This window comes from Streptomyces sp. B93, assembly GCF_018070565.1.
In the GTDB taxonomy this organism is placed as follows: Bacteria; Actinomycetota; Actinomycetes; order Streptomycetales; family Streptomycetaceae; genus Streptomyces.
The window spans coordinates 115,343-172,622 of sequence record NZ_JAGPXL010000011.1 but is presented as its reverse complement, the minus strand read 5'-3'; the positions used below and the strand labels follow the sequence as shown (position 1 = coordinate 172,622).

General features: G+C 72.7%; 50 protein-coding genes and 1 riboswitch (2 of these 51 cut by a window edge). Of the genes, 26 read left to right on the top strand and 24 right to left on the bottom strand.

Annotated features, from left to right (window positions below):
- The 7 genes from sdhA to KBY47_RS13975 all read left to right on the top strand — a co-directional run.
- On the top strand, positions 1-1,496 hold the 3' portion of the coding sequence (gene sdhA / locus KBY47_RS14005) for a succinate dehydrogenase flavoprotein subunit (RefSeq protein ID WP_210921401.1). It extends 259 nt beyond the left edge of the window; only the last 1,496 of its 1,755 coding nucleotides appear in the window; the start codon falls outside the window, past its left edge; its stop codon occupies positions 1,494-1,496.
- Positions 1,496-2,257, top strand: a complete 762-nt coding sequence (locus KBY47_RS14000) for a succinate dehydrogenase iron-sulfur subunit (RefSeq protein WP_210921400.1) — start codon at positions 1,496-1,498, stop codon at positions 2,255-2,257. Before sdhA ends, KBY47_RS14000 begins: the two co-directional genes overlap by 1 nt.
- Positions 2,258-2,354: 97 nt before the next feature.
- Positions 2,355-2,780 (top strand): VOC family protein, encoded by a 426-nt coding sequence (locus tag KBY47_RS13995; protein ID WP_210921399.1) that lies wholly within the window; start codon positions 2,355-2,357, stop codon positions 2,778-2,780.
- Between the two features lie 141 nt (positions 2,781-2,921).
- Positions 2,922-3,317, top strand: a complete 396-nt coding sequence (locus KBY47_RS13990; RefSeq protein ID WP_210921398.1) for a hypothetical protein — start codon at positions 2,922-2,924, stop codon at positions 3,315-3,317.
- Complete coding sequence (locus KBY47_RS13985; RefSeq protein ID WP_210921397.1) at positions 3,314-3,805, top strand: thiol-disulfide oxidoreductase DCC family protein; 492 nt, start codon at positions 3,314-3,316, stop codon at positions 3,803-3,805. Before KBY47_RS13990 ends, KBY47_RS13985 begins: the two co-directional genes overlap by 4 nt.
- A gap of 130 nt (positions 3,806-3,935) precedes the next feature.
- Positions 3,936-4,901, top strand: a complete 966-nt coding sequence (locus KBY47_RS13980) for a serine protease (protein WP_210921447.1) — start codon at positions 3,936-3,938, stop codon at positions 4,899-4,901.
- Between the two features lie 23 nt (positions 4,902-4,924).
- Positions 4,925-5,680, top strand: coding sequence for a TetR/AcrR family transcriptional regulator (locus KBY47_RS13975; RefSeq protein WP_210921396.1), 756 nt, complete (start codon positions 4,925-4,927; stop codon positions 5,678-5,680).
- Here KBY47_RS13975 and KBY47_RS13970 read toward each other — a convergent pair.
- Positions 5,677-8,094 carry an MMPL family transporter gene (locus KBY47_RS13970; RefSeq protein ID WP_210921446.1) on the bottom strand — a complete coding sequence of 806 codons (2,418 nt, stop codon included), beginning with the start codon at positions 8,092-8,094 and terminating at the stop codon, positions 5,677-5,679. The two genes, KBY47_RS13975 and KBY47_RS13970, sit on opposite strands and share 4 nt — an antisense overlap.
- 162 nt (positions 8,095-8,256) lie before the next feature.
- Here KBY47_RS13970 and KBY47_RS13965 point away from each other — a divergent pair, with 162 nt between their 5' ends.
- Complete coding sequence (locus KBY47_RS13965) at positions 8,257-8,946, top strand: response regulator transcription factor (protein ID WP_210921395.1); 690 nt, start codon at positions 8,257-8,259, stop codon at positions 8,944-8,946.
- A 56-nt stretch (positions 8,947-9,002) separates the two neighbouring features.
- A complete protein-coding gene (locus KBY47_RS13960; protein WP_210921445.1) occupies positions 9,003-10,427 on the top strand; it encodes a HAMP domain-containing sensor histidine kinase in 1,425 nt (474 codons plus the stop codon).
- A 430-nt stretch (positions 10,428-10,857) separates the two neighbouring features.
- Here KBY47_RS13960 and KBY47_RS13955 read toward each other — a convergent pair whose 3' ends face one another.
- On the bottom strand, positions 10,858-12,189 hold the full coding sequence (locus tag KBY47_RS13955; protein ID WP_210921394.1) for a metallophosphoesterase: 1,332 nt from the start codon (positions 12,187-12,189) through the stop codon (positions 10,858-10,860).
- 75 nt (positions 12,190-12,264) lie between these two features.
- The gene (locus KBY47_RS13950; protein ID WP_210921393.1) at positions 12,265-12,504 is read right to left on the bottom strand and encodes an SCO4848 family membrane protein; all 240 of its coding nucleotides are present in this window, start codon (positions 12,502-12,504) and stop codon (positions 12,265-12,267) included.
- A 91-nt stretch (positions 12,505-12,595) separates the two neighbouring features.
- On the opposite strand from KBY47_RS13950, the gene KBY47_RS13945 reads away from it, so the two are divergent.
- On the top strand, positions 12,596-13,903 hold the full coding sequence (locus KBY47_RS13945; protein WP_308405151.1) for a D-alanyl-D-alanine carboxypeptidase: 1,308 nt from the start codon (positions 12,596-12,598) through the stop codon (positions 13,901-13,903).
- Here the strand turns inward: KBY47_RS13945 and KBY47_RS13940 are convergent.
- Entirely contained in the window at positions 13,851-14,792 is a 942-nt protein-coding gene (locus tag KBY47_RS13940; protein ID WP_210921391.1) for a YihY/virulence factor BrkB family protein, read from the bottom strand. The two genes, KBY47_RS13945 and KBY47_RS13940, sit on opposite strands and share 53 nt — an antisense overlap.
- Before the next feature lie 131 nt (positions 14,793-14,923).
- On the opposite strand from KBY47_RS13940, the gene KBY47_RS13935 reads away from it, so the two are divergent.
- A complete protein-coding gene (locus KBY47_RS13935; protein ID WP_210921390.1) occupies positions 14,924-16,501 on the top strand; it encodes an FAD-binding oxidoreductase in 1,578 nt (525 codons plus the stop codon).
- Positions 16,502-16,531: 30 nt separating this feature from the next.
- Positions 16,532-17,290: a decaprenylphospho-beta-D-erythro-pentofuranosid-2-ulose 2-reductase gene (locus KBY47_RS13930; protein WP_210921389.1), complete on the top strand. Its 759-nt coding sequence runs from the start codon at positions 16,532-16,534 to the stop codon at positions 17,288-17,290.
- Here KBY47_RS13930 and KBY47_RS13925 read toward each other — a convergent pair.
- Complete coding sequence (locus tag KBY47_RS13925; RefSeq protein WP_210921388.1) at positions 17,284-17,871, bottom strand: 2'-5' RNA ligase family protein; 588 nt, start codon at positions 17,869-17,871, stop codon at positions 17,284-17,286. The two genes, KBY47_RS13930 and KBY47_RS13925, sit on opposite strands and share 7 nt — an antisense overlap.
- Positions 17,872-18,054: 183 nt before the next feature.
- On the bottom strand, positions 18,055-19,068 hold the full coding sequence (trpS, locus tag KBY47_RS13920) for a tryptophan--tRNA ligase (protein ID WP_210921387.1): 1,014 nt from the start codon (positions 19,066-19,068) through the stop codon (positions 18,055-18,057).
- Positions 19,069-19,168: 100 nt separating this feature from the next.
- Between trpS and KBY47_RS13915 the strand changes: the two genes are divergently transcribed.
- The 3 genes from KBY47_RS13915 to KBY47_RS13905 all read left to right on the top strand — a co-directional run bounded on the left by KBY47_RS13915 (position 19,169) and on the right by KBY47_RS13905 (position 21,525).
- Complete coding sequence (locus KBY47_RS13915; RefSeq protein WP_210921386.1) at positions 19,169-19,771, top strand: sigma-70 family RNA polymerase sigma factor; 603 nt, start codon at positions 19,169-19,171, stop codon at positions 19,769-19,771.
- Positions 19,758-20,663 carry a hypothetical protein gene (locus KBY47_RS13910; RefSeq protein WP_374103076.1) on the top strand — a complete coding sequence of 302 codons (906 nt, stop codon included), beginning with the start codon at positions 19,758-19,760 and terminating at the stop codon, positions 20,661-20,663. The genes KBY47_RS13915 and KBY47_RS13910 overlap by 14 nt, the downstream gene beginning before the upstream one ends.
- 109 nt (positions 20,664-20,772) lie before the next feature.
- Positions 20,773-21,525 (top strand): hypothetical protein, encoded by a 753-nt coding sequence (locus KBY47_RS13905; RefSeq protein ID WP_247694645.1) that lies wholly within the window; start codon positions 20,773-20,775, stop codon positions 21,523-21,525.
- A 4-nt stretch (positions 21,526-21,529) separates the two neighbouring features.
- Here the strand turns inward: KBY47_RS13905 and KBY47_RS13900 are convergent, their stop codons facing one another.
- Positions 21,530-22,978 (bottom strand): glycine hydroxymethyltransferase, encoded by a 1,449-nt coding sequence (locus KBY47_RS13900; RefSeq protein ID WP_210921385.1) that lies wholly within the window; start codon positions 22,976-22,978, stop codon positions 21,530-21,532.
- A 43-nt stretch (positions 22,979-23,021) separates the two neighbouring features.
- Positions 23,022-23,109: riboswitch (ZMP/ZTP riboswitch) on the bottom strand.
- 127 nt (positions 23,110-23,236) lie between these two features.
- Here KBY47_RS13900 and rocD point away from each other — a divergent pair.
- On the top strand, positions 23,237-24,442 hold the full coding sequence (rocD, locus tag KBY47_RS13895; RefSeq protein WP_210921384.1) for an ornithine--oxo-acid transaminase: 1,206 nt from the start codon (positions 23,237-23,239) through the stop codon (positions 24,440-24,442).
- A gap of 170 nt (positions 24,443-24,612) precedes the next feature.
- Positions 24,613-25,788, top strand: coding sequence for a PP2C family protein-serine/threonine phosphatase (locus KBY47_RS13890; protein ID WP_374103078.1), 1,176 nt, complete (start codon positions 24,613-24,615; stop codon positions 25,786-25,788).
- A gap of 45 nt (positions 25,789-25,833) precedes the next feature.
- Here KBY47_RS13890 and KBY47_RS13885 read toward each other — a convergent pair whose 3' ends face one another.
- The 5 genes from KBY47_RS13885 to KBY47_RS13865 form a co-directional block, all read right to left on the bottom strand.
- Positions 25,834-27,018, bottom strand: coding sequence for a glutathionylspermidine synthase family protein (locus tag KBY47_RS13885; RefSeq protein ID WP_210921382.1), 1,185 nt, complete (start codon positions 27,016-27,018; stop codon positions 25,834-25,836).
- A gap of 12 nt (positions 27,019-27,030) precedes the next feature.
- Positions 27,031-27,372 (bottom strand): hypothetical protein, encoded by a 342-nt coding sequence (locus tag KBY47_RS13880; protein ID WP_210921381.1) that lies wholly within the window; start codon positions 27,370-27,372, stop codon positions 27,031-27,033.
- Between the two features lie 69 nt (positions 27,373-27,441).
- Complete coding sequence (locus KBY47_RS36530) at positions 27,442-28,272, bottom strand: hypothetical protein (RefSeq protein WP_308405149.1); 831 nt, start codon at positions 28,270-28,272, stop codon at positions 27,442-27,444.
- A gap of 226 nt (positions 28,273-28,498) precedes the next feature.
- Entirely contained in the window at positions 28,499-28,861 is a 363-nt protein-coding gene (locus KBY47_RS13870; protein ID WP_210921379.1) for a hypothetical protein, read from the bottom strand.
- A complete protein-coding gene (locus KBY47_RS13865) occupies positions 28,848-30,626 on the bottom strand; it encodes a hypothetical protein (RefSeq protein WP_210921378.1) in 1,779 nt (592 codons plus the stop codon). Before KBY47_RS13865 ends, KBY47_RS13870 begins: the two co-directional genes overlap by 14 nt.
- Positions 30,627-30,794: 168 nt before the next feature.
- Here KBY47_RS13865 and KBY47_RS13860 point away from each other — a divergent pair, with 168 nt between their 5' ends.
- From KBY47_RS13860 to KBY47_RS13840, 5 genes are read left to right on the top strand one after another with little or no spacing between them, the layout of a single operon-like run.
- Positions 30,795-31,706, top strand: coding sequence for a helix-turn-helix domain-containing GNAT family N-acetyltransferase (locus KBY47_RS13860; RefSeq protein ID WP_308405154.1), 912 nt, complete (start codon positions 30,795-30,797; stop codon positions 31,704-31,706).
- A 46-nt stretch (positions 31,707-31,752) separates the two neighbouring features.
- Positions 31,753-32,136 (top strand): CU044_2847 family protein, encoded by a 384-nt coding sequence (locus KBY47_RS13855; RefSeq protein WP_210921376.1) that lies wholly within the window; start codon positions 31,753-31,755, stop codon positions 32,134-32,136.
- 2 nt (positions 32,137-32,138) lie between these two features.
- Positions 32,139-34,286: a trypsin-like peptidase domain-containing protein gene (locus KBY47_RS13850; protein WP_210921375.1), complete on the top strand. Its 2,148-nt coding sequence runs from the start codon at positions 32,139-32,141 to the stop codon at positions 34,284-34,286.
- On the top strand, positions 34,283-35,236 hold the full coding sequence (locus KBY47_RS13845) for a MoxR family ATPase (RefSeq protein WP_210921374.1): 954 nt from the start codon (positions 34,283-34,285) through the stop codon (positions 35,234-35,236). The genes KBY47_RS13850 and KBY47_RS13845 overlap by 4 nt, the downstream gene beginning before the upstream one ends.
- A 58-nt stretch (positions 35,237-35,294) precedes the next feature.
- Positions 35,295-38,687, top strand: coding sequence for an SAV_2336 N-terminal domain-related protein (locus tag KBY47_RS13840; protein WP_210921373.1), 3,393 nt, complete (start codon positions 35,295-35,297; stop codon positions 38,685-38,687).
- Between the two features lie 51 nt (positions 38,688-38,738).
- Here KBY47_RS13840 and KBY47_RS13835 read toward each other — a convergent pair whose 3' ends face one another.
- The 4 genes from KBY47_RS13835 to KBY47_RS13820 form a co-directional block, all read right to left on the bottom strand.
- A complete protein-coding gene (locus KBY47_RS13835) occupies positions 38,739-39,728 on the bottom strand; it encodes a malate dehydrogenase (protein ID WP_210921372.1) in 990 nt (329 codons plus the stop codon).
- A gap of 393 nt (positions 39,729-40,121) precedes the next feature.
- Positions 40,122-41,378: an XRE family transcriptional regulator gene (locus KBY47_RS13830; protein WP_210921371.1), complete on the bottom strand. Its 1,257-nt coding sequence runs from the start codon at positions 41,376-41,378 to the stop codon at positions 40,122-40,124.
- Positions 41,379-41,762: 384 nt separating this feature from the next.
- Positions 41,763-42,203: a DUF3017 domain-containing protein gene (locus KBY47_RS13825; protein ID WP_247694673.1), complete on the bottom strand. Its 441-nt coding sequence runs from the start codon at positions 42,201-42,203 to the stop codon at positions 41,763-41,765.
- Positions 42,204-42,939: 736 nt separating this feature from the next.
- Positions 42,940-43,794, bottom strand: a complete 855-nt coding sequence (locus tag KBY47_RS13820) for a bifunctional methylenetetrahydrofolate dehydrogenase/methenyltetrahydrofolate cyclohydrolase (protein ID WP_210921370.1) — start codon at positions 43,792-43,794, stop codon at positions 42,940-42,942.
- A gap of 266 nt (positions 43,795-44,060) precedes the next feature.
- On the opposite strand from KBY47_RS13820, the gene KBY47_RS13815 reads away from it, so the two are divergent.
- Complete coding sequence (locus tag KBY47_RS13815; RefSeq protein WP_210921369.1) at positions 44,061-44,771, top strand: RDD family protein; 711 nt, start codon at positions 44,061-44,063, stop codon at positions 44,769-44,771.
- Positions 44,772-44,822: 51 nt separating this feature from the next.
- On the opposite strand, the gene KBY47_RS13810 is transcribed toward KBY47_RS13815, so the two are convergent.
- Positions 44,823-45,830, bottom strand: a complete 1,008-nt coding sequence (locus KBY47_RS13810) for a helix-turn-helix domain-containing protein (RefSeq protein ID WP_210921368.1) — start codon at positions 45,828-45,830, stop codon at positions 44,823-44,825.
- 217 nt (positions 45,831-46,047) lie between these two features.
- On the opposite strand from KBY47_RS13810, the gene KBY47_RS13805 reads away from it, so the two are divergent.
- Complete coding sequence (locus KBY47_RS13805; protein WP_210921367.1) at positions 46,048-46,713, top strand: FHA domain-containing protein; 666 nt, start codon at positions 46,048-46,050, stop codon at positions 46,711-46,713.
- A gap of 57 nt (positions 46,714-46,770) precedes the next feature.
- Here KBY47_RS13805 and purH read toward each other — a convergent pair whose 3' ends face one another.
- Together purH and purN are read right to left on the bottom strand one after the other, a co-directional pair.
- Complete coding sequence (purH, locus tag KBY47_RS13800) at positions 46,771-48,339, bottom strand: bifunctional phosphoribosylaminoimidazolecarboxamide formyltransferase/IMP cyclohydrolase (protein WP_210921366.1); 1,569 nt, start codon at positions 48,337-48,339, stop codon at positions 46,771-46,773.
- A complete protein-coding gene (gene purN, locus KBY47_RS13795; RefSeq protein WP_210921365.1) occupies positions 48,336-48,974 on the bottom strand; it encodes a phosphoribosylglycinamide formyltransferase in 639 nt (212 codons plus the stop codon). Before purN ends, purH begins: the two co-directional genes overlap by 4 nt.
- Positions 48,975-49,253: 279 nt before the next feature.
- On the opposite strand from purN, the gene KBY47_RS13790 reads away from it, so the two are divergent.
- Positions 49,254-50,075, top strand: coding sequence for a hypothetical protein (locus tag KBY47_RS13790; protein ID WP_210921364.1), 822 nt, complete (start codon positions 49,254-49,256; stop codon positions 50,073-50,075).
- Positions 50,076-50,088: 13 nt separating this feature from the next.
- On the opposite strand, the gene KBY47_RS13785 is transcribed toward KBY47_RS13790, so the two are convergent.
- Positions 50,089-51,831, bottom strand: a complete 1,743-nt coding sequence (locus KBY47_RS13785) for a DUF6350 family protein (protein ID WP_247694644.1) — start codon at positions 51,829-51,831, stop codon at positions 50,089-50,091.
- A gap of 96 nt (positions 51,832-51,927) precedes the next feature.
- Between KBY47_RS13785 and KBY47_RS13780 the strand changes: the two genes are divergently transcribed.
- Positions 51,928-53,121 carry a helix-turn-helix domain-containing protein gene (locus KBY47_RS13780; protein WP_210921363.1) on the top strand — a complete coding sequence of 398 codons (1,194 nt, stop codon included), beginning with the start codon at positions 51,928-51,930 and terminating at the stop codon, positions 53,119-53,121.
- A gap of 168 nt (positions 53,122-53,289) precedes the next feature.
- Here the strand turns inward: KBY47_RS13780 and sucD are convergent, their stop codons facing one another.
- The 4 genes from sucD to KBY47_RS13760 form a co-directional block, all read right to left on the bottom strand.
- Entirely contained in the window at positions 53,290-54,174 is an 885-nt protein-coding gene (sucD, locus tag KBY47_RS13775; protein ID WP_210921362.1) for a succinate--CoA ligase subunit alpha, read from the bottom strand.
- A gap of 28 nt (positions 54,175-54,202) precedes the next feature.
- Positions 54,203-55,384, bottom strand: a complete 1,182-nt coding sequence (sucC, locus tag KBY47_RS13770; protein ID WP_210921361.1) for an ADP-forming succinate--CoA ligase subunit beta — start codon at positions 55,382-55,384, stop codon at positions 54,203-54,205.
- A 319-nt stretch (positions 55,385-55,703) separates the two neighbouring features.
- Positions 55,704-56,498, bottom strand: coding sequence for a hypothetical protein (locus tag KBY47_RS13765; protein ID WP_210921360.1), 795 nt, complete (start codon positions 56,496-56,498; stop codon positions 55,704-55,706).
- Between the two features lie 126 nt (positions 56,499-56,624).
- Positions 56,625-57,280: the 3' portion of a hypothetical protein gene (locus KBY47_RS13760; protein WP_210921359.1), read on the bottom strand. 172 nt of this gene lie beyond the right edge of the window; only the last 656 of its 828 coding nucleotides appear in the window; the start codon falls outside the window, past its right edge — the gene reads right to left on this strand; the stop codon is at positions 56,625-56,627.

The window sequence follows — 57,280 nt, the reverse complement described above, 5'->3', positions numbered from 1 at the left end:
AGGAGGCCATCGACTCCGTCCTCGACCTGGAGAAGATGGGCCTGCCGTTCAACCGGACCCCGAACGGCACCATCGACCAGCGCCGCTTCGGCGGTCACAGCCGTAACCACGGCGAGGCGCCGGTCCGGCGCTCCTGCTACGCGGCCGACCGCACCGGCCACATGATCCTCCAGACGCTGTACCAGAACTGCGTCAAGGAGGGCGTGGAGTTCTTCAACGAGTTCTACGTCCTGGACCAGCTGATCACCGAGGTCGACGGCGTCAAGAAGTCGGCCGGTGTCGTCGCCTACGAGCTGGCGACCGGCGAGATCCACGTCTTCCAGGCGAAGGCCGTGATCTACGCGTCCGGCGGCTGCGGCAAGTTCTTCAAGGTGACGTCGAACGCGCACACGCTGACCGGTGACGGCCAGGCGGCGGTCTACCGCCGCGGTCTGCCGCTGGAGGACATGGAGTTCTTCCAGTTCCACCCGACCGGCATCTGGCGCATGGGCATCCTGCTGACGGAGGGCGCCCGCGGTGAGGGCGGCATCCTGCGCAACAAGGACGGCGAGCGCTTCATGGAGAAGTACGCGCCGGTCATGAAGGACCTCGCGTCCCGTGACGTCGTCTCCCGCTCCATCTACACGGAGATCCGGGAGGGCCGCGGCTGCGGTCCCGAGGGCGACCACGTCTACCTGGACCTCACCCACCTGCCGCCGGAGCAGCTGGACGCCAAGCTCCCGGACATCACCGAGTTCGCCCGCACCTACCTGGGCATCGAGCCGTACACGGACCCGATCCCGATCCAGCCGACCGCGCACTACGCGATGGGCGGCATCCCGACCAACGTCGAGGGCGAGGTGCTCGCGGACAACACCACCGTCGTCCCCGGCCTGTACGCCGCCGGTGAGGTCGCGTGCGTGTCGGTGCACGGCGCCAACCGCCTGGGCACCAACTCTCTGCTGGACATCAACGTCTTCGGGCGCCGCGCGGGCATCGCCGCCGCCGAGTACTCCCAGAAGGCGGACTTCGTCGAGCTGCCGGAGAACCCGGCGGAGTTCGTGCAGACGCAGGTGGAGAACCTGCGGGGCTCCACGGGCACCGAGCGGGTGGCGACGCTCCGCAAGGAGCTCCAGGAGACCATGGACGCCAACGTCATGGTGTTCCGCACCGAGCAGACGATCAAGACGGCGGTCGAGAAGATCGCCGAGCTGCGGGAGCGCTACAAGAACGTGGCGATCCAGGACAAGGGCAAGCGGTTCAACACGGACCTGCTGGAGGCCATCGAGCTGGGCAACCTGCTCGACCTGGCCGAGGTCATGGCGGTCTCCGCCCTGGCCCGCAAGGAGTCCCGCGGCGGTCACTACCGCGAGGACTACCCCAACCGCGACGACGTCAACTTCATGCGCCACACCATGGCGTACCGCGAGGTCGGCGCCGACGGGTCCGAAACCGTCCGTCTCGACTACAAGCCGGTCGTCCAGACCCGCTACCAGCCGATGGAGCGTAAGTACTGATGGCTACCCCTGTTCTGGACAAGGCCGAGGCCGCCTCCGCGGCTTCCCCCTACATCACGGTCACCTTCCGCGTCCGCCGCTTCAACCCGGAGGTCTCCGCCGAGGCGACCTGGGAAGACTTCCAGCTGGAGATCGACCCCAAGGAGCGCGTCCTCGACGGCCTCCACAAGATCAAGTGGGAGCTGGACGGCACGCTGACCTTCCGCCGTTCCTGCGCCCACGGCATCTGCGGCTCGGACGCCATGCGGATCAACGGCAAGAACCGGCTGGCCTGCAAGACGCTGATCAAGGACATCAACCCCGAGAAGCCGATCACGGTCGAGCCCATCAAGGGCCTGACGGTCCTGAAGGACCTGGTCGTCGACATGGAGCCGTTCTTCCAGGCGTACCGGGACGTGATGCCCTTCCTGATCACGAAGGACACCAACGAGCCGACGCGTGAGCGTCTCCAGACCGCGGAGGACCGCGAGCGCTTCGACGACACGACGAAGTGCATCCTCTGCGCCGCCTGCACCTCCTCGTGCCCGGTGTTCTGGAACGACGGCCAGTACTTCGGCCCGGCCGCGATCGTCAACGCGCACCGCTTCATCTTCGACTCGCGTGACGAGGCGGGCGAGCAGCGCCTGGAGATCCTCAACGACCGGGACGGCGTGTGGCGCTGCCGTACGACGTTCAACTGCACGGACGCCTGTCCGCGCGGCATCGAGGTCACCAAGGCGATCGCCGAGGTGAAGCGGGCGCTGATCACGCGCCGCTACTGAGGCTTCGCCCCGTCCGTGAAGGGCCCGCTTCCTCCGGGAGGCGGGCCCTTCGGCGTGCCCGGCCGGAGCGCCGCCGGGGCCGACCTAACCTGATGCCATGTCAGATGACGAGTCGTACGAACTGCTCGGGTTCGACAATGTGCTGCTGCCGGTCGGGGACCTCGGCCAGGCCGTGGAGTTCTACGAGCGCGCCGGGTTCACGGTGGGGTTCCGGTTCGACGAGGCGGGGATCGCGCTGCTGAAGGTCGGCGGCGAGACGCCCGGGATTCTGCTGCGGCACGAGGAGGGACTGGGCCACCGGCCGCCGTCGTGGCCCTCGCCGCGCGTGTGGCTGGAGGTGCCGGACGCCCGGGTGACGGCGCGTGAGCTGGCCACCGCGGGGATCGCGCCGCTCGACGAGCCGTTCCCAGTGGCGACCGGGTGGACCGTCGAGGTCGCCGACCCCTGGGGGAACGTCCTCGGCTTCACGGACTACACCAAGCGCCCGGCGCTGGGACGGCGGGCGGCGCGTCCGGTGGCGTGACGACGTGCTGGCGCTGTGACGCGGTGGGGTAGTGACGCAGGCCTCACGCCGAGTGCCGCCGATTGAGTTGAACGCGTTCAAAACTCGCCCTAGAGTCATCTCTGTCAGCGTTTTGAACGCGTTCAACGAAGGGGTGGGGGCATGGACCGTACGGTCATCGCCTACGTCATCTACCTGGTCGTCAGCATCGCCCTGACGGTCTGGGTGGCCCGCACGCTCAGCCGCAATGGGCGGATCTTCCTCTCCGACGTCCTGCACGGCAACGAACAGCTCGCCGACGCCGTCAACCACCTGCTGGTGGTCGGCTTCTACCTGGTCAACCTCGGTTTCGTCGCCCTCTACCTGAGCGACGACGGGACCGTCACCGACACCCGCGGCGTCTTCGAGGCCCTGTCGACCAAGCTGGGCGTGGTGCTGCTGGTGCTGGGCGTGATGCACCTCGGCAATGTCTTCGTCCTCAACAGGATCCGGCGGCGCGGGGTGATGGAGCGGGAGCAGGTGCCGCCGGTCGCTCCGCAGGACTGGGCCAAGGCATGACGGCGGCCACCGCACCGGACCGGGACGCCGCGCGCGTCCCGGTCCGCGGGCTCACGGTCCTCTACGACGCCCAGTGCGCGCTCTGCGCCCATGTGCGGGACTGGCTGCGGCGGCAGCGTCAGCTGGTGCCGCTGGAGCTGGTCCCGGCGGGTTCGGAGGAGGCCGCGCGGCGCTTCCCCGGCCTCGACCACCGCGCGACCCTGGAGGAGATCACCGTCGTGGGGGACTCCGGACAGGTCTACCGGTCGACGGCGGCGTGGATCGTCGTCCTGTGGGCCCTGCGCGAACACCGGGCGCTGGCCCACCGGCTGGCCACGCCGACCGGGGCGGTGTTCGCCAAGGGGGCGGTGCTGGCCGCCGCGAAGTGGCGCGAGGCACAGTGGGGCGGGCGGTCGTACCGGAGCGCGGAGGGATGGACGTACGAGCGCGGGCAGGGCTGGGTCTACCGGGGGCCGGACTGCGACGACGGTTCGTGCGGGACGGCCTGAGGACCCCCTTCCGGCCAGACCGTCTTGGCATGCACTCTTCACAAATCCCGCTCACGTGGGACGCTGCTGGACGGTTCGACCGCCAAGCTCCCCCCACCGCGAAGGAGTACGCGTGAGAGGCATACCCGGCATGTCCCGCATACCCCGCTCCCTCCTCGGCGCCCTGGTGGGCGTCACCGCACTGCTCACCACCGGCGCCCTCGCCACCCCCGCGGGCGCCGCCCCCGCACCGGGCTCCGGCGCCGAGGTCGGCGCCGCGGCGCAGGAACGGGCCCGCGACTTCTGGACCCCGGCCCGGATGCGGGCGGCGGCCCCGCTCGACCTGCTCACCGTCGACGGGCACTTCGAGGGCGGCTCGGCGCCGCGCACGGGCGCCCGGACGACCGTGGCGCCCACCGACGTCGGCGTCCAGGCCTTCCCCAGCGGCGGGACCGCCTGGACCGGCGGCGGCGCGGTCGTCTCCACCGCGGGCCGGGTGTTCTTCACCTACCAGGGCCGTACGGCGTCCTGCTCCGGCAACGCCGTCACCAGCGCCAACAAGAGCACCGTGATCACGGCGGGCCACTGTGTGAAGCTGGAGGGCGCCTGGCACACCAACTGGGTCTTCGTCCCCGGCTACCACGACGGCCAGGCCCCGCACGGCCGCTGGACCGCCACCAGGACCCTCGCCACACCCCAGTGGACGGCGAGCGAGGACATCAACTACGACATCGGCGCGGCCGTCGTCGCCCCGCTCGGCGGACAACTGCTGACGGACGTCGTCGGCGGGCAGGGGCTCGCCTTCAACACCGGCTACAACCTGCCGATGTACGCCTTCGGCTTCCCGGCCGCCGCCCCCTACGACGGCGAGAAGTTCATCCACTGCTCCGGCAACACCAGCCGGGACTTCCTGCTCTCCAACGACCACGGGATGACCTGCAACATGACCGGCGGCTCCAGCGGCGGCCCGTGGTTCACCCGGTTCGACGAGGCCACCGGCACCGGCCTGCTGTCGTCGGTGAACAGCTTCAAGTACAACTTCCTGCCGAACCGGATGTACGGCCCGTACTTCGGCACCGACGCCCAGAACCTCTACCAGGCGGCACAGTCCTCCTGAGACCCACTGGTTAGGCTCGCCCCGTGCCCGCGAAGAACGCAGACGGCCCCGCAGACGGCGCCGCGCCCAGCAAGTCCGAGCAGACCCGCGCCCTGATCCTCCAGACGGCGATGCGGCTGTTCGAGGAGCGCGGCTACGACAAGACCACGATGCGGGCCATCGCCAAGGAGGCGGGAGTCTCCGTCGGCAACGCCTACTACTACTTCGAGGGCAAGGAACACCTGATCCAGGGCTTCTACGACCGGATCGCCGCCGAGCACCAGGCGGCGGTCCGGGAGGTCCTGGCCCGCGAGACCGACCTGGAGGCGCGCCTCGCGGGCGTGTTGAAGGCGTGGCTGGACATCGCCATGCCCTACCACCAGTTCGCCGTCCAGTTCTTCAAGAACGCCGCCGACCCCGACAGCCCGCTCAGCCCCTTCTCCCCCGAGTCGGAGCACGCGCGCGAGGAGGCCATCAGCGTCCACCGGGAGGTGCTGCGCGGCGCCACGAGGACCAAGGTCCCCGACGACCTGCGGGAGGCCCTGCCCGAGCTGATGTGGCTCTCCCAGATGGGCCTCGTCCTGTACTGGATCTTCGACCGCACGGAGGGGCGGCGGCGGAGCTACCGGCTGGCCGAGCGGGGGGCCCGGCTCACCGCCCGCGGAGTGGCCCTGTCCCGGTTCCGGGTACTGCGGCCGCTGGTGCGGGAGGTGCACGAACTCTTCCGGGACTTCCTGCCGGGGATGACGAAGGGGGGACCGGATTCCCACCGGTCCCCCCAGGCCGCGGCGGAGGACTAGTTGACCGCGTCCACCTCCCCCTCCGAGACCTCCGTCAGTTCCATGTCGTAGACCACCGGCTCACCGTCCACGACGACCTGGCGTGCCCGCGCGCCGTGGACGGACGCCGTCGCCGCCAGCAGATAGGTGCCGGGGGCCGGGACGGAGACGATGTAGGAGCCGTCCGCCAGGGACGTCACCCGGTCGAGCTGACGGCCGCCCTTGGACATCAGGGTGACCGCGGCGTCGGCGACGGGCTCACCGTCGGCGGCGCGGATGTAGCCGTGGACCACGGAGGCGCCGCCCTCGGGCGCGGCCGGTTCCGGGACGGGGTCCTCCTTCGGCTCCACCGCGAGGTGCGGCAGCCGCTTCTCCAGCCACTCCGGCAGCCACCAGTTGGAGTCGCCCAGCAGGTGCATCGCGGCCGGAACCAGCGCCGTACGCAGGATGAAGGCGTCCAGCGCGACCGCCGCGGCCAGGCCGATGCCCGCCATCGCGCCCTCCATGTCGCCGCTGAGGACGAACGCGGAGAACACGCAGATCATGATGAGCGCGGCGCAGTTGATGACCCGGCTCGTCTCGGCGAGACCGACACGGACCGCGCGGGCGTTGTCGCGGGTGTGCACCCACTCCTCGTGCATCCGGCTCACCAGGAACACCTGGTAGTCCATGGAGAGGCCGAAGAGCAGGGACAGCATGATGACCGGCAGGAACGCCGTGATCGGGCCCTCCTTGCCGATGCCGAGCAGCTCCGTGCCCCAGCCCCACTGGAAGATCGCCACCAGCACACCGAAGGACGCGGCGGCGGCGACGAGGTTCATCACGGCGGCCGTCAGCGGCACCACCAGCGAACGGAACGCCACCATCAGCAGCAGGAAGCCCAGCGCGATGATCGTCGCGATGAAGTAGGGGAGCCGGTCGCCGGTCACCGACGCGAAGTCCTTGAAGACGGCCGTCACACCGCCGACGTGGGCCTCCACCCCGGCCTCCGGGATCACGTCGTCACGCAGCCGGTCGATCAGTACGTCCGTCTCCTCGGACTGCGGTGACGTCGTCGGCACCACGTTGATCACCGAGATGCCGTTCGCGGGCGGTACGGCGGCGACCTGCGCGACACCCTCGGTGGCCTCGATCCCGGAGACCAGGGAGTCGGGCGCCGCGCCCTCGACGACGACCTGGAGGGGGCCGTTGACGCCGGGCCCGAAGCCCTCCGCCAGCAGGTCGTACGCCTGCCGGGTGGTCGTGGAGTCCTGGTGGTTGCCCTGGTCGGTGGCGCCGAGCCGGATCGACAGCACGGGCAGCGCGAGCACCGCCATGACGACGACGGCCAGCGCGGCGACCGAACGCGGACGCTTCTGGACGGTCGCCGACCAGCGCGCCGCCAGCCCGCTCGCCTCCTCCGACTCCGGGCCCGTCGCGGCCAGCTTCCGGCGCTGACGGCGGCTGAGCACCCGGGTGCCGAGCAGGCCCAGCAGGGCGGGCAGCAGGGTGATCGCGGCGAGGACGCTGAGCACCACCGTCAGGGAGGTCGCGATAACCACCCCGTCCAGGAAGCGCAGGTTCATCACCAGCATGCCCGCGAGCGCGATGCAGACCGTGCCGCCCGCGAACAGCACCGCACGGCCGGAGGTGTTGAGGGCGGTCACCGCGGAGTCCTCCGGCTCGGCGCCGCGCAGGATGCCGCGCCGGTGCCGGGTGACGATGAACAGCGCGTAGTCGATGCCGACGCCGAGACCGATCAGCGAGCCCAGCAGCGGGGCCACTTCGGGGACGTTGGTGACATGGCTGAGCAGCATCGTGGCGAGCATGCCGGTGCCGACGCCCGCGATCGCCACCACGATCGGCAGCAGCATCGCGAACAGCGACCCGAAGGCCAGGAACAGCACGATCGCGGCGGCGACGATGCCGACGAGTTCGGCGGTACCGGCGGGCGGCTCCTGGGTGCGGGCGATCGCCTGGCCGCCCAGCTCCACCTGGAGTCCGTCGCCCCCGGCCGCCTGCGCGGTGTCGACGACGTCCTCGATCAGCTCCTTGGGGACGGCGTTGGCCTGCTCCCGGAAGGTGATCTGCGCGTAGGCGATCCGCCCGTCCTCACTGATCTGCGCGGCGCCCCGCTCGCCCGCGTAGGGGCTCGCGACCTCGCCGACGCCGTCCATGCCCGCGATCTCGTCGAGCGCGGGCTCGATCCGGGACCGTACGTCCCCGTCCCGCACCGAGCCGTCGTCGGTCTTCCACACCACCGTGTCGGTGTCGCCCGCCCGCTCCGGGAACGCCTTCTCCATGAGGTCGTAGGCCTTCTTGGAGTCGGTGTTCGGCAGGGAGAAGACGTTCGCGTAGTCCGTGCCCGCCGTCGAGGCCGTGAAGCCCAGACCGAACAGCGCCCCCACCCACAACACCAGGACCACCAGCCGGTGCCTGAAACACCACCGTGCCAATGCCGCCACGTTCATCGCTCCTTCGATCCGGTTGGTCCCCCAGGTCCTGGCGAACAGGATTGGCGGCGGCACGCGCGCGTGCCCACCAGGCACGCATGACTCTCAAGGAACTCCAAAGCGAAGGCGGGGGCCGTTGTCGGTGCGCCCGCCGATACTGGGGGCATGACGACGGTTCCCGGCACCGTGCTGGTCGTGGAGGACGAGGAGTCCATCGCGGACGTTCTCGCCATCGCCCTGCGCTACCACCGGTTCGAGGTGATGACGGCGGGCTCGGTCCGCGAGGCGCTCGCCCTCGCCGAACGCACCCGCCCCGACGCGGCCCTCCTCGACGTCATGCTCCCCGACGGCGACGGCCGCGCCCTCGGGCGTGAGCTGCGCGCCCGCCGCCCCGACCTGGCGCTGGTGTTCCTCACCGCCCGCGACTCCCCCGCCGAGGTCGTCGGCGCGCTCGGCTTCGGCGACGACTACATCACCAAGCCGTTCAACATCGACGAGGTCGTCGCCCGGATCACCGCCGTCCTGCGCCGCACCCGCCCCGCCGACGTCCTCCCCCAGCGCCCGCCCCTGCGCTACGGCGACCTGGAGCTGGACGAGACGACGTACTCGGTGCACCGCGCGGGCAAGACGGTCCAGCTCACCCCCACCGAGTACGCGCTGCTGCGGTTCCTGGTCCGCAACGGCGGCCGGGTCGTGCCCAAGGAGCAACTCCTGCGGCACGTCTGGCAGTACGAGCACACCCCGCCCGAGTCGACCGTCGTGGAGACCTACATCAGCTATCTGCGCCGCAAGCTCGACACCCTCGGCCCACCCGTGATCACCACCCGGCGCGGCGTCGGATACGGGCTCGCGTGACCGGCGTACGGCTGCCGAGGGGCGCCTGGCGGGGCGGGCGCTGCCGACCCGGCGGGATGCACTCGCTGCGCGCCAAGCTGACGATGGCGAACGTGGCGCTGCTCGCGCTCGGCATCGTGCTGGCGACGGCGGTGAGCCTGATGGGCATGCGGCACTATCTGCTGTCGCAGATCGACAGCGAACTGTCGGAGATGCGCAAGTCCCTGAACGGGCTGGCGCTCACCGAGGAGCAGATCGACTCCTTCAGCGCGCTGTCACTGGTGCGGGAGCGGATGCGGCCACCGACGTCCGAGGACCGGCCGCGGCCCGACTCCGTGGTCACCGCCGTCGGCGCGGGCGGGCGGGTGCAGGAGTTCGCCGGGTTCGCGCCGAGCGACACCCAGCGCGAACTGGCCGCCGCGGTGGGCGATCCGCGGGCGCTGGCCGCCGAGGAGGAGCCGCAGGACATCACCGTGCACGGCACGCCCTACCGGGCCACCGCGACCCGGCTCGCCGACGGCACCCACATACTGATCGCCGCGTCCACCCAGAGCCTGCACACCGGCGTCGCCAAGGCGCTCAAGCTGGACCTCGCCGTGGGCACCCTGCTGCTGGCGCTGCTCGCCTGGCTGACCATGGTCAGCGTGGGGCGGCGGATGCGGCCGCTGGAGGACATGGTGGAGACCTCGTCGGCGATCGCCGAGGGCGACCTGACCCGCCGTGTGCCCTCCAGCAGCGACCCCACGCTGGAGGTGGAGCAGCTGAGGGTGGCGCTGAACTCCATGCTCCACCAGGTGGAGTCGGCGTACCGCACACGCGAGCGCAGTGCGACCCAGCTGCGCCGCTTCGTCGCCGACGCCTCCCACGAACTGCGCACCCCGCTGTCCGCGATACGCGGCTACCTCCAGCTCTACGACAAGGGCATGCTGAGCAACCCGGACGACCGCAAACGGGCCTGGGAGCGGGTGATGGCCGAAGCCGACCGCATGGGCCGCCTCGTCGACGAACTCCTCACCCTGGCCCGCCTCGAACAACAACCCGAACTGCGCTTCCGCAACGTCGACCTGAGCCGCCTCGTCCGCGAGGCCAGCGAGGACTTCCAGGTCCAGCAGCCGACCCGGCCCGTCACCGTCCACGCCGAGGGCTCGGTCCTGGTCCACGCCGACGAGTCCGGCCTGCGCCAGATACTCGGCAACCTGTTGGGCAACGTACGCGTCCACACCCCGGTGGACGTCCCGGTACGCCTGTCCGTCGCCCGCGACGGCGACGACACCGTCCACCTCGTCATCTCCGACGAGGGCCCCGGCCTCTGCCCCGAGGACGCCGCCCGCATCTTCGACCGCTTCTTCCGCGCGGGCGGCGGCGCGGGCACCGGCCTCGGCATGGCCATCGTCCAGGGCATAGCCCACGCCCACGGAGGCAAGGTCTCGGTCGACACATCACCGGGGACGGGCTTGGCGGTCACGGTCCGCCTACCGGCACGACGGACGGCGGCGGCTTAAGGCCGACAAGCGGCCCGCCGCCGCGGCAGTCGCACCACTCGGGCAACGCCCACCCGGCAGCGGGACTGCATCCGCCGCAGCCGCGGGCAGTCGCACCGCTCAGGCGACGCCCACCCGGCAGCGGGGCTCATCCGCCGCCAGCTTCGAGCAGCCCTCTCGCATAGTTGGGGGCAGTCGTGCCGCTGGGACGACGCCCACCCGGCAGCCGAGCCCCAGCCGCCGCAGCTGCGGGCACCGAGCTGCCATGTGCCGCAACTGCCGTGCCGTCTCCGCGCAGCTGCGGGCAGTCGCACCGCTCAGGCGACGCCCACCCGGCAGCAGAGCCCCATCCGCCGCAGCTGCGGGCAGTCGTGCCGCTGGGGCGGCACGGGTGGGCGCAGCGGCACCCCGCGAGCGCCGGGTTGCGCGGCCCACCCCCACAGCGACCCCGTCACGCCTCCCGCGAAGCCAACTCAACCACCGTGATGTCGGACTCGGCCCCCACCCGGGTCGGCGGCCCCCACGCCCCCGCCCCCCGCGTCACATACAGCTGCGTGTCCCCGTACCGCTCCAGCCCCGCCACCGTCGGATTCGCCGCAGCCGCCAACAGGTTCCCCGGCCACAACTGCCCCCCGTGCGTATGCCCCGACAGCTGGAGATCGACCCCATGGTCGACCGCGTCATGGATCTGCACAGGCTGATGCGCGAGCAGCACACACGCCCGCCCCCGGTCCCGGTCCCCCAGCGCCTTCTGGAAGTCGGGCCCCTCCCCCTCGTCCTCCCCGGCGACGTCATTGACCCCGGCGAGATCGAAATGGCGCAGCTCCGTACGCGCGTTCTCCAGCGGTCGCAGCCCCAGCCGCCGCACCTCCTCGACCCACTCCCCGGCTCCGGAGAAGTACTCGTGGTTCCCGGTGACGAAGTACGCCCCGTGCCGCGCCGACAGCTGCGCCAGCGGTGCCGCCGCCGGTCCCAGGTCCTTGACGCTCCCGTCGACCAGGTCACCGACGACGGCGATGAGGTCGGGCTGGGTGGAGTTGATGGTGTCGACGACCTTCTGCGCGAAGCCCCGCCCGAGCACCGGCCCGAGGTGGATGTCGCTGACGACCGCGATCCGGAAACCGTGCGCCGCGCGCGGCAGCTTGGCCAGCGGCACGGTGACGCGTTTCACAGCGGGCCCGTTCAGCACGCCGTAGGTCCCGGCCCCGACGGTCCCGACCGCGACGGCCGCCGCGGCCCCGGCGACCACCCGGGAGACGAAGACCCGCCGTGAGGGATCGGCCACGTTCCCGGCAGCCACCCCGCCACCGTCCCGCGCGGACCCGCCGGACCCGCCGGACTCCCGGGGCTCCCCGGGCTCCGCGGGCTCCGCGGGCTCCGCGGACGGTCCCGTCTCTCCCGAGCCCGCCCCCGCCGGTACCGGCTCCGGCCGCGGTATCCCCGCCGCCGCGGGCGCCCGCACCCGCGCCGCCCGCCGCTTCAGGAACCACCGCAGCAGCGGCCGTACCGCTTCCCCGGCGACCACCGTGAGCAGCAGGTATATCGACAGCGCCAGCCACAGGAACCCCGGCCAGGCGAGCGTGCGCTGGAGCCAGAACGGCGCGCCCGCCCGCTCGGCGACCAGCGCGCCCACGGCCAGCGCCCAGCCGCCCGCGATCAGCACCGCGCCCGCGCGGCGGGCGAGCCCCGGAGCGCGGGTGGTGTCACGGAACAGACGGCGCCACAGGTACCAGTTGGCCGTCACGAGGACGGTCAGTACCACCAGCAGGATGACGATCACCATTGACTTGAGTTCCCCTCAGCCGAGACCGGTCGGCGATACCGGTACGGCGATTCCAGCGCGGCGGTACCGGCCCGGCTATGACGTACGGCGCAGCGCGCGCAGACCGCGCAACCCGATGCCCCCGATGACCGTCCCCAATACGAAGGAGACGACGGCCAGCAGCAGATGCACCCAGAAGTAGGCCGTCGGACTCCCGTCGTCGAACGCGAGCCCACTGCTGTCCTTGATCAGGTTTCTGACGAAAGTGACCCAGATGACCCAGCTCCACACCCCGAAAGCGAGCAGGAACCAGGAGAGGGGGCGGCTGAGCTTCATACGTTCAGTATCGCCGCCGGGTGACCGGTTCCCGGCCCGGGGTGGGGGCCGGGGCGGGACTGGGCAACGTACGCCAGGTACTTTCTCGGTCGTGCCCGCTCCCATGAAGACCCCCAGGCGATCCCTGACGGTCACTTCCGCGACCTTGTTGTCCCTCGCGCTGTCCCTGCCGGTGACGGCGCCCGCCGCGTTCGCCGCGCCGAAGCCGTCGCCGAGCGCCACGGTGAAGCCCCCGGCGAACATGTCGACGGTGGGCGGTGAACGGCTCGGCCGGCCGGGCACGCAGGTCGATCTGGCGTCCGGTGTGCCGGTGCTGCCGAAGGATCTCTCCGCGCGGTCGTGGATCGTCGCCGACGCCGAGTCCGGCGACATCCTCGCCGCGCACAACGCGCACTGGCGGCTGGCCCCGGCGAGCACTCTGAAGATGCTGTTCGCGGACACGCTGCTGCCGAAGTGGCCGCGGACCACCGAGCACAAGGTGGCCCCGTCCGACCTGGCGGGCATCGGCTCCGGCTCCTCCATGGTCGGCATAAAGGAGGACGAGACCTACACCGTCCACGACCTGTGGCTGGGTGTCTTCCTGCGCTCCGGCAACGACGCCGTGCACGTGCTCTCCGCGATGAACGGCGGTGTCGAGAACACCGTCGAGGAGATGAACGAGCACGCCGAGGAGCTACAGGCACTCGACACGTTCGTGGTGAGCCCGGACGGCTACGACGCCCCGGGGCAGGTCTCGTCCGCCTACGACCTCACGCTGATAGCGCGTTCCGGGCTCCAGAAGAAGGACTTCCGCGAGTACTGCTCGACCCTGCGGGCCAAGTTCCCGGGCGAGACGACGAAGAACAAGAAGGGCAAGAAGGTCCGCTCGACCTTCGAGATCCAGAACACCAACCGGCTGCTGACCGGCGACTACGACATCTCCCAGTACGAGGGCATAGCGGGCGTCAAGAACGGCAACACCACCAACGCGGGCGCCACCTTCACCGGCGTCGCCGAACGCGACGGCAGGGTGCTCCTCGTCACGGTGATGAACCCGGAGAAGGGCGAGCACAACGAGGTCTACAAGGAGACCGCGAAGCTCTTCGACTGGGGTTTCAAGGCGGCCGGGAAGGTCACGCCGGTCGGTGAGCTGGTGCCGCCGAAGAGTGCCGAGACCGACGACACCGCCCAGGCGGGTGCCCAGCCGGGCGCCAACGCCTCCGGTGAGGCCGGGGGCGCGAGCGGCGGCGACGCGTCGGGCCAGCCGGTGGCGAGCGCCCCGGCCGCCTCGGGTTCGAGCGGCATCGGGACGGCCCTCGCCATCACGGGCGCGCTGCTGGTGCTGCTCGCGGGGGGTGCGTTTTTGGTCAACCGCCGCTGGCCGCTGCCGGATCTGGTGCGCCGCCGGAACCGTCCCTGACACCGTCGTCGTCAGCGGCCAGCCGTTCGGCGTCGGCCTCCTTGCTCGGCGTCGCCGTCCAGGCCGCGCAGTACAGCACCAGCTTCGAGGTGAAGTTGATCCACAGCAGCAGGGCGACTGGCACCCCGAAGGCGCCGTACATGCTCTTCGCGGCCACGCCCTGCATATAACTGCTCAGCAGCAGCTTCAGCAGCTCGAAGCCGATCGCGCCGATCAGCGCGCCGACGACGAGCCGACGCCGGGAGGGCTGCACGCCGGGCAGCAGGGTGAGGACGTACAGCAGGAGCAGGAAGTCCGCGAGTACGGCGACGGCGAACGCGGCGATCTGCAACAGGACGCTCCCCCAGCCCTGTTCCGCCAGGCCCAGCTGCCGGGAGGTCCAGCCGACGGTGGCCGTGGCGACGGTGGACGCCGCCAGGGTGACGAGCAGGGCGCCGCCGAGGCCGACCAGGACGCCCGCGTCCTTGGCCTTGTGCAGGAAGGGGTTGTCCTCCTCGTCGGGCAGTTCCCAGACCGCGCGCAGGCACTCCCGTGTCGAGCCGACCCAGTTGATGCCGGTGAACAGCAGCACGGCGCCCGCGATGAGGCCGATGGTCCCGGCGTTGTCGGCCACGGCGCTGATGTCCAGCTGCTGCTTGGTGATGCCGGGGAACTGTTCGGCGATCTTGTCCTGGAGTTCCGTCTGCTGGTCGCGGCTGAGCGTGGCGGCGGCGATCGCGGCGCCCACGGTGAGCAACGGGAACAGCGCGACGAAGCTGATGAACGTCATCGCCGCGGCCAGCCGCGTCCACTTCACGCGGTCGAGTCGCTCGTACGACCGCCACGCGTGCGTGGTCATCAGCCGCGTGGCCCACGGCCCCACGACGGGGAGGTTCCTCAGCCAGTCCATGGTCCGACCCTTGCCCTCCTCACCGGCCCGCGATGTACAGGTGCCCCGGAACGGGGGAAAGCTGCCGACCTGACCAGACCGGTCCGCGTTTCACACCTGTTCGTACCGGTATGGGCGATACGGTCACCGGCATGTCTGCCGAGACCGTTCCGGTTCCCGTCACGGGGCGGGGCCGTACCGCTCCAACCGACACCCGCTCCGGCGCCGTTCCCGACGCCCATCCCACCCGTCCTGCCCATCCCACCCGTCCCGCCGGTCCCGCCGGTCCCGCCGGTCCTGTCCGTCTGATCCGGCCACGGACGTACGAGGAGGCCGTGGACGCGGTCGTTCGGGAGTTCGGGGCTCGTGGCGGCATCGCGAGGGGCCTGGGGCGGGCGCCCGGGGACGCCGCGCGCAACGCGGGCGGCACGGTGCTCGACATGACCGGCCTGGACCGGATCCACGCCGTCGACGCGACCGACGGGACCGTGCTGTGCGACGCGGGCGTCTCCCTGCACCGGCTGACGGAGGTACTGCTGCCGCTCGGCTGGGTCCCGCCGGTGGCATCCGGCACGCGCGGCGCCACGGTCGGCGGGGCGATCGCCGCCGACGCCCACGGCCACGACCACCCCGTCTCCGGGTCCTTCTCCCGCCACGTGGCCGCCCTGGAACTGCTCACCGCCGACGGCCGGATCGTGAGCGCGCACCCGGGCACCCCGCTCTTCGACGCCACCACCGGCGGCCTGGGCCTGACCGGGCTGATCCTCACCGCGACCCTGCGGCTGCGGCCGGCCGAGACATCCCTGGTCACCGTCGCCACCCAACGCGCCACCGACCTCGACGACCTGCTGACCCGGATGACCACCACGGGCCGGCGCCACGCCCCCACCGCCGCCTGGATCGACCTCCTCGCCCGCGGCCCGGCGACCGGTCGCGGGGTACTGCTCTGGCCGGAGGCAGTGAGCGGGGGCACGCGCGCGTGGGGCACGTGGGCGGACCGCGTCACGCAGGCGCTGGGCGCCCCGGGCGCGCGCGGGTGGCGTGAGTCCCGTACGCGCGTGTGGCGTGCCCTCGGCCGCACCCTGCGGCGGGCCTCCGCCGCGCCCGCCTCCGCGCCCCGCGCGTGGCGGGACGCCCCGGTGTGGTACGCGCCCGGCCACCCCCTGCTCTCCGGGGGGACCGCCGCCCTGCTCGGGCCCTACGCCCTCGGCCTGCGCAACGAACTGCGGTACCGCGCGGCGCCACGCGCGCGTACCGGCCGCCTCCAGCGCGTCCCGGCGTTCCCCCGTCCCGTCGACGTGCCCACCGACCGCGTGCGCGAATACGGCCGTGGCGGCCTCGTCCGCTACCAGTTCGCCGTCCCCCACGGCCAGGAGGAGGCCCTGCGCCGGATCGTGCGCCGGTTCTCCGAGCACCGCTGCCCGGCCCGCCACGCGGTCCTGGAACGCCTCGGCGAGGCCGGCGCGGGCTGGCTGTCCTTCCCCGTGCCGGGCTGGGCCCTCACCGTGGACCTGCCCACCGGCCTGCCCGGACTCGCCGCGTTCCTCGACGAGCTGGACGAGGAGGTCGCCGCGGCGGGCGGCCGGGTCCGCCTCTCGCAGGACTCCCGGCTACGGCCCGACCTGCTCGCCGCGATGTACCCGCGCCTGGCCGACTTCCGCGCGCTGCGCGCGGAGCTGGACCCGCGCGGGGTCTTCACCTCGGACCTGTCCCGCCGCCTCGGCCTGTGAGTCCCGTCCCCGTCTCCTAGGAGCTGCCCCGTGAAGGACGCCTTCGGTCTCCCCCAGTCCCTGCTCGTGCTCGGCGGTACCTCGGAGATCGCCCTGGCCACCGCCCGCCGTCTGATCACCCGCCGCACCCGCACGGTGTGGCTGGCCGGACGCCCCTCCCCCGACCTGGAGACGGCCGCCGGACAGCTGCGCGCGCGGGGCGCCGAGGTGCACACGGTCGCCTTCGACGCCCTCGACCCCGACTCCCACGAGACGGTGCTCGGGAAGGTCTTCGCCGAGGGCGACGTGGACATGGTGCTGCTCGCCTTCGGCATCCTCGGTGACCAGGCGCACGACGAGCGCGACCCGGCGAGCGCGGTCAGGGTCGCGCAGACCAACTACACCGGCGCGCTGTCGGCGGGCCTGGTGAGCGCCCGCGCCCTTCAGGCGCAGGGTCACGGCTCCCTGGTGGTGCTGTCGTCCGTCGCCGGTGAGCGGGCCCGCCGCGCCGACTTCATCTACGGCTCCAGCAAGGCCGGGCTGGACACCTTCGCCCAGGGCCTCGGCGACGCGCTGCACGGCACCGGCGTGCACGTCATGGTCGTACGGCCCGGTTTCGTGCGCTCGAAGATGACCAGCGGACTGCCCGAGGCACCGCTGGCGACCACCCCGGAGGCCGTCGCCACGGCCATCGAGCTGGGGCTGCGCTGCCGCTCGGAGACGGTGTGGGTGCCGGGCTCGCTCCGGCTGCTGATGGCGGCCCTGCGGCATCTGCCGCGCGGTGTGTTCCGGCGGCTGCCGGTTCAGTAGCGGTCGACGGGCAGGCTGTCATGCTCCACGGGGGCGGCGGCCTGCGGCGGCACCACCGGGCCGCCGAAGGTGTACTCGCGCAGCTTGCGCCAGACGCCGTCGGCGCCCTGTTCGTAGAGGGCGAAACCGGTGCAGGGCCACTCGGCGTCGTAGTCGGCGAGTTCCTCGTAGGCCCGGTCCATGGCCTCCTCGGCGATGCCGTGGGCCACGGTGACGTGCGGGTGGTAGGGGAACTGCAGCTCACGCGCGACCGGACCGGAGGCGTCCCGGACCTGCTTCTGGAGCCAGGCGCACTCCTCGCCGCCCTCCACGACCTGCACGAACACCACCGGCGACAGTGGCCGGAAGGTGCCGGTGCCGGACAGCCGCATCGGGAAGGGGCGCCCGGCCCCCGCCACCTCGGTGAGGTGCGCCTCGATCGCGGGCAGCAGCGCCTCGTCGACCTCGGTCGGCGGCAGCAGGGTGACATGGGTGGGGATGCCGTGAGCCGCGGCGTCGCCGAAGCCCGCGCGTCGCTGCTGGAGCAGGCTGCCGTGCGGCTCCGGGACCGCGATCGACACCCCGATCGTTACGGTCCCCACGTCGTCTCCCGTCGTCCTGGTGGTGTGCAGGGGCGGCCGCTGCTGCGGCCGTCCGGCTTTCGACTGTACGGCCACGGCCATGCCCGGGGCAGGCGCAGCCGTAGTGATGTGCAGCGCTGTGCGGTGCGCCGAGGCGCGGTGGTGCACCGGTGTGGGGGGTGAGGGGGCGGTCCGCCCCGGCGCTCAGTGCTTGGCCGGGAGGAAGCCCACCTTGTCGTACGCCTGCGCCAGCGTCTCCGCCGCGACGGCGCGCGCCTTCTCCGCGCCCTTGGCCAGGATCGAGTCGAGCGACTCCGGGTCGTCCAGATACTGCTGGGTGCGCTCCCGGAACGGGGTCACGAACTCGACCATGACCTCGGCGAGGTCCGTCTTGAGCGCACCGTAGCCCTTCCCCGCGTACTTCTCCTCCAGTTCGCCGATGTTGGCGCCGGTGAGGGTGGAGTAGATGGTGAGGAGGTTGCTGACGCCGGGCTTGTTCTCGACGTCGTAGCGGACGACGGTGTCGGTGTCGGTGACCGCGCTCTTGACCTTCTTGGCGGTGGCCTTCGGCTCGTCGAGGAGGTTGATGAGGCCCTTCGGCGTGGACGCCGACTTGCTCATCTTGATCGACGGGTCCTGGAGGTCGTAGATCTTCGCCGTCTCCTTGAGGATGTACGGCTTCGGGATGGTGAACAGGTCACCGAAGCGGCCGTTGAACCGCTCGGCGAGGTCGCGGGTCAGCTCGATGTGCTGGCGCTGGTCCTCGCCGACCGGCACCTCGTTGGCCTGGTAGAGCAGGATGTCGGCGACCTGGAGGACCGGGTACGTGAACAGGCCGACGGAGGCGCGGTCGGCGCCCTGCTTGGCGGCCTTGTCCTTGAACTGGGTCATCCGGCTGGCCTCGCCGAAGCCGGTGAGGCAGTTCATGATCCAGCCGAGCTGTGCGTGCTCGGGGACGTGACTCTGCACGAACAGCGTGCACCGCTCGGGGTCGAGACCGGCGGCCAGCAGCTGGGCCGCCGCGAGCCGGGTGTTGGCCCGCAGCTCCTTCGGGTCCTGCGGGACCGTGATCGCGTGCAGGTCGACGACCATGTAGAACGCGTCGTGGGTCTCCTGGAGCGCCACCCACTGGCGGACGGCGCCGAGGTAGTTGCCGAGGTGGAACGAGCCGGCGGTGGGCTGGATTCCGGAGAGCACGCGGGGTCGGTCTGAGGCCATGCCCATCATTCTCTCAGGTCTTCGGGGGCGGTCCGGAACTGGCTGGAAAGTGGTTGAGGTCGAGGGGGAACCGATCGGGGGCGGGCGGTGTAACAAGAGTGTGAGGACGCGGGAGGGGGGCCGCATCGTCGATGAGGCCGCGGTGATCGCACGCGTACGTGCCGGGGAGCCGGAGGCGTATGCGGAACTGGTGCGTGCCCATACGGGCATCGCGCTGCGGGCGGCCACCGCGCTCGGGGCGGGGGCGGACGCGGAGGACGTGGTGCAGCAGGCCTTCGTGAAGGCGTACTGCGCGCTGGGCCGGTTCCGGGACGGCGCGGCGTTCCGGCCGTGGCTGTTGTCGATCGTCGCCAATGAGACGAGGAACACAGTCCGTACGGCGGCACGCCAGCGCACACTCGTCGGACGGGAGGCCGCGCTCGTCGAGGCGGAACCGCTGATACCGGAGTCCGCCGACCCGGCGGTGGCGACCTTGGAGACGGAGCGCCGCGCGGCCCTGCTGGCGGCCCTGGAGAAGCTGGGCGAGGAGCACCGCCTGGTCGTCACCTACCGCTATCTGCTGGAGATGGACGAGCCGGAGACGGCCCAGGCGCTGGGCTGGCCCCGGGGCACGGTGAAGTCCCGGCTCAACCGCGCCCTGCGCAAGCTGGGCCGACTGCTGCCTGATTTCGAGCCTCGGGAAGGGGGTGATGAGGGTGAGTGAGCCGCATGAGTCCAGTAAGCCGCATGAGCCGCGTGAGGCCCGTGAATCGGGTGAGCCGCGGGGGCCGGATGCGCCGGTGCGGCGGGCGCTGCCGGAGGAGCTGCGGGCGCTGGGGAGGTCCCTGGACCGGTCCGGGGGCGCCGGGGCGGAGTCGATGGTCGAGCGGGTGCTGGAGCAGATACTGGCCGAGCGGGTGCCGGTGCCGGTGGCCGAGCCCGCCGGTGCGGGCGGGCGGCTGCGGACGGCGCGGCGGTGGACGCGGGCGCGGTGGCGGTCGCTGACGGCGGCGCTGTGCGGGCTGCTGACGGTGCTCGCGCTCACTCCCCCGGTGCGGGCCGCGGTCGTCGACTGGTTCGGCTTCGCCGGGGTCGAGGTGCGGTACGACCCGTCGGCACCGCCGCCCTCCCCCGCCGAGGTGCCCGGCTGCGGGCGGTCGGTGTCGCTGGCCCGGGCCGAGCGCGAGGCGGGGTTCCGGCCGCTGGTGCCTCGGGCGCTCGGCGCTCCTGACGCGGTGTCGGTGAGCCGGGAGCCGCGGGGGCGGTTCCTGGTGACCCTGTGCTGGGTGGAGCGGGGGCGCACGATACGGCTGGACGAGCATGCGGCACGTCTGGACATCGGCTTCGCCAAGACGGTGCGGGAGCAGCCCCAGTGGCTCCAGCTCGGCGACGACTCCTCGGAGCCCGCCCTGTGGTTCCCGCGCCCGCACCGGCTGGCGTACTGGCTGGTGGCCCCGGACGGCGAGCGCTACACCCGTGAGACGCGCACGGCGGGGCCGACGCTGCTGTGGACCGGCGCCGCCCCTAAGGGCGGTCCGGTGGCGCTGCGGCTGGAGGGTGTGGCGGCGCAGGAGCGGGCGGTGGAGATCGCGGAGTCGGTTCCGCGGCGGCCGTAGATGGCGCGGGCCGGATGGGAACCCCGGCGGGCCGGGCGGTGTACCAGAAGTGACGGGCGGCTCGCGGACGGGCCGCGAAGGGTCACGGGATCACTCTCAGGGGGCTGGTATGGGCATGGTGGTGCGGCGCTCACCGGGCCGGTCGGGGCGTCAGCTGACGCTGCTGGCAGGCGCGTTGGCGGTGATGTGGATGCTGTTGCTGTGGGGTGCGCCGGGCGCGGCGGCCGGTGGGCCGACCAGTGCGCTGGTGGTGTCAGCGGAGAGCCAGGAGACCGCCGGGTTGTTCTACTCCGACGAGGAGTACGGCGAGTTGGGCCGACTGCTCGGGGAAGGGCCTGCGGACAGTGGAGGTCCCCCGTCCGACGGCGAGTTGGTCGAGGGCCGGGTGATCACCGTCACCTGGCTGCTGCACGGGATAGACCCCTGGCGCATGGACCGGATCCATCTGTCCGCTGACGGCCCGTCCGTCTGGGTGCACACCTCGACCCGGCCCCCTCAGTGGACCGGCACCTGGCATCAGGCCGAGCGGCCCGCCGAGTTGCGTGCCCTGCTCAAGCGGCTCGGCGTGATGGGTCCGGCGCGTGACGAGGGGACACCGCCGCGCTATCCGGGGAGCGCGGAGACGGCCGCCACGGACACCGACGCCGGCGGATCGGGCGAGTCGGCACCGCCCGTCACCGGGTCGCCCGCCCCGGCCGCCGCGACGGACGGCCGGGGCGACGGGGGCGACGGCTGGTGGTGGGTCCTGCCGGGTGCGGCGGCCGGTGCCGTGCTGGCGTTGCTGCTGCGTCCGTTCGTGGTGAGCTGGTCGCACCGGCCCCGGCCGGAGCCGGGACCGAGGCAGGAGCTACGGGATGTGTGAGGGCTCAGCCGAGGTCGATCTCGGGGTACAGCGGGAAGGCGGCGACCAGATCGGTGGCCCGGCGGGAGATCTCGTCGGCGATCTTCGCATCGAGGATGTGCTGGGCCTTGGAGGGCGTGCCCTTGCTGGTGGTGCCGGGCTCGGCGGTGGTGAGGACGCGGTCGATGAGACCGGCGACCTCGTCCATCTCGGCGGTGCCCAGGCCGCGGGTGGTGAGCGCGGGGGTGCCGATGCGGATGCCGGAGGTGTACCAGGCGCCGTTGGGGTCGGCCGGGATGGCGTTGCGGTTGGTGACGATGCCGGACTCGAGGAGGGCGGCCTCCGCCTGGCGGCCGGTGAGGCCGTAGGAGGTGGTGACGTCGATCAGGTTGAGGTGGTTGTCGGTGCCGCCGGTGACGAGGGTGGCGCCGCGGCGCATCAGCCCCTCGGCGAGCGCCCGGGAGTTGTCGACGATGCGCTGGGCGTAGTCGCGGAAGGAGTCCTGGCGCGCCTCCGCCAGCGCCACCGCCTTGGCGGCCATGACGTGCGGGAGCGGGCCGCCGAGGACCATCGGGCAGCCGCGGTCGACCTGGTCCTTGAGGGAGTCGTCGCACAGGACCATGCCGCCGCGCGGGCCGCGCAGCGACTTGTGGGTGGTGGTGGTGACGATCTGGGCGTGCGGGACCGGGTCGAAGTCGCCGGTGAGGACCTTTCCGGCGACGAGACCGGCGAAGTGGGCCATGTCGACCATGAGGGTGGCGCCGACCTCGTCGGCGATCTCCCGCATGACGCGGAAGTTCACCAGTCGGGGGTAGGCGGAGTATCCGGCGACGATGATCAGCGGCTTGAACTCCCGGGCGGAGGCCCGCAGCGCCTCGTAGTCGATCAGGCCGGTGGCGGGGTCGGTGCCGTAGGAGCGCTGGTCGAACATCTTGCCGGAGATGTTCGGGCGGAAGCCGTGGGTGAGGTGGCCGCCCGCGTCCAGGGACATGCCGAGCATGCGCTGGTTGCCGAAGGCCTGCCGCAGTTCGGCCCAGTCGGCCTCGGAGAGGTCGTTGACCTGGCGGACCCCGGCCTTCTCCAGGGCGGGCGCCTCGACGCGCTGGGCGAGGACGGCCCAGAAGGCGACAAGGTTGGCGTCGATGCCGGAGTGCGGCTGGACGTAGGCGTGGCGGGCGCCGAAGAGTTCCCTGGCGTGCTCGGCGGCGAGGGACTCGACGGTGTCCACGTTGCGGCACCCGGCGTAGAAGCGGCGGCCGACGGTGCCCTCGGCGTACTTGTCGCTGAACCAGTTGCCCATCGCCAGCAGGGTGGCCGGGGAGGCGTAGTTCTCGGAGGCGATCAGCTTGAGCATCTCGCGCTGGTCGGCGACCTCCTGGCCGATGGCGTCGGCGACGCGCGGCTCGACGGCTCGGATCACGTCGAGGGCGGCGCGGAAGGCGGTGGACTCCTGGGACAGGTGCTGGTCTGGCATGTCGGCCTCCGGACGGCGTGGCTTTCGCAGTGGTCACGGTTCACGGTTCGGCCCAGGCGCACGGCACTCGCTCGCGCGGGCCGCTCCCCGATGGTCGGTCCCATCCCAGCGCGCCAGTCACGGCCCAGGGATCAGCCTACCGGGCACGCCGGACGGGCAGGTTCCCGCGTCCAGCATGCGAGCGCGGTAGGAAGGGGGTACGCCTGATGTCCGGACTCGCGTTCCGGATCACCCGCTGGCTGACCTCGTGGAGCTGCCGTGACCGCTACGGACGATCTCATCGCCGCCGCCGAGGCGCACAGTGCGCACAACTACCACCCGCTGCCGGTGGTCGTGGCCACGGCCGACGGGGCGTGGATGACGGATGTGGAAGGGCGCCGGTACCTGGATCTGCTGGCCGGTTACTCGGCACTCAATTTCGGCCACGGCAACCGTCGGCTGCTGGATGCGGCGCGGGCCCAGCTGGAGCGGGTGACGCTGACGTCGCGGGCCTTCCATCACGACCGGTTCGGGGAGTTCTGCGCCCAGCTGGCCCAGCTGTGCGGCATGGAGATGGTGCTGCCGATGAACACCGGCGCGGAGGCGGTGGAGACGGCGGTGAAGACGGCCCGCAAGTGGGGCTACCGGGTCAAGGGCGTGCCCGCGGAGATGGCGAAGATCGTGGTGGCGGGCGGCAATTTCCACGGCCGTACGACGACGGTCATCAGCTTCTCCACGGACCCGGAGGCGCGGGCGGACTACGGGCCGTACACGCCGGGCTTCGAGATCGTGCCGTACGGGGACCTGACGGCGATGCGGCAGGCGATGACCGAGAACACGGTGGCGGTGCTGCTGGAGCCGATCCAGGGCGAGTCGGGGGTGATCGTGCCGCCGGAGGGCTATCTCCCGGCGGTGCGGGAGCTCACCCGGGAGCGGAACGTGCTGTTCGTCGCGGACGAGATCCAGTCGGGCCTGGGCCGTACGGGGCGGACCTTCGCGTGCGAGCACGAGGGTGTGGTGCCGGATGTCTATGTGCTGGGCAAGGCGCTCGGCGGCGGGATCCTGCCGGTGTCGGCGGTGGTGTCGTCGGCTGCGGTGCTCGGGGTGTTCCGGCCCGGGGAGCACGGGTCGACGTTCGGCGGGAATCCGCTGGCGTGCGCGGTGGCGCTGGAGGTGATCGCGATGCTGCGCTCGGGCGAGTACCAGGCGCGGGCCGCGGAGCTGGGCGGTCATCTGCACCGGGAGCTGGGCGCCCTGGCGGGCACGGGCCGGGTGACGGCGGTGCGGGGGCGTGGGCTGTGGGCGGGCGTGGACATCGCGCGGGCGTACGGCACGGGCCGGGAGGTCTCCGAGAAGCTGATGGACCGCGGAGTCCTGGTGAAGGACACCCATGGTTCGACCATCCGGGTCGCGCCGCCGCTGACCATCAGCAAGGAGGACCTGGACTGGGGCCTGGACCAGCTGCGGGCGGTCCTGGTGGGTTAGGGGTCCTCGCTGCGGCGGGGTGCGGCCCGCGGCGCCGCGTACCGGCGGCGGTGGGTCACCCACCGCACGGACCCGATCATCGCGCGGAGCCGCCCGAGCGGTGTGAGACTGCTGTGCGGTGCACCGTGACGGTGTCCGGGCCGTGTGACGGGAGGAGGCGGAACGTGGGAGTGCCCGCGAGCGAAGCGAGCCTGCTGGAGGACTTCCTCGCCGATCCGGCCAACTTCGGGCTGGACCTGGGCACGGCCATCGCGCGCTGCTCCACGGCCCTGGGGCTCCAGCACTCCGTGGTCTACCTCGCCGACATCCAGCAGCGTCAGCTGCTGAGGATGACCGACACCGCCTCGGCGCTGTCGATCGACGACTCCCTGGCGGGCTGGTGCTACCGCACCCAGGCGCTGCGGGTGGAGGAGTCGCCGACCGGGGGGATGACGGCATGGCTCCCGCTGCTGGACGGCGCGGAACGGCTCGGTGTGCTGGCCGTGCACGCACCGGCGCTGACCCCGGTGGTGCTGCGCCGCAGCCGGGCGCTCGCCTCGCTGCTGGCCATAATGATCACTTCGAAGCGGGCGTACAAGGATTCCTTCGTCCGGCGGACCCGTACCGAACCGATGCAGCTGCCCGCGGAGATGCTGCGCGCGTTCCTGCCGCCGCGGACGATCGGCACCTCGCACGTGGTGTCGACGGCCGTGCTGGAACCGGCCTACGACATCGGCGGCGACGCCTTCGACCACTCCCTCACCGAGACGACCCTGCACACGGCCGTGCTGGACGCCATGGGGCACAACCTGGCGTCGGGCCTGACGACGGCGGTGTCCCTGGCCGCCTGCCGGAACGCGCGGCGCACCGGTGCGAACCTGCCCGAGCTGGTGACCTGTGTGGACGACGCGCTGGCGGCGTGGCTGCCGGACCAGTTCTGCACCGGGGTGATCGCGCAGCTGGACCTGGCGACGGGGATGCTGCGCTGGATGAACTGCGGGCATCCGGCGCCGCTGCTGATCCGGGACGAGCTGCCGTTGATCGAGGAGATGGTGCGCAAGCCCGATCCGCCGATGGGGCTGCCGTTCCTGCTCGCGGACCGAGCCCGGCAGACGCACGAGATCGCCCTGGAGCCGGGCGACCGGGTGCTGATGTACACGGACGGGGTGACCGAGGCGCGCATCCGGGAGGGCGAGGAGTTCGGGCTGCAACGCTTCGCCGACTCCATCATCCGGGCGACCGCCGCGGGGGAACTCGCCCCGGAGGTCCTGCGCCGGCTGATCCACTCCATCCTGGACGCCCAGCACAACCGGCTCCGCGATGACGCGACCATCCTGATGTTCGAGTGGTGGCCGCCCTCCCAGTGACCAGTGACGGCCGCAGGGGATCACATGGGGTCAGAGGGTCATGGGTCAGAGGATCACATGGGGCAGAAAGCGGGCGTACTCGTCCGTGACCAGGCCGGAGGACTCGCGGATGCCCAGGCCCGCGGCCTCGTTCTCGACGACCCAGGTGCCGAGGACGACATGGTTGCCGTCGAAGTCGGGGAGGGGGGCGAGTTGCTGGTGGCAGCAGGGTTCCGGGCGTGGGGTGGGGTCGGTGCCCGGACCGTGGACGGTCACGCCCGCGCCCTCGCGGCCGAGGAGGGGTTTGCTGACCCAGCCGGTGGTGCTGGCGAGTTCGCGGGGGCCGTCGAGGTAGGCGGGGAGGAGGTTGGGGTGGCCCGGGTACAGCTCCCAGAGGACGGCGAGGAGGGCCTTGTTGCTGAGCAGCATCTTCCAGGCGGGTTCGATCCACAGGGTGGTGCCGGTGCCGCCGCCGTTGTCGAGGGTGTCGAGGACGTGGGGGGCGAAGCGGTCGGTGGTGAGCCATTCCCAGGGGTAGAGCTTGAAGCAGCTGCGGATGAAGCGCAGCCGGTTGTCGACGAAGCGGCCGGAGAGGCGGTCCCAGCCGATCTCCTCCATGGAGATCCAGTCGGTGTCCAGGCCCGCCTGCTCGGCGGTCTCCTTGAGGTAGGCGACGGTCATGAGGTCCTCGCCGAGTTCGTCGGCGGAGGAGTGGGCGAAGTACAGGGGGCTGCCCGGCGGGAGGAGGGCGGCCTGGTTCTTCCAGGCGGCGACGAGGCGTTCGTGGAGGGAGTTCCACTGGTCGGCGCCGGGGAAGCGTTCCTCCATCCAGAACCACTGGGGTGCGGCGGCCTCGACGAGGGAGGTCGGGGTGTCGGCGTTGTACTCCAGCAGTTTGGCGGGTCCGGTGCCGTCGTAGCGCAGGTCGAAGCGGCCGTAGAGGGAGGGCAGTTCGGCGCGGCGGTGCCAGGCCTCGGTGACCGCGCGGGCGACGCGCGGGTCGGTGATGCCGAGGTCGGCGAGGCGGTCCGTCCCGACGATGTGGGCGGCGGCGGCCAGGCACATGCGGTGCAGTTCCTCCACCACCTCCTCCAGCGCCTCGACCTCCGGCAGGGTGAAGACGTAGTAGGCGCTCTCGTCCCAGTAGGGGCGCAGGGAGTTGTCGGGGTACCGGGTGAGGGGGTAGATCAGGCCCTGTTCCTCGACGGTCTCCTGCCAGCCGGGGCGGGGTTCGATGGTGCGGCGTTCCATGCGGGGCTCCCGTCAGCCGCCGCCGCTGCCGGAGCAGCCGAAGCCGCCGCGGTCGACGGCCTCGCTGCGGCTGAAGGTGCCGTCGGCGGCGTAACCGGCGCTGACGTCGGCGTCGTAGTACCAGGCGGAGTCGCCGCCGGACTTCCGCTTGCCGTTCTTGCCGTAGGACGAGGTGGTGCCGGACTTGCAGTTCCGGTCGGCGACGACCTTGTAGCCGTTGACCCAGTCGTAGCTGTCACGGTCCACGCAACGGCGGTCCGGTTCGGAGCCGCAGGAGGTGAGGGCCGCGGCTATCACGCCCATGCCGCCGAGGACGACGGTGCTGGAGCGCAGCCTCCGACGCGTTTCTGCCATGTCCTGTCTCCCCGTTGACTGTATGTGTCAACGGCCGATCATAAAGGGCCGTTCGCGGCGCGGCCCGGGTCAGTCGAACCAGGCGCTCTCCCCGCACGAGTGGTACGGCGGGCAGAAGTGGGCGCGCGCGGTGCGCAGCAGTTCGTGTTCGTCCTCGCGGCCGTCGGCGTCGGGGCCGTAGGCGGCGATGGCGTAGATCCTGCCGTCCTCGGCCTCGAAGCGCTCGTCGACGACGTGCCAGGGGCCCACGTCGGGCTCGCCCTTGATGGAGTCGGCGAGGTAGGCGAGCCGGGAGCCGGGGTGGCCGCTGTCGTCGAGGTTCTCCAGGGACAGTTCCCGGAAGCCGTCCGCCTTCGGGGTGTCGTCGGACAGGAACAGCTCGAACGACTCCTCGGGTGAGGTCTCCGCCACCTCGAACACCTGGAGCCGCCGTTCCCCGTCGGCGCTGCGGTAGTTGACGACGTCCATGCCGTACTGGGAGTCCACCGCCTCCCGTGTCCAGCCCAACGGGCGGGCCACGGTGAAGCCCTCGGCGTTGTCGTACAGCTCGTAACCGGCGGGGACCTCGGCGCTGGGGGTGACCGTGCCGGTGGGCTCGGTCTCCTCGGTCGGGGGCGGGGCGGAGGTCTCCGGTCCGGGGTCGGGACTGGACGCGGCCACCTTCCCGTCGCCCCGGTCGTCGTTCGGCCCCGGCCCCGTGTCGTCGCCGACGACCAGCGTCAGTACCAGCGCCACCGCGACCCCGGCCGCCGCCGCGCCGCCGAGCACCGTCCACAGGGTGCGGCGGCTGAGGCCGCGCTCCTCCTGGGCGTGCGGGACGGGCAGCTCGGGCCCGGACCAGCTCCCGTCCGGCCCCTGCGCCCAGGCGGTCGCGGGAGCGGCGTCGGGCGCGGTGGGCACGGACTCCGGCGATGGCGATGGCGATGGCGATGGCGGCGGCAGGCTCGGCGGGAGGGTCGGCGGCGGCGCGTTGGGCGGGAACGCCGGCGGCGAAGTCGGCGGCGGCGTGCTCACGAAGTCCCCTCCGCCGCCGGTCGCCGAGTGCCGGGTCCCGCCCCCGTCACCGTCCTCCCACCGCTGCGCGTCCTCGTTCCAGTACCGCTGTCCCCCGCTCATGGTGACCGCCTCACATCCCCAGCAGCCCGGCCACGGCCCCGGCCGACGCGAACAGCGTCAGCACGGACTGGGCGTCCTCCAGCAGTTCCCGCAGCCGCTGCCGACGGCTCTGTCCCGCCGTACCGGTGGTGCTGATCTCCTCCTCGGTCTCGGCGAGCGCCGCGTCCAGCCGTGTGGTCTGCTCGCTCTCCCGCAGCCGGGCGAGGTCGGCGCGCAGTTCCCGTACCGCCTTCAGCAGTTCCTCGGCGTCGGCGTCACGGGCCGCTGCGGGGACGGTGTTGTGGGTCTCGGCGTGGCCGTGGCTGCCGAAGGCGAACGCGGAGTTGTCGGCGCGGCCGATGTGGATGTTCGGGGTCGGCTCACTTGCTGCCATGGCCGGCGGGTCCCTTCTGCGGCCCGGGGCCGCTGTTCACGGTGGAGGAGCGGGCGTGGTCGCCGAAGGCGAAGGAGGAGTTGTCGGCGCGGCCGATGTGCACGGCGCCGTTGCTGACGTTGACGATCTTCTGGACGAACTCACCGGTCTCGTAGCCCGCGTCGGCCAGCGCCAGCCGCACCCCGCGTCCGATGCGGTCCTGGATGCTGCGCAGATAGCGGGCGACGTCCATCTCCTGGAACGTCGACCCGTAGGGGACGGCGGCCAGTTCCCTCACGGAGACGGCGGGCCCGTCGGGCAGCGCGCCCCTGTGGCCGCCGGTCAGCAGCCGCCAGCCGTAGCGCACGCCGCGGCCGAGGGTGACCAGGGAGCGGCCCGCCGAGCCGGGCACCAGGAGCAGGGCGGTGAGCGCCTTGCCGAGGGCGTTGTTGTGGCGGAACCGGTGGGAGGCGCGGTCGGCGTCCTTGAAGTCGGGGCGGACCGGGGTGAGGACGTGCGGGGCGATCTCCAGCATGAGCATGCGGCCCTGGGTGTGGATGCGCACGAAGACGGTGACGACCAGTTCCTCCTCCCAGCCGCCGACCCGGATGCGCAGGAAGTGCCGTCGCTTCTCGCCGCCCTCCTCGACGGCACGCGCCCGGTGCTGCTCGAAGTCCTGGAGAGTGTACGGGGCCTGGTCGCGCCGGAGGAGTCCCTCGGCGGGCAGGAACACGCACTCGTCGATCTCCAGGCGCCGCAGCCGGTCCCGTACGCCGGGCCCGGCGTACTCGGCGGGCACCCGCAGCTGCTCCAGCAGCGGCCGGACACGTTCCAGGATCGCCCGGTTGCTGAGCGGCTGCTGGGTGGCGTCCTCGTCGGGCCGGAGTTCGACGGCGAGCACCCAGGTGTCGTACGCCGCTCCGGCGCCGCAGAACGGGTGTGCCTCGTGGTACATGACGAGCGGTGCGTGCTGTTCGAGGCGGATACGGTGCATCAGCCGCCGGAACCGCTGCCCCTCGGCCCGTTCCGCGGGGTCGCCCGCCGCGTCCGGGAACCGCCCCGGGGACAGCTCGGCGGCGAGGGCGCGGGCGAACTGGCTGCGCTGCGCGGAGACACAGAGCCCGATCAGCGCGAACACACCGAGCGCGAACCAGGCCTGCCAGGGCTCGACCACATCACTGATCCCGTCGACGTCGGGCACCAGCACCTTCTCGAAGCTGAACGAGTCGGGGTCGCCGAAGCCGTAGGGGTCGTACGAGTCGGAGGAGCCGTACGACGATCCGTACCCGGAGTCGTCCGATCCGGCGCCGAACGCGAGGAGGACGACGAAGCCGAGGTAGAACGTGAACAGCAGGCGGCCCCACCAGCGCACCGTGAAGGCGGCGAACCTGCGGTAGAGGGGCGGTTCGGCGGCGCGGCCCCGGAGCCAGGGGGCGAGGGCGAGCAGCAGGCTCGGCCAGATCACTCCGGCGAGCAGCCAGCCGCTGAGCGGCATGCCGACGATCCACAGTCCGAGGACGGCGGCGGCCCAGAGCTGCTCCTGTCGGCGGGCGCGCAGCGCGTGCGCGAGGACCCGGGCGGCGTCGAAGCCGAGCGAGGGCGCGACGACACGCTGTTCGTCGAGGTACAGCTCGTCGATGACGCGGTCGCGGTAGCCGGAGTCGAGATAGGTGCCCGCGCACAGCAGCCGGGTGGCCTCGCTGGCGTGCGGCGGGGTGGACGGGGGGTCGGGCGGTGTCCCCGGGTTCCCCGGGTCGGTCTGTGGCGGCACGTGGGCGGTACTCACGCCTTTTCCCCCGATGAGAAGACAGTTGACGGCGCATCAGCATAGGAGAGATGGGAGGTGCTGTCCCCGCCCTTTATTCTTTGACTAAAGTCAAAGACCATGACGCAGCCACCACCGCACCTGACGCATCAGCCGCCGCACCCGACCCAGCCGCCGCACCCCGACCACATCGCGGCCTTCCGCCGCTTCAACCGGTACTTCACCCGCCGCATCGGCGTCCTCGACGACCACTACCTCGGCCGGGACCGCCCGCTCGGCGAGGCCCGGCTGCTGTTCGAGATCGCCGGGAGCCCGCACGGCGTCGCCCTGCGCGAACTGCGCGCCCGGCTCGGCCTGGACGCCGGGTACCTGAGCCGGATGGCGAAGACGCTCCAGGCCCAGGGCCTGGTCACCCTCGCCCCCGACCCCCGCGACAACCGGCTGCGCACGGTCACCCTGACCCCGGCCGGGCGCGCGGAGGTGGCCGAGCAGGACCTGCGGTCCGACGCCCTGGTGGCGGGCCTGCTCGACGGCCTGACCCCGGCCCAGCGCGACCGGCTCACCGAGTCCCTCGCCACCGCCCGCCGGCTGCTGCGGCTGGCCTCGATCACCGTCACCGTCGTCGACGGCGCCTCCCCCGACGCCCGTGCCTGCCTCGACGGCTACGCGGCCGAGATCGACGAGCGGTTCCCGGAGGGCTTCGACCCCTCGGACCTGGTCGGGCCCGAGGAGGTGTCGGGGGAGGCGGGCGCGTTCCTCGTGGCGTACGAGGAGGGCGCGCCGGTGGGCTGCGGGGCGCTGCGGCGGCTGTCACCCGGCGTCGGCGAGATCAGACACGTATGGGTGACCCGGGCCGCCCGGCGCCTCGGTCTGGCCCGCCGCATCCTCGGCGGGCTGGAACGCGAGGCCGTCACCCGCGGCCTGGACGTCGTACGCCTCGACACCCACGCCACGCTCACCGAGGCCCAGGCGATGTACCGCGCCTGCGGCTACCGGGAGATCCCGGCGTACGCCGACCACGTCTACGCCAGCCACTGGTTCGAGAAGCGGCTGGCCGAGGGCGCCCGACGTGCTGATCCCCCGCGCTACGGCGGAAGTTGAGCGGTACAGGCATCGACGTCGGCGGCGTTCGGACACAATGTGATCCGTGTCCACCGCCTTGAATACAGAGTTCGACGACGGTACGCCGGTCAGGTTCCTGCTCGCCCCGGCCGCATCCGCTGCCGCACCGGGCCCGGACGACGGCCTCCCCGAGGGCATGGGCCGGGCCGTGCCCGTGGCCGCCGGGGGCGGTGGCGCCGTCGCCAGTCTGGCCGCCGGTGCCCTGCGCCAGGCGCTCCGGCCGCTCAGCCCGCTCCTCCAGGAGGTGCACGACGCCGTCTCGGCCGTACCGGAACCGCCCTCCGAACTGAGCGTGACCTTCGGCGTGCAGATCGGCCAGGACCTCAAGCTCGGGATCGTCGGCGGCAACGGCCAGGCCCATCTCACCGTCACCGCCACCTGGAGCCCCACCGGAACCGGTGCGGGCTAGCCGTGGGCTGGTTCAAGGAACCCGACCGGCTCGACGGCACCCCGTCCCTCCATGTGGTGTCCGTCGCCGGACCGAAGGCGGCCACCTGGTCGGGCGGCGGTTTCCTGCTCGGCGACAACACCGTGCTGACCTGCGCGCACGTGGTCAACGACGCCCTCGGCAGGCCCCCGTTCGAGACCCGGACGCCGGGTCTGGAGGAACTCCAGGTGATGATCCGGCGGCCGTACGACGCGAGTCTGCGGTGCCCGGCCCGGGTGGCGCACTGGATACCCCCGCGCGCCGAGGACGGCGGACCGGTGCCCGACGGCGCCGCCGAGTGGCTCGGCGACCTGGCCGTGCTGCGGATCGACCTGGCGCCCGGAAAGGGCGTCGCGCCACCGCTGCGCGGCCCGCTGCGGATCGGGCAGAAGGTGCGGGCCTGGCACGCCAGCGGACGTGAGTCGACGTTCGCCGACCTGACGGTCAAGACGGACGAGGGCCCGATCGCCTACCTCGACGGTTCGCCCACCGGCATGTCCATCGGCCCCGGCTACAGCGGCGGCCCGCTCTGGTCCCCCGTCGACAAGGCCGTCATCGGCCTGGTCACCGCCCACTTCATGCCACCGGCCGACCCGGCGACCGGCCAACCCCGAGCGCACAGCCCACAGCATCTGATCCGGCGCAGCTGGTGCGTGCCCTGGCAGCGCGTGGAGGCGGAACTGCGCGCCGTCGGCGCCCTGGAGGAGCAGGACCCTGCGCCGGTCGCCGTCGACGACCCGGCGTACGTCCTGCTGGTGTCGGCGATCTCGGACGCGCTGCCGGTGGCCAGTCAGCGCGGGGACCTGGCCCGTCGGCTGGCGGAGGGGTGCGGCGTCGGACACGGCGGCGCCGTGGTCCCGCCCAGCGTCGAGGAGTTCGCGGCCTTCCTGCTCAGCCACCCGCGGGCGCTGCCGGTGCTGACCGAACTGCTGCGGCGCGAGGAGCGGGAGCTGACCCAGCGGCTGCTGGTCGCCGGACGGCTCTCCCGCGTGCCGCGGCTGCTGTCCCCGCGCGAGCACCATCTGCTGCACCAGCTGCTGCGCGGCCTGGACCGGGCGGTGCTGGACCGGTTCGGTGAGGTGGTGCGGGCGGCACTGCCGCTGGTGGCCGCCTTCCCCGGCGGGGAGACGCTGGACGCGCTGCTCGACCACCTGGAGACCCTCGCCGGTGACGGCCGCTCCGAGGACGGTGAGCCCCGGGTCCCGGCGCTGCTGCGGGTCATGGAGTACGTCGGCGTGCTGTGTGCCCCCGCCCAGCGCGCGGGGCTGCGGCTGTGGGCGGACGGGGTGGCCGCGCGGCTCGGCATCCCCCGCTCCGCGCTCGCCGAGCGGCGCTCGGACGCGCAGGAGTGGGCGCGGGTGGTGCGGCACCGGTCCACCCGGTCCCGGGTGCTGGTCCATGTGACCCGGGCCGAGCCCGGTCGGCACCGGCTGCGGATCTGGTGCGACGAGGGCGCGGGCCCGCGCCAGGTGTCCACGGACACCACGGTGTCGTACTCGGCGCGTGAAGGGGCCCGGGAGCTGCTGCGGGTGCTGGAGTCGCTGGGACCCACCGTCGTGGACGGGCAGCGCCCACTGGTGGAGGTGCTGGTGGACCGCAGCAGCCTCAACCTGCCGGTCGACGAGTGGGAGGGGCAGGCGCCCGGCGAGATCGTCCCCGGTGTCCTCGGCGTGGAGTTCCCGCTGGTCGTGCACTGCCCGGAACTCCTGCGCCGGCACGAGCGTTTCCTCCCTGACTGGCGGCGCCGCTGGAGCCTGCTCGACTCCGGGACGACGCTGGTCGTCTCCGACGCCTCCACCGACCCCAACAAGGTCTACTACGAGCTGATGGACCGCCTCGACACGGTCCGCGTCTCCGTGGACGCCGCACCCGACCTGCGCGACCGCGTCGTGCAGATCTGCCTCGCGGTGGGCATACCGGTCGTCGTGTGGGACCGGGGCCGCGGCAGCGGACACGTGGTGAAGCGGCTGGCGGAGGTGGCCACCCGTGAGCTGCCCGACGGAGTGCGTTCCTACCGCGCCAACACGATGATCCGGCCGCTGGAGTACCCCGGACGCCCGGTCCTCGCCTGGGCCGACGCCGACCGCACCGTGCCACGACTGCACCTGACCGAACCCCAGGAGGGCCCATGACCCCCGCCGCCGAGGACGGCTGGCGACTGTTCCGCGGTGACGGCACACCCCGCGCCGTCACCCTGCCGCCGGCCCCGCCGTGGCGGCGCTTCGCGCGGTCGTCCGCCGCCGGGCGTGCCGAACAGCCTTATCTGATAGAGCGGGAGCACGCCAACGTCGTCAACGCCGCGCTCCATCTGCGCCGCCCGCTGCTCGTCACCGGACCGGCCGGGACGGGCAAGTCGTCGCTGGCGCGGGCCGTCGCGCACGAACTGGGCCTGGGAGAGCTGCTGCGCTGGCCCATCAACAGCCGCTCCACGGTGCGGGAGGCTCTCTACCAGTACGACGCGATCGGGCGGCTGCGCGAGACCACGCTGAGCCGGGACCGCGGCGAGGGCGAGCCCGCCATCGGCACCTTCATCCGGCTCGGCGCCCTCGGCACCGCCCTGGCGCACACCGGACGGCCGCGCGCGCTGCTCATCGACGAGATGGACAAGGGCGATGTGGACCTGCCGAACGACCTGCTGACCGTGTTCGAGGACGGCGTCTTCGAGATCTCCGAACTGACCCGGCTGTCCGAGGACATCACGGACGTGGAGGTGCAGACCGCCGACCCCGGCGGCTCGGTCACGGTCCACCGGGGGTGCGTCCAGTGCGAGGAGTTCCCCGTCGTCGTCATCACCAGCAACGGCGAACGGGACTTCCCGCCCGCCTTCCTGCGCCGGTGCATCCGCCTGCACCTGCCGGTGCCCGACGAGGAGCGGCTGCGTGCCATCGTCGCCGCCCACCTCGGCGAGGAGGCGCTGCGCGAGGCCGACGACCTGCTGGAGGCGTTCCTGCGCCGCCGGGCCCCCGGCGAACTCGCCACCGACCAGCTCCTGAACGCCGTCTTCCTGCGCACCGGCGGCGTCGACCTGGACGCCGACGGCCTCCTCGACGCCGTACTCCACCAGCTCACGGGCGCGCTGTGACCGGCGGGCACGGGACACCTCGGGCCGTGCGCACCACGGCCAGGTGGCGGGAGGGGCCGTGACCGACAACGGTGGGGCGAGTCTCGCGGACGTGCTGCGGGTGCTGCGCGAGTGCGGGCGGGAGCTGGACGCGGACCAGGTGCTCGACGTGCTGTGGCTCGCGCGGCGGCTGCCCGCCGGGGACACCGCGCCCCTGCACGAGGTGCTGCGTCCCGCGGCCCCGGAGCCGCCCGCGCCGCAGCCCGCCGCGGCCCCGCAGGAGTCGGCGCCGCCGCCCGCGCCGGAGCCGGACGACGAGGGCCTGCCCGACCTCACCCCGTCGTCGCTGTACGCGGCGGCCCGCCAGCCTCCGCAGCCCACCGCCCCCGCCGACGCCTCCTGGACGCGTCCGGCGCAGGCGCCCGCCCCGGAGCGGCGGCAGGCCGTGCCGGTGCGGGTGCCGGAGGCCAAGGCGCTCCCCGACGAGCTGGCCCTCGGCCGGGCCCTGCGGCCACTGCGCCGGCGCCACCGCAGCCGCCACCGGTTCGAGCTGGACGAGGAGCTGACGGCGGCCGAGCTGGCCGAGACCCAGGTGCCCGACGTGGTGCTGCGCCCGGTGGAGGAGCGCTGGCTGCACCTGGTGCTGCTCGTCGACGACGGCCTGTCGATGCTGCTGTGGCACCGGCTCGCCGCCGAACTGCGCACCCTGCTGGAGCGCCTGGGCGCCTTCGCCGTCACCCGCGTCCACGGCCTGGACACCCGCGACGCCCTCGCCCCCCGGCTGCACGCCCGCCCGTTCGAACCGGACAGCCAGCCCGTCCCGACGACGACGGTCAACGACCCGAACAGCCGCACCCTGACCCTGGTCGTCACCGACGGCATGGGCGCCGCCTGGCGCCACGAACCGCTGTACGAACTGCTGCGCACCTGGTCGGAGCGGGGCCCCGTGGCGCTGCTGCACACCCTGCCCCCGGAGATGTGGGAGGCGTCCGGGGTGCACGCCGAGCGCTGGCAGGCGACGACCCAGCACATCGGCGGCGCCAACACCTCCTGGCAGATCACCGACCCGGTGCTGCCGCCGCAGCTGGCCCGCTTCGACGGGGTTCCGGTGCCGGTGCTGGAGCCCACCGCCGAGGCGCTGGGCGACTGGGCCCGGCTGCTGGCCTCGCCGGGCACCACGGTGGAGCTGCCGCTGCTGGCCCGGCCCAGCCGCCACGCGGTCGTGACCGACGCCCGGGGGCCGCGCGGCGCCCAGCACTTCCGGGACGCGGCGACCCCGGAGGCGTACCGCCTGGCCGCGCACCTGGCGGCCGTCTCCCCGCTGTCGGTGCCCGTGATGCGGCTGGTGCAGTCGGCCGTGCCGTGGCAGGCGCGGACCTCGCACCTCGCGGAGGTGTTCCTGGGCGGGCTGCTGCGCCCGCATCCGGCGCCGGTGCCCGGCCGACTGCCCGCCAAGCACCTGGTGTTCGACTTCGTCGACGAGTCCAGGACCGTGCTGCTGGACGCGGTCCCGCAGGCCGAACTGCTCAGCACCAGCCGTACGATCGGCCGCACCCTGGAGCGCCTCGCGGGCAACTCCCCGGACTTCCCCGCCTGGCTGACCCACCCGGACGGCGCCGACGAACTCCCGGCCGGCCACCGCCCGTTCACCAGCGTCGAACGACGTCTGCTGAGCCGGTTCGGCATCTCGGGCGGTCGCCGCGGCGAAGGCCTGGGGCTCGGCGGTACGGCGCTGGAGGTGCCCGACGACGACTGGGCGCCGCTCACCGCGGCCGACCCGCCCCGCCTGGGCCCGTACCGGCTGCGGGGACGGCGGCGCGGGCGGCGCACGATGGTGTACCGGGGCGTCGACCAGCGCGGCAACCGCGTCGTCCTGCGCACCCCGCGCCCGGACCTGCCCGCCGTCAACGCCCGGCTGATCGCGATGGAGGCCCGGGTGCTGGACCGGCTGCACGGCCGGTACGCGCCCGTGCTGCTGGCCAGCGAGCTGAAGTCCGCCACGCCGTGGATCGCGATGACCCCGATCGCCGACGAGGACGCCCCGGACCGGCAGCCGCCCCGGCTGGCGGACCTGGTGGCGCGGGCCGCGGAGACCGGCACCGCGCCCTTCGACACGCTGGCCGGGCTGCTGGTCGCCTGGCACCTGGCGAGCGCGCTGAGCGTGTGCCACCTCAACGGCGTGGTGCTGTCGGACTTCAGCGCCGACAGCGTGTTCGTGCTCCGCCGGTCGGTGGTCCTGGGCGACCTGTCGGACAGCGTCCTCGACGGCCGCTTCGAGGGCGCCGGTCCGCTTCCCACGGCGGCGGACAACGTACGCGCGCTGGGCGAGCTGCTCCAGCTGGTCAGCAGCAAGGCCGGGGTGAACACCCCCGGTCTGCCCGAGGGCATGCACCTGTGGCAGAGCGACAGCTGGGAGCGGCTGCGAGGGCTGGTGCTGAGCTGCCTCGACCCGGACCCGGTGGAGCGCCCGGCGCCGGGTGAGCTGGCGGACCTGCTCGCCCGGTACATCGATCTGGCCCGCGCGGCCCGTGAGACGGCCTCGCCGCGCGCCCCGCAGCGACCGGTGCCGCGCGTGCCCCGGGTGACGCTGACGCCGCCTCCCGGCGAGGACACGCCTGCGGCGGGCTCGTTGCGGCTGGGCCGCTTCGGTGCCGCCCGGCGGCACGCCGAGGCACAGCTGGAGCGGTTGCGGGCCCCGCTGCGGCACGGTCTGCGGCTCACACTGCTCGGCGCCCACGCCAACAGCGGGCGTGCCACCACCACCGTGCTGCTCGGCTCGGTGCTGGCGGCGGTGCGCGGGGAACCGGTGCTCGCGGTGGACGGGGCGCCCACGGTGGGGGCGCTGGCGGAGTTCCTCACCGGCAACTGGTGGTCCAGTACCTCGGTGGGGCTGCGCGAGGTGGCGCGGCTGCCCGACGGCGCGCCCTACCGGGCGATCCGGGCGCGCACCGCGCCGCTGCCGTCGGGGCTGCGGGTCCTCGCGCACGGCGGACTGGCCGCGTCCAGCCCGGCCCACCCGCAGGAGTACGCGCGGATGCTGGCGCTGACCGACCCGTACTACTCGTTCGTGCTGACCGACTGGTCCCCGGTCCGGCTGGACGAGTCCGCCGAGCCGGTGCTGAAGCTGACGGACCGGCTGGTGCTGTGCTGCGCGACGCACGGCTCGTCCCTGGACGCGGCGGCGCGCACGCTGGAGACGCTGCGCGAGAGCGGACACCGCCCGCTCGCCGACGGGGCGGTGGTCGCGGCCGTCGACGTGCAGGGCGCCAGCGCGGGCCGCGGCCTGACCGACGATGCCGCCGGGCGGCTCGGTGTGGCCGCGCACCGGCTGGTCCGGGTGCCCTTCGACCCCTCCACACACCAGGCCGCCGCCTGGAACCTGAACCGGCTGCGTCCGGCCACCACGCGCGCGTACGTGGATCTCGCGGCGGCCGTCCTCGACTCACGGGTGGAGCGCTCCACAACGGAGTGATCCCCGGACCGCGTCGGGCGGCCCGGGGATCACCGGTGACGGCGGGGTGGATCAGATGAGGCCGAGACCGCGGACCGCCTCGCGCTCCTCCTCCAGCTCCTTGACGGAGGCGTCGATGCGGGAGCGGGAGAAGTCGTTGATCTCCAGGCCCTGGACGATCTCGTACTTGCCGTCCTTGCAGGTGACCGGGAAGGAGGAGATCAGGCCCTCCGGGACGCCGTAGGAGCCGTCGGACGGGATGCCCATGGAGACCCAGTCGCCGTCGGCGGTGCCGTTGACCCAGGTGTGGATGTGGTCGATGGCGGCGTTGGCGGCGGACGCGGCCGAGGAGGCGCCGCGGGCCTCGATGATGGCGGCGCCGCGCTTGGCGACGGTCGGGATGAAGTCGTCGGCGAGCCACTTCTCGTCGTTCACGACCTCGGCGGCGTTCTTGCCCGCGACGGTGGCGTGGAAGATGTCCGGGTACTGGGTGGCGGAGTGGTTGCCCCAGATCGTGAGCTTCTTGATCTCGGAGACCGGAACGCCGGTCTTCTTCGCCAGCTGGGTCAGCGCGCGGTTGTGGTCCAGGCGGGTCATCGCGGTGAACCGCTCGGCCGGTACGTCGGGGGCGGCGGCCTGCGCGATCAGCGCGTTGGTGTTGGCCGGGTTGCCGACCACCAGGACGCGGACGTCGTCGGCGGCGTGCGCGTTGATGGCCTGGCCCTGCGGCTTGAAGATGCCGCCGTTGGCCTCCAGCAGGTCGCCGCGCTCCATGCCCTTGGTGCGGGGGCGGGCGCCGACCAGGAGGGCGACGTTGGCGCCGTCGAAGGCGACGTTCGGGTCGTCGCTGATGTCGATGCCCTGGAGCAGCGGGAACGCGCAGTCGTCCAGCTCCATCGCGGTGCCCTCGGCGGCCTTCAGCGCGGGCGTGATCTCCAGGAGGCGCAGCTTGACCGGCACGTCCGGGCCGAGCAGCTGGCCGGAGGCGATGCGGAAGAGCAGGGCGTAACCGATCTGGCCGGCCGCGCCGGTGACGGTGACGTTCACGGGAGTGCGGGTCATGGCGTTCTCCGTATGACAGCTGGCGGTGGGGCGTCCCTGCCCCGGGGGTCCGGATGATCGATCTCTTGGCGTCAAGAGATCGATCAGCGGTCAGGCTATCGCGCATCCGGCATACCGCACGCCCCCGCCTCGGTGTGGCCCGTCCCACAGCCGACCACCCGGAAGAGGGGCCGCGGGGAGCACCCGGGGGGCGAGGGCCGCGGGGAGCACCCGGGGGGCGGGGGCCGAGGGCAAGAAGAGGGCGGCCGCTCGTCCGGGAGAGGTGAGACGAGTCGGCCGCCGGGTGGGGGTACCGATCCAGCGGGACTCCCGTGGGGGTACGGTTCGCGTGCCCGGGAAGCCCGGAGTCATGCGGCCCGGCGGGAGAAATTCACCCGCCCCGCCAAGCGCGGGTCACTGCGTGCAGCCCTGCTCCCCGGAGGCCAGCGTCACGCACGCCACGGCGTCGCCGGCCTCCCCCACGGCCACCATCGGGGTGTACGCGATGGTGTCCCCGGCCTCCGTGATGGTCCCTTCCTGCGGATCGGCCCCGTCCACGGTCACCCGCACCTCGTCCCCGAGGGCACCGGCGGTGATACGGGCCCAGGCGACACCGCAGGTCTCGCTGTACCGCACCTCCAGCAGGGTGGTGCCGACGGTGGCGCTCTCGGCGGTGGTCACCAGGTCGCCGCTGCACCCCATGCTCTCCGCGTCCTTGCCCGTGCAGCTGTCCCCGCTGCACTTCACCCCGGGCGGCAGCTTGGCCTCGGTGGTGACGGTGGGGGTCGGCGTGGGGGTGGGGGCGGCCTGCTCGCCGTCCCCGCCGCGGTTGGTGAGCAGGAAGCCGAGGACGACCACGACGAGTACACCGACGACCCCGGCGATGACCATGCCGAGCCGTCGCCCCCCGGAACGACCGGAACCACCGGGGCCACCGGGGTCGCCCGGCCCACGGGACCCGTCACGACGACGGCCGGGCGGCGGCGCGCCGAAGGCGCCGGGCACGGGGGCGGTGACGGGGCCGGCTCCGGCGGTCGGTCCGGCGGGTGCCGCGGCGGTCGGACCGGAGGCCGCGGCGGAGACCGTCCCGGGCCTGCGCCCGCCCGCCTGCGACGGCCCCGTGTACCCAGCCACGTTCCAGGAGTTGCCGCCCCCCGCGGGCCGGGCACCGGCGCCGCCCGCGGCGTCCTCCCGGGCGTCCGCGTCGGGTGCCGTGGGCTGCGGCGGGACCGTCGGGGCCACTCCCGCGGGTCCCGCGATCCCCGGTGTCGCCGTCGCGCCGCCGCCGCGGTGGGCGCCCTTGCCGCCCTTCGCCTTGGCCGGGGGCGGCCCGAACTCGCTGAGCGCGGCGCGCGCCTGCGAGATCCGGATCGCCTCCATGGTCATGTCGTGCCGCATCTCCGAACGGCTCCAGGCCCGCTCGGCAAGCTCCCACATGGTGGTGAGGTGCACGGGGTTGGTGCCGGTGACCTCGGCCAGCGCGACGATCGCGCCCTTGGGGGCGAGGAGCCGACCGTTCAGATAGCGCTCCCAGGACGTCTTGCTGTAGCCGGTGCGGTCGGCGACCGCGGCGACGCTCAGGCCGCTGCGGTCCACCAGGCGCCGCAGCTGGCTGGTGAACTCCCTGATCTGTGGATCGAGTTCATCGGGCAAGGCCTTCCAACGAGGCATTGCTTCCCCCTCTTCCCCCCGGTACGTGCTGGTTGTTGCCGCGCGGTCCCCCGCCCCAGAGGGATGCGCCGGGTCAGGATCTCAGTTTCCGGGCCACGGGCACACCCCGCTTCCGCGAACCTGCCAATACATCGACACAACGGACACACACCGGTGACCTCGGCGGTACCGGCTGCCTCCATACCCCTCATACGCATCCGCGCCGGGGTCGTATCAGGGTGCTGTGTCAGGTCGCGGACACCGTAGCGGAACGGTCACTTCCGTGCCACAGCGCACGGACAGCCGTTGAACGGGCCGCTCAGGGCGCGGGAGTGTGGGTCCCGGCGGCGGCCCGTCCTTGCTCGGGGGAGAGGATGGGCCGCCGCGTGGCACGCGGGGGCGCGGCTAGCTGCTGACGGTGAAGTGCAGGGTGTCCTTGAGGAAGGGGATCTCCAGCAGGGGGTTCGGCTGCACCATCATCGCCAGCAGGACGATCGTCAGACCGAGCAGTCCGTAGGTGACGACGTCGGTGAAGCGCGAGCGCACCGCGAGCATGCCCACGCCGGGCAGCACCCAGCGCAGCACGGCACCGCCGAGCAGCGCGACGCCGACCAGCATGGTGCCGTAGCGGAACTGGTCCAGCGCGGTCAGCAGCAGTCCGGCGCCGACGGCCACCAGCACCACCAGGATCGGCCACTGGCGCGCGGGCGCCGGGGCGGCCCCGGACGCGGCCCGCCCACCGCCCTCGGGCCGCGCGGTGTCCCTGGTGAACAGCGGAAACCGCCGGGTGACCCGACGCGCCCTGCCATCGGCGTCCGGAACGCTGATGGGGTCACGGACGGTCAGCTCGCCGTCGGGGTCGGGAGCGTCCTGGTCGGTGGCGGGGGCGGGAGCGCCCTGGTCGGTGCCGGACACGGGAGCACCCTGGTCGGCGACGGTCTCGCCGCCGGTCCCTGCCTCGTCGGCGGTTCCTGCCTCGTCGCGAGCCCCGACCTCGTCGCCGGTCCCGGCCTCATCGGCGGTCCCAGTCACGTCGGCGGTCCCAGTCACGTCGGCGGTCCCTGCCTCGTCGCGAGCCCCGACCTCGTCGCCGGTCCCGGCCCCGTCGCGGGTCCCGGCCCCGTCGCGGGTCCCGGTCCCGTCGCGGGTCCCGGTCCCGTCCTCACCCTCGTCCCCGGCAACGGCCTTGTCGGCGGCGCCGGTCTCGTCGGCGGGACGGGATTCATCGGAGGGACCGGTCCCGGCGGCGGTCCCGGCCTCGTCTGCGGGACCGCGCCCGGCAGCGGTACCAGCCTCGTCGTCGGCACCAGGCTCCACGCCGGGGCCCGTCTCGTGGCCGGCACCAGGCTCTACGCCGGAACCGACCCCGCCGGTCGAACGGGCCCTGTTGGCCGAACCGACCCCGTCGGCACCCCCCGCCCCAGCCACCGCGCCCGCGCCCTCCTCCGCACCGGAACCCGACACCCCGGCCCGCCCGGCACCCGGCGCACCGGCACCCAGCCGCCCGGCACCCGGCGCACCGCCCGGAGCGCCGCCCCCGGCCGTCTCCGTCCGCATCTCCCCGGCCCGCAGGCGCCCCGGCTCAGCCGACACTGCGCTCCGCCGCCTCGACCACGTTGACGAGGAGCTGGGCCCGGGTCATCGGGCCGACGCCGCCGGGGTTGGGGGAGATCCAGCCGGCCACCTCGGCGACCCCGGGGTGGACATCGCCGACGATCTTGCCTTCGGCGCTGCGCGAGACACCGACGTCGAGGACGGCCGCGCCCGGCTTGACGTCCTCGGGCCGGATCAGATGGGCGGAGCCCGCCGCGGCGACGATGATGTCGGCGCGCCGCAGATGGGCGGAGAGGTCACGGGTGCCGGTGTGGCACTGCGTCACCGTGGCGTTCTCGCTGCGCCGGGTCAGCAGCAGCGGCATCGGCCGCCCGATGGTGACACCGCGGCCGACGACCACGACCTCCGCGCCCTTGATCTCGACGCCGTAGCGGCGCAGCAGGGTCAGCACGCCGTTGGGGGTGCAGGGCAGCGGCGCCGGTTCGTTGAGGACGAGGCGGCCGAGGTTCATCGGGTGCAGGCCGTCGGCGTCCTTGTCGGGGTCCATCAGCTCCAGGATGCGGTTCTCGTCGATGCCCCTGGGCAGCGGCAGCTGCACGATGTACCCGGTGCAGGCCGGGTCCTCGTTGAGTTCGCGTACGACCGCCTCGATCTCCTCCTGCGTCGCCGTGGCGGGCAGCTCGCGCTGGATGGAGGCGATGCCGACCTCGGCGCAGTCGCGGTGCTTCCCGGCGACGTACTTCTGGCTGCCGGGGTCGTCCCCGACGAGGATCGTGCCGAGGCCGGGCGTGACGCCCTTCTCCTTCAGCGCCGCCACGCGGGCGGTCAGATCGGACTTGATCGCGGCTGCGGTGGCCTTGCCATCGAGAATCTGGGCGGTCATGGCCCCATACTCCCGGATGACCGCCCTCGGGTTCCAATCCGGGCGGCACGGGCCGCCGACCGGACCGCTCCCCGTATCGCCCCTTCTGATCGTTGATGTTGCACTTGCACAACACGAATCGAATGCGACTGGACAAATTCGTTCAGCCTGAAGAACGATGAACGGCGCAATACCGCGGTTCATGTTCGGGGGGCAAACCGCTCAGTTCGTGATGTTCTCCGTGCGACCCGCGTCGTCCCCGCCCATGCACCGGAGGAATGTCGCCCATGAGTTTCGGTTCGCCCAACAACCCGTACGGACAGAACCCGCAGAACCCTCAGCAGCCGCAGCAGCCGCAGCAGCCGTACGGCTACCCGCAGCAGGGCCAGCAGCCGCCCGGCTACGGCTACCCGCAGGCGCCCGGCGCCGGTGTACCCCCGCAGGGCGGCTACGGCGGCTATCCGTCCTACCCCACCGGCGGGCCCGCCGCCCCGGGTGGTATGCCCGGTATGCCCCGGGTGGCCTCCATGGGCCGCCGCTTCGGCGCCCGGGTGCTGGACGGCGTCGCGTTCATGGTCATCTACTTCGTGCTCGGTCTGCTCGGGCTCGCGGGTTCGGCCACCGCCATCGAGGACTGCGACCCGAACGCCGCCAACTACGACTCCTGCATGGAGGAGGGCTTCGGCGACCTCTTCGCCTCGATGATGGTCGTGTTCGTCATCATGGCGGCCATCGGTCTGCTCTACGAGTGGCTGCTCACCTCGCTGCTGGGCGGCACCCTCGGCAAGCTGGCCGTCGGCATCCGGGTGGTGAACGTCAACACCGGCCAGAAGATCGGCCTCGGCTCGTCGTTCATCCGCTGGATCATCCCGATCGTCGGCAGCTTCGCCTGCGGCATAGGCCAGCTGCTGGTCTACCTGTCCCCCTTCTGGGACAAGTCCGGCCGCCAGCAGGGCTGGCACGACAAGGCCGCCAGCACGATGGTCATCCAGAACTGACCGGGCAGCGCACCGCCCCGCCGGGGCGGCGCACACCTCACGGGCCGTGCCTCATCCCCCGCCGGGGACGGCACGGCCTTGTCGTGCCGCGCGCAGCATCGACGCGCCCACGGGTGTGAGGGTGTGCAGCACCCGGGCCCCGTCGCGGATGCTGGTGATCAGCCCGGCGTCCCGCAGCGCGGTGGCGTGCCGACTGGCCGAGGAGACCGACACACCGGCGGCGCGGGCGAGTTCACCGGTGGTGGCTCCGGCGACGGCGGCGTTCAGGGCCGCCGCCCGCGCCCGGCCGAGCAGGGTGGTCAGGGGCCGTGCGGGGGCGTCGTCCTCCGGTTCCGGGGCGCGCAGGTCGTCGAGCAGCGGGTACCACAGCACCGGCGGCAGCTCGGGGTCGGCGAAGCTGACGGGCTGGCCCCAGGTGAAGTAGGAGGGGACGAGGGTGAGTCCGCGCCCTCCGAGGTAGAGGTCCCGGTCCTCCGGATAGGACATCTCCAGTACGGGCGAACGCCAGCGCATCCGGGGGCCCAGCGAGCCCAGCAGGCCCTCGACCCCGCCGTCCAGCAGAGCACGGCAGCGGGCCGCGCGTTCCGCCTCCACCCGGGCCCGCGTCTGGTCGCGGTAGGGCGCGACGACGATGTCGTGGTACTCGCGCAGCAGCCGCACCAGTTCCTTGCGGGTGTCCAGATCGGCCAGTCGGCCCGCCCAGGCGGGGGCGCCCACGGTCCGGTCCAGGAGGGTCACCTCGTGCCGTACCCGGCGGGCGGGGGTGGCGAGGATGGTCTCGAGTCCGGCCTCGAGGCCGCCGTTCGCGCCGACCGGGGTCAGGAAGTCCGGGAAGTAGGCGGCCCTCGGGTACAGCGGCAGCAGTACGGTGCGCAGTGGGCGCTCCAGGCCCTTGCGGTGCAGGTGCAGACGGGCGGAGCGGTACCAGGCGGCGTACGCCCAGCGGCCCTTGCGGGACTGGAACCTGTGCAGGCTGGCCGCGATCTCCCAGAGCGGATCGGAGCCGGCGGCGAGTCTGGTTCTGGCAAGGTCCAGCTCACTGAAATGGATGCGCAGCACTTTGTTCCCCCGTCGAACTCAGCTTTTGCACTCAGCCACAACAGCATGGACCGGTTCCGCGTTCCCGGGCAATCGTACGGAGGCACACATCAACTCCCGCGTCCCTTCCGCCCCTTAGCCACGAGGACGGCGCATTGTCCAGAGCAATCCTCCCGAGACGACGGCCGCGGTCGGCGACGATCGCGGCCGGCGAGGCGTAGACCGAAGGGCCCGACGCATGCACAGCATCATCGTCGTACCGCCAGCGAGCGCCCCGGCGCCCGAACGGATCACACTCACCAGCGGTGACCGGCTCCCCTTCGGCCGGGCCGAGACGAAGGGCGCCCTGACCATCGCGCACCCGGGGGTGCCCGGCGTCGCCGGGGAGATCACCGCGAACGGCAGCTACTGGTTGCTGAGCAACCTCAGCGAGGACCAGACGTACGTCGTGGAGAACCGGGAGGACGCCAGCGAGCACATCAAGGTCCCGCCGGGCCGCGTCGAGGCGCCGGTCTCCTTCGAACTGGCCCGCGTCGTCCTGTTCGCCTCCGGTGACCTGCTCCGCTTCGAGGTGTGGGCGCCCGGCCACGCCTTCCACGGCCCCGAGGCCGAGTTCCACCTGGACCGCACCAGGCGGTACTTCGCCGTGCTGGTCGCCCTGTGCGAACCGCGGTTGCGCGACGGCCCGCACGCCCCGCTGCCCCCGGTGGAGGACCTGGTGAAGCGGCTGCGCCCGACCTGGCCCACGGTCACCCGTTCCGCCGTCCACTGGAACATCGACTACCTCGCGTTCAAGCTCCGGCAGCCCTCGGACCCGGAGTCCCTGGTCGACCTGGCCCTGCGCAACGGGCTGGCCAGCAAGGTGGACCTGCTGGGGCTCAACGGGTGGGGTTTCGAGCACTGACACGGATACCGGTCACGGCGGGGCCGGGGCCCCGCCGTGACCGGTATCCGCGCCGGATCAGTGGAAGAAGTGCCGCGTGCCCGTGAAGTACATGGTCACGCCCGCCTTCTTCGCGGCCTCCACGACCAGCTCGTCACGGACCGAGCCGCCCGGCTGGACGACCGCCCTGACCCCGGCCTCGGTGAGGATCTCCAGGCCGTCCGGGAAGGGGAAGAACGCGTCGGAGGCCGCGTAGGCGCCCCGCGCGCGCTCGGCGCCCGCCCGCTCTACGGCCAGCTTCGCGGAGTCGACGCGGTTGACCTGGCCCATGCCGACGCCGACGGAGGCGCCGTCCTTGGCGAGCAGGATGGCGTTGGACTTGACCGCGCGGCAGGCCTTCCAGGCGAAGGCCAGCTCCCGCAGCTCCTCGGCGCCGAGCGCCTCGCCGGTGGCGAGGGTCCAGTTGGCCGGGTCGTCGCCGTCGGCCTGGAGCCGGTCGGTGACCTGGAGGAGGGCGCCGCCGTCGACGGGCTTGACCTCGACCGGGTTGCCGGGGCCCTCGGGGCAGCGCAGGACGCGGATGTTCTTCTTCTTGGTGAGGGCGTCGAGGGCGCCGTCCTCGTAGTCGGGCGCGACGATGACCTCGGTGAAGATCTCCGCGACCTGCTCGGCCATCTCCTTGCTGACCGGCCGGTTGACCGCGATCACACCGCCGAACGCGGAGAGCGGGTCGCAGGCGTGCGCCTTGCGGTGCGCCTCGGCGACGTCCGCGCCGACGGCGATGCCGCACGGGTTGGCGTGCTTGATGATCGCGACGCAGGGCTCGTCGTGGTCGTACGCGGCACGGCGGGCGGCGTCCGTGTCCGTGTAGTTGTTGTACGACATCTCCTTGCCGTGCAGTTGCTCGGCCTGCGCCAGGCCGCCGGTGCCGTCGACGTAGAGGGCGGCGGGCTGGTGCGGGTTCTCGCCGTAGCGCAGGGTGCTGCTCCGCTCCCAGGTGGCGCCCAGGAAGTCGGGGAAGGAGGAGTCGTCGACCGGCGCGTACTCGCCGGCGAACCAGCTCGCCACCGCGACGTCGTACGCCGCCGTGTGCTGGAACGCCTCGGCGGCGAGCCGCTTGCGGGTGGCGAGGTCGAACCCGCCGTCGCGCACGGCGGCGAGGACGTCGGCGTACCGGTCGGGGCTGGTGACCACGGCGACCGAGGGGTGGTTCTTGGCGGCGGCCCGGACCATCGAGGGGCCGCCGATGTCGATCTGCTCGACGCACTCGTCGGGCGTGGCACCCGAGGCGACGGTCTCCCGGAACGGGTAGAGGTTGACGACGACCAGGTCGAACGGCTCGACCTCCAGCTCCTCCAGCTGCCGCCGGTGCTCGGGCAGCCGCAGGTCGGCGAGGATGCCCGCGTGCACCCGGGGGTGCAGGGTCTTGACCCGGCCGTCCAGGCACTCCGGGAAGCCGGTCAGCTCCTCGACCTTGGTGACGGGGACACCGGCGGCGGCGATCCGGGCGGCGGTGGACCCGGTGGACACCAGCGCCACCCCCGCCTCGTGCAGGCCGCGCGCGAGGTCCTCGAGGCCCGTCTTGTCGTAGACGCTGACGAGCGCCCGTCGGATGGCCCGCTTGTTGCTGTCGGCGGTGGCGGTCACTGGATAACTACCTTTCGTCCCTCAATGCGATAGCCGTTGCGGGCGAGCCGCCCCACGACATCGACGAGCAGCCTTCGCTCGACTTCCTTGATGCGCTCGTGCAGCGCGCTCTCGTCGTCCTCGTCCCGGATCTCCACCACGCCCTGGGCGATGATCGGTCCGGTGTCGACGCCGTCGTCGACGAAGTGGACGGTGCAGCCGGTGACCCGGGCGCCGTACGCGAGCGCGTCACGGACGCCGTGGGCGCCGGGAAAACTGGGCAGCAGGGCGGGGTGGGTGTTGACGAACCGACCGCCGAACCGGGCCAGGAACTCCTTGCCGACGATCTTCATGAACCCCGCGGAGACCACGAGGTCCGGCTCGTGCGCCGCGACCGCCTCGGCGAGGGCGGCGTCCCACTCCTCCCGGGTGGCGAAGTCCTTGACCCGGCACACGAACGTCGGCAGCCCGGCGCGCTCGGCCCGCGCGAGCCCCTCGATGCCGTCGCGGTCGGCGCCCACGGCCACGATCTCGGCGCCGTAGGCCTCGGGACCGGTGGCGGCGATGGCGTCGAGCAGCGCCTGGAGGTTGGTGCCGGATCCGGAGACCAGCACGACGAGGCGCCTGGCGCTGCCGGCCACGGGCTTGGCGGCCACGGTGGGGCCCTTTCTCGGGAGAGCGTTTGTATGGTCGTACGAATGCTTCGCGCCCCTCGATACGGGGAAGTGTACGAAGCGGTCGACCGTCAGCAACGATACCGGCACACCGGACGGCCCCCACGGGACGGGGGCGTGGCCGGAAGGTAGCGTCTGGGAGGTGCGGGTTCGGGTGCGGGTTCGGGAACGTGGCCGGGAGATGGCGCGTTCTCGTAGTGACGCCCGAGCCAGCCAGTAGTGCCAGTCAGCCGTAACCATCTAGGGGAAGACGCTCACTTGATGCCGGACCGCAGCCTGCGACTCCTCACGCTCCCGCCGCAGTCGGTGCTGGGAGAAAAGCGCAGCGGCGTGGTGGCGCTGCGGGAACGCCCCGCCTCACCGCCCGACGCGTCCGCGGGCGACCAGCAGCGCGGGGCTGGTCAGGACGACAATCCCTTCGCGCCGCCGCCCGAGGGCACGCCGGACCGGCCGTGGCAGCCGCGCCGCCCGTCCGGCGACGGCTCCTCCGACCCCGGCGACGGCTCCGGCAACGGCTCCGGCGGGGACGACGGAGGCGGCGGCGGGGGCGGGCGCTCCCCGTGGGGCAGCCGGTGGAGCGACCGCCAGCCCGGCCGCTCCCAGGGCGGCTTCGGTGAACGGCCCGGCAGCTCCCCCGAGGGCTCCGGCGGCAACTCCTCCGGCTCCGGCTCCGGCGGCATGCGCTGGGACCCCACCGACCCCGCCCAGCGCCGCGCCCGGTACGCGCTGCTGAGCGGCATGTGGGCCTTCTTCTTCGCCCTCTTCAGCTGGCCGTACGCGGCCCTGCTGCTCGGCTCGCTCGCCCTGTACTGGGGCATCAGCGCCCTGCGCGCCAAGCCCCGCAACGCCGACCCCGACGCCCCCGCGAGCGACGGCCCGGCCCGCCCCCAGAGGACCGCGGCGATCAGCGGTCTGGTGACCGCGTCCCTCGCCCTGGCCTTCGTCGCGGCGTCCTTCACCGCGCAGTTCGTCTACCGCGACTACTACACGTGCCGCAGCGACGCGCTGACGAGCGAGGCGCGGCAGGCGTGCGGCGATCTGCTGCCGGAGGAGTTGCGGGGGGTTCTGGGCGAGGACGGGTGAGTGAGGGGCGGCGTCACGGAGAGCTTTGGCCGGCCTCCGGGGCCTTCGGGGTGTCCGAGGGCTCGGGCGTCGTCGGCTCGGTGAGCGGAAGCAGGTCGTAGGGGCCGGTCGACGGGGGTGGGATGGCCGGTGTCTGCGCCTGTTTCTGTGTCTGTTCCGTCTGTGTCTGTTCCGCCTGTGACTGTTGCGGCGTCGGGGTCGCGGGCTGCTGCTCGGTGACCGTGGCCGTGGCCGCCGGGGTGGGTTCCTGGGGGTTGGGCTTCCCCGGGCGGGCGAAGCCCAGCCAGGCGGCGGCGTGCGGGAGCAGCCACCAGCGGGTACGCCCTTCACGCCGTCCACTGGACGGACGCGGTTCCTGCGGCTGGCGATGTTGACGCGGTTCACGCGGTTCACGCGGTTCACGCGGTTCGCGCGGTTCACGTCGCTCCCGGCACCGCCAGCCCCGTACCGTCACCGCCACCAGCAGCCCGACCACCCCGGTCCACGCCAGTGCCGCGCCCCCGGCCTGCCACCACACCGGCCCGAACCGGGACAGCGCCGCCACCCCCAGCGGACCGCCCGCCAGCGCGGCCAGCGCCGCGAGGCCCGCCCCGCACAGCACCGCCGCCAGCCCGCCCACGGTCACCGTCCGGCCCGCCGACCAGGCCGCCGTACGGCCACCGCCGCGCGGCGCCGCGGCACCCGCCACGAACCAGCCCACCGTCACCGCGCCCACCACCGGCACCACCGCCACGGCCCAGTGCAACGGCGTCCCCGCCCCCTCTCCCGGCACCGCCGCCAGCAGCGGGAACGGCGGCAGCAGCGGGGCGGGGTCGGCGGCCAGCGGTCCGGCCACCCGTCCGACGCCGAGACTGAAGCCGGGGCCGAGGGCGTAGGCGGCACCCCACACCGCCGCGTTCGGCACCAGCGCCAGACAGAGCAGCAGCACCGCGCACCGGCCCGAGAACCCCTCGGTGAGCTGCACGAACGCCGCCCGCGTCGCACCGCCGTGCCACACCAGCGACACCGCGACCAACAGCGCCCCACCACCGACGTACGCCGCGATCCCGGCGCCCGCCGCCCGTACCGCCGCCCCGGTCCGCTCCCAGGCCTCCGCCCCGGGGAGCAGCCGCCGCACCCGGCGGGGCATCAGCACCAGCGCCCCGCCGACGGGCTCCCGGGGCCGGCCGTACGCCGCCCACACCCCCGACGCCGCCGCCCCGACCGCGAGCAACGGCACCAGCGCGACGGTCCACCGCCACGAGGGCCGCAGATCACCGCCCGCCGCGTACAGCAGGGCGGCGCCGCCGACGGTGAGGTAGCCGAGGACGACGCCCGACCATGCCGTACGCCCCGACACGGGCGCGCGCCCGCCGCCGCAGCCGCCGTCGTCGTCGCCCTCCACCAGGTCCCGGGCCGCGCGGTGCACCAGCCACACCGGCAGCAGCATCAGCAACAGGGGTGTCACACCGACCGGCGCGGGAACCCCGGAGAGGGTGTCGGCGCGGATCAGCTCGGCGCCGTGGGCCAGCAGCCAGAGCGCGGCGGCGACGTGCAGCGCGGCACCGGGTCCGCTGTCGGGATACGGCGAGCTGATCCACAGCACCGTCACCAGCACCGCGAACACCCCGAGCCCCAGCCCGGCGGCGACCGCGCCGCCCAGCAGGGCGGCACCCAGTCCCGGGGACCTCCGGCGCAGCCGGACCAGCAGGGAGGGCCGGGGCGACAGGAGGGGGAAGGGCGGACGGTGGCCGGTCATGGGGATCACGCCCGCCATGCTGCCAACGACACGCGCTTTTCCGTCGTAACAAGCGAACCCCCGACGTGTCACTCAATATGTGTTTATGTTCTTTTTCGCACGAAGGGGCGCCCGGTGACGCAGAGCCCTGCCACCCCGCTCCCACCCCCCAAGGAACGCCGACGCCTGCGCGAGGCCGCGGGGTTGACGCAGGCTCAGCTCGCCACGCGGGTGGGCGTCAGCCGTGCGACGGTACGAACCTGGGAGACCGGCCGCACGACACCCCACGGCAGGAAACGGGAGGCGTACGCGAAACAACTGGCCGAACTGGACGCCATGGCATCCCGCCGCCGGGCGACACGCGATCAGGAACCGGCGGCGGAAACTCCGGTGCGGGTGAGCCTGGAGAAGTCCCGCCCCCCGACCGACACCACGCCCACACTCGCGTCCGAACCACCGCCACCCGCCGAACCGTCCCTCACCCCGTCCCCGGCGGACGCCCCTCCCCCGATCCCGCGGGCCGCCGAGACGCCCCTGACCCCCGCCCAGGCCTTCGACGCCCTGTACGCGTTCTGCGCCCCCGCCCTCGTACGCCAGACCTATCTGCTCACCGGGCGGCGGGAACTGGCCCGGGAGTCGGTCGAGCGGGCCTTCCAGCAGGCCTGGGACCGCTGGCCCGAGGTGGCCGTCGACCGGGACCCGGCGGGCTGGGTGCGCGCGGCGGCGTACGACTACGCCCTCTCCCCCTGGCACCGTTTCCGCCCCCGCCACCGCCACCCCGAACCCCCACCGGCGGACCCCTCCCACCGGGCCCTGCTGAACGTCCTCCTCGACCTCCCCCCGGCCCACCGCCGCACCCTCCTCCTCTACGACGGTGTGGGCCTCGGCCTCCCGGAGACCGCGGCGGAGACCGAGGCGAGCACCAGGGCCACGGCGAACCGGCTGCTGCACGCCCGCGATGCCGTGGCCGCCCAGCTCCCGGACCTCGGCGACCCGCCCACCCTCCACCGCCGCCTCGCCGAACTCGCCTCCCGCGAACGCCTCCGCGCGGCCAAACCCCCCACCGTCCGCAGCCTCAGCGAACGCCGCGCCCGCTTCTGGACCCGAGCCGCCATCGCCTTCACGGTCACCCTCATCAGCGCCACGACCCTCTCCCTCCGCACGGCCCCCACCCAGTACGAGCCCCCGGTACCCCCGGGGGAAACGGTCCGCGGAGTCCCCCCACGCACGGCCCCCGGCCCCCTGTCGGAGGAGGCGCTGAAGCTTCGCAAGAAACTCCGCGAGGAATCGTCGAGCGGCCCGGAGAGACTGGTACCGGAAGCCGACTGAGCTGCGGGCAGTCGTGCCGCTGGGGCGATGGGGGTCCCCCCTGCTCGAGCGAAGCCGAGAGCTTGGGGGAGGGTGGGCGCAGCGGCTACCCGCCAGCGCGGCGAGCGAGAACGCCGGTGGGCCCGCACCCTCGCCGGGTACGGGCCCACAAACGGTCGATCAGAAGGCTCAGGCGCTCAGAATCTCCCGCGCCAGCTTCGCCGTCTCGGTAGGAGTCTTACCGACCTTGACCCCCGCCGCCTCCAGCGCTTCCTTCTTCGCCTGGGCGGTCCCGGACGACCCGGAGACGATCGCCCCCGCGTGCCCCATCGTCTTGCCCTCGGGCGCCGTGAAGCCCGCCACGTACCCGACGACCGGCTTCGTCACGTTCTTCGCGATGAAGTCGGCGGCACGCTCCTCCGCGTCACCACCGATCTCACCGATCATCACGATCAGGTCGGTGTCGGGGTCCGCCTCGAACGCGGCGAGCGCGTCGATGTGCGTCGTACCGATGATCGGGTCACCACCGATGCCGACGGCGGTCGAGAAGCCGATGTCGCGCAGCTCGTACATCATCTGGTACGTCAGCGTGCCGGACTTCGAGACGAGCCCGATGCGCCCCGGCTTGGTGATGTCACCGGGGATGATGCCGACGTTGGACTGACCGGGCGTGATGATGCCGGGGCAGTTCGGACCGATGATCCGGGTCTTGTTGCCCTTCTTGCCCGCGTACGCCCAGAAGGCGGCCGTGTCGTGCACGGCGATGCCCTCGGTGATCACGACCGCGAGGGGGATCTCGGCGTCGATCGCCTCGACGACGGCGTCCTTGGTGAACTTCTCCGGCACGAAGATGACGGAGACGTTGGCGCCGGTCTTCTCGATGGCCTCGGCGACCGTCCCGAAAACGGGTACCTCGGTGCCGTCGAAGTCCACGGTCTGACCCGCCTTGCGCGGGTTCACGCCGCCCACGACGTTGGTGCCGTCCCCGAGCATGAGCTTGGTGTGCTTCATGCCCGTGGCGCCGGTCATGCCCTGGACGATGACCTTGCTGTCCTTGTTGAGCCAGATAGCCATGGTGTGTTGGTGTCCTCGTCCTGAGTGCTTACTTGGCGGCGTGGGCCAGCTCGGCGGCCTTGTCGGCCGCGCCGTCCATGGTGTCGACGCGCTGGACCAGCGGGTGGTTGGCGTCGGTGAGGATCTGACGGCCCAGCTCGGCGTTGTTGCCGTCGAGGCGGACGACCAGCGGCTTGGTGACCTCCTCGCCGCGCTCCTCCAGCAGCTTCAGGGCCTGGACGATGCCGTTGGCGACCTCGTCACAGGCGGTGATGCCACCGAAGACGTTGACGAAGACGGACTTGACGTCCGGGTCGCCGAGGATGATCTCCAGGCCGTTCGCCATCACCTGGGCGGAGGCGCCACCGCCGATGTCCAGGAAGTTGGCGGGCTTGACGTTGCCGTGCTGCTCACCGGCGTAGGCGACGACGTCCAGGGTCGACATGACCAGACCCGCGCCGTTGCCGATGATGCCGACCTCGCCGTCGAGCTTGACGTAGTTGAGGTTCTTCTCCTTGGCGGCGGCCTCGAGCGGGTTGGCCGCGGCCTTGTCGTGGAGTTCCTCGAAGTCCGGGTGGCGGAACTCGGCGTTGTCGTCCAGCGACACCTTGCCGTCGAGGGCGATGACGTCCCCGTTCGCGACCTTGGCCAGCGGGTTCACCTCGACCAGGAGGGCGTCCTCCTTGATGAAGGTGTCCCAGAGCCGGACGAGGACGTTGACGACCTTGTCCGCGACCTCGGCCGGGAACTTGGCGGCCTCGACGATCTCGCGGGCCTTGGCCTCGTCCACACCGTCGATCGGGTCGATCGGCGTCTTGGCGACGGCCTCCGGACGGGTGGCCGCCACCTCCTCGATCTCCACGCCGCCCTCGACGGAGGCGATGGAGAGGAAGGTCCGGTTGGCACGGTCGAGGAGGAAGGAGACGTAGTACTCCTCGACGATCTCCGGAGCCGTCTCGGCGATCATGACCTTGTGGACCGTGTGGCCCTTGATGTCCATGCCGAGGATGTCCGTCGCACGGGCGACGGCCTCGTCCGCGCTGGCGGCCAGCTTCACGCCACCGGCCTTGCCGCGACCACCGACCTTCACCTGCGCCTTGACGACGGACTTGCCGCCCAGACGCTCGGTGATCTCGCGCGCCGCCTCAGGCGTGTCGATGACTTCACCGGCCAGCACCGGTACATCGTGCTTGGCGAAGAGGTCCCTCGCCTGGTACTCGAACAGGTCCACGCGCTTCCGTCCCTATCAGTGATCTCGCGGTTCGTTGGATGCGTGGGCGTGCCGCGAAGGGCAACGTGACGACGTCCGCTGTGTCACAAGGGAAGCGCACACGGTGTCCGAGGGCGCGGCATGTCCGTCTCGCAGGTTATCCCCGCTCGGCGAAGCTCTCTAAATCGCATCTCACACGTGAGCGGTGATACCTGTCACATGATGCCATCCTCTCCGGCACCCCGTGCCGGAAGTGCGGGGCCTCACCGGGCTGGGGCTGGCCCGGTGAGGCCCCTGAACAGCGCCTATGGCTCAGACGCCGGGATACAGCGCCTGTGGATCAGGAGCCGTACGTGTGGTGCAGGTTGTGGTTGCCGTACGAGCCGTACAGTCCGAGCACGTCCTGCGCGTAGCCGGGCGTGGCGTCCCGCACGACGCCGTCGGCACCACTGACCGCATGCCCGGTCAGCGCACCGCCACTCTCCGCGACCTGGTGCGCGTACGAGCCCACCTGCCCGGCGGCACCCTCACCGAAGGCCCCGGCGTGCCCGGCGAGGCCGTCCGCCAGCGGGCGCACCCCGGCGGTGGCACCGTGGCCGAGCGCCCCGGCGTCCGCCACGGCCTGCTCGGCGACCGGGGCCGCGCCCCGCACCGCGGTGTGCGCGACGGGCGGCAGCACGGCGTCGGCGGCCTCGTCGACGATCCTCTCCTGCCTCTCCTCCAGCTCGGGCGCGAAGGCGGAGAGCGGCCCGAACAGGTAGTCGACGGTGTCCGCGGCCTGCGCCCGCACCTGCGGCTGCGCGTCCGGGACGGCCACGTCGTCGGCGTCGGCCTGGACGGCGACCTCGGCTCCCCCGTCGGTGTGGGTGACGTCGACGGTGCCCCAGGCGGGGAGGGCGTCGGCGACCGTGTCGGTGGTGTCGGCGACCGTCTCGGCGGCGTCGGTGGTGTCGGCGACCGTCTCGGCGGTACCGGCGACCGTCTCCGTGGTGCCAGCGACCGTCTCGGTCGTCGCGTCCGGCGTGGAGAGCGTCGAGGCGGGCAGCTCGTCGGCGCTCGCGATGCTGGTGCCGAGCGCCCACGCGCCGGTCACTCCGGCCGCGAGCACGATGGAACGGCGGATGTTCTTGTTCATGGGTACGTCAGATCCTTACGGGATTCTGGGGACATTCCGGTGCCCGGAGCCCTGAGGGGCCGTCCGGACCGGCGGGCAGACCTGGCCCGCCCCCGCGCGGCAGGTCATGGCGGGGTGAGGCCTGCCCTAGCCGGGGAAGAGGGGAATGTCCCGATACCGCTCGCGCGTCCCGTCCGCCACGACAACCGCGGCGGCACCCGGCGGCAACCGCACCGGCGCCCGCCGCTCCACGGTGACGGCGTACGCGTCCCCGTGTCGCGAAGATCCGCTGTCCGCCGCCGACCGGTTGCCCAGCGCGCCGTCGCCCTCACCGGCGGGCGCGTGGCGGTGCGGCGGTGCGGGAGCGGCGCCGTCGGCCATCCGCCCGTGCGACGCCTCGACGCCCCGGGGGACGCCGACGGCTCCGACGACCGCTTCCGGCCCGACGGGGCGGGTGTGCGGCCCGTGGAACTGCCCGGTCACGGCCGAGACGGGCCGGGCGCTACCCGCCCCCGCGTCGGCCGCCGACGAACTGCCCCCGTCCTTCGCCCCCGACGCGGCCTCGGAACCGGAACGGGAACCGGAGCCGGGTCCGGACTCGGACTCGGACTCGGCCGCCGGCAGGATCCGCACCGGTTCCTCCGGCAGCTCCGACAACTCGGGCAGCTCCGGCACCGCGGGCTCCTCCGGCAGCTCGGAGAGCCCGGACACCGCATCCGGGGACACAACGGTCACCGACCGCGGCCCCACCTCAGGAGCCGCGCTCCCGGCACCGGACACCACGCTCTCGGCGGCCTTCACGA

What these genes read in the sequence shown, in the direction of transcription:
- KBY47_RS14000 (WP_210921400.1), top strand. Translation starts at nt 1,496, where the DNA reads ATGGCTACCCCTGTTCTGGACAAGGCCGAGGCCGCCTCCGCGGCTTCC.
- KBY47_RS13995 (WP_210921399.1), top strand. Translation starts at nt 2,355, where the DNA reads ATGTCAGATGACGAGTCGTACGAACTGCTCGGGTTCGACAATGTGCTG.
- KBY47_RS13990 (WP_210921398.1), top strand. Translation starts at nt 2,922, where the DNA reads ATGGACCGTACGGTCATCGCCTACGTCATCTACCTGGTCGTCAGCATC.
- KBY47_RS13985 (WP_210921397.1), top strand. Translation starts at nt 3,314, where the DNA reads ATGACGGCGGCCACCGCACCGGACCGGGACGCCGCGCGCGTCCCGGTC.
- KBY47_RS13980 (WP_210921447.1), top strand. Translation starts at nt 3,936, where the DNA reads ATGTCCCGCATACCCCGCTCCCTCCTCGGCGCCCTGGTGGGCGTCACC.
- KBY47_RS13965 (WP_210921395.1), top strand. Translation starts at nt 8,257, where the DNA reads ATGACGACGGTTCCCGGCACCGTGCTGGTCGTGGAGGACGAGGAGTCC.
- KBY47_RS13960 (WP_210921445.1), top strand. Translation starts at nt 9,003, where the DNA reads ATGCACTCGCTGCGCGCCAAGCTGACGATGGCGAACGTGGCGCTGCTC.
- KBY47_RS13955 (WP_210921394.1), bottom strand. Translation starts at nt 12,189, where the DNA reads ATGGTGATCGTCATCCTGCTGGTGGTACTGACCGTCCTCGTGACGGCC.
- KBY47_RS13950 (WP_210921393.1), bottom strand. Translation starts at nt 12,504, where the DNA reads ATGAAGCTCAGCCGCCCCCTCTCCTGGTTCCTGCTCGCTTTCGGGGTG.
- KBY47_RS13940 (WP_210921391.1), bottom strand. Translation starts at nt 14,792, where the DNA reads ATGGACTGGCTGAGGAACCTCCCCGTCGTGGGGCCGTGGGCCACGCGG.
- KBY47_RS13935 (WP_210921390.1), top strand. Translation starts at nt 14,924, where the DNA reads ATGTCTGCCGAGACCGTTCCGGTTCCCGTCACGGGGCGGGGCCGTACC.
- trpS (WP_210921387.1), bottom strand. Translation starts at nt 19,068, where the DNA reads ATGGCCTCAGACCGACCCCGCGTGCTCTCCGGAATCCAGCCCACCGCC.
- KBY47_RS13910 (WP_374103076.1), top strand. Translation starts at nt 19,758, where the DNA reads ATGAGGGTGAGTGAGCCGCATGAGTCCAGTAAGCCGCATGAGCCGCGT.
- KBY47_RS13905 (WP_247694645.1), top strand. Translation starts at nt 20,773, where the DNA reads ATGGGCATGGTGGTGCGGCGCTCACCGGGCCGGTCGGGGCGTCAGCTG.
- KBY47_RS13900 (WP_210921385.1), bottom strand. Translation starts at nt 22,978, where the DNA reads ATGCCAGACCAGCACCTGTCCCAGGAGTCCACCGCCTTCCGCGCCGCC.
- KBY47_RS13885 (WP_210921382.1), bottom strand. Translation starts at nt 27,018, where the DNA reads ATGGAACGCCGCACCATCGAACCCCGCCCCGGCTGGCAGGAGACCGTC.
- KBY47_RS13880 (WP_210921381.1), bottom strand. Translation starts at nt 27,372, where the DNA reads ATGGCAGAAACGCGTCGGAGGCTGCGCTCCAGCACCGTCGTCCTCGGC.
- KBY47_RS13870 (WP_210921379.1), bottom strand. Translation starts at nt 28,861, where the DNA reads ATGGCAGCAAGTGAGCCGACCCCGAACATCCACATCGGCCGCGCCGAC.
- KBY47_RS13845 (WP_210921374.1), top strand. Translation starts at nt 34,283, where the DNA reads ATGACCCCCGCCGCCGAGGACGGCTGGCGACTGTTCCGCGGTGACGGC.
- KBY47_RS13835 (WP_210921372.1), bottom strand. Translation starts at nt 39,728, where the DNA reads ATGACCCGCACTCCCGTGAACGTCACCGTCACCGGCGCGGCCGGCCAG.
- KBY47_RS13830 (WP_210921371.1), bottom strand. Translation starts at nt 41,378, where the DNA reads ATGCCTCGTTGGAAGGCCTTGCCCGATGAACTCGATCCACAGATCAGG.
- KBY47_RS13820 (WP_210921370.1), bottom strand. Translation starts at nt 43,794, where the DNA reads ATGACCGCCCAGATTCTCGATGGCAAGGCCACCGCAGCCGCGATCAAG.
- KBY47_RS13815 (WP_210921369.1), top strand. Translation starts at nt 44,061, where the DNA reads ATGAGTTTCGGTTCGCCCAACAACCCGTACGGACAGAACCCGCAGAAC.
- KBY47_RS13805 (WP_210921367.1), top strand. Translation starts at nt 46,048, where the DNA reads ATGCACAGCATCATCGTCGTACCGCCAGCGAGCGCCCCGGCGCCCGAA.
- KBY47_RS13790 (WP_210921364.1), top strand. Translation starts at nt 49,254, where the DNA reads ATGCCGGACCGCAGCCTGCGACTCCTCACGCTCCCGCCGCAGTCGGTG.
- KBY47_RS13785 (WP_247694644.1), bottom strand. Translation starts at nt 51,831, where the DNA reads ATGGCGGGCGTGATCCCCATGACCGGCCACCGTCCGCCCTTCCCCCTC.
- sucD (WP_210921362.1), bottom strand. Translation starts at nt 54,174, where the DNA reads ATGGCTATCTGGCTCAACAAGGACAGCAAGGTCATCGTCCAGGGCATG.
- KBY47_RS13765 (WP_210921360.1), bottom strand. Translation starts at nt 56,498, where the DNA reads ATGAACAAGAACATCCGCCGTTCCATCGTGCTCGCGGCCGGAGTGACC.